This is a genomic window from Dyella silvatica (assembly GCF_026283955.1).
GTDB lineage: Bacteria > Pseudomonadota > Gammaproteobacteria > Xanthomonadales > Rhodanobacteraceae > Dyella_C > Dyella_C silvatica.
In genome coordinates, this window is sequence record NZ_JAPDPE010000026.1 from 1 (window position 1) to 45716 (window position 45716).

44 protein-coding genes and 1 pseudogene are annotated in these 45716 nt (G+C 59.9%); 28 read left to right on the forward strand and 17 right to left on the reverse strand.

Annotated elements, in window-relative coordinates; translation table 11 throughout:
• The 7 genes from OUZ52_RS07220 to OUZ52_RS07250 all read left to right on the forward strand — a co-directional run.
• The coding region (locus OUZ52_RS07220; RefSeq protein WP_266157709.1) for a M90 family metallopeptidase at positions 1–865 on the forward strand (865 nt) is incomplete at its 5' end.
• 187 nt (positions 866–1052) lie between these two features.
• On the forward strand, positions 1053–1211 hold the full coding sequence (locus OUZ52_RS07225; RefSeq protein ID WP_266157710.1) for a type II toxin-antitoxin system RelE/ParE family toxin: 159 nt from the start codon (positions 1053–1055) through the stop codon (positions 1209–1211).
• Positions 1198–1341: a type II toxin-antitoxin system RelE/ParE family toxin gene (locus tag OUZ52_RS07230; protein ID WP_266157711.1), complete on the forward strand. Its 144-nt coding sequence runs from the start codon at positions 1198–1200 to the stop codon at positions 1339–1341. Before OUZ52_RS07225 ends, OUZ52_RS07230 begins: the two co-directional genes overlap by 14 nt.
• 60 nt (positions 1342–1401) lie before the next feature.
• Positions 1402–1806, forward strand: a complete 405-nt coding sequence (locus OUZ52_RS07235) for an addiction module antidote protein (protein WP_425493812.1) — start codon at positions 1402–1404, stop codon at positions 1804–1806.
• A gap of 214 nt (positions 1807–2020) precedes the next feature.
• Positions 2021–2860, forward strand: coding sequence for a restriction endonuclease (locus tag OUZ52_RS07240; RefSeq protein ID WP_266157712.1), 840 nt, complete (start codon positions 2021–2023; stop codon positions 2858–2860).
• Positions 2861–2914: 54 nt separating this feature from the next.
• Complete coding sequence (locus tag OUZ52_RS07245) at positions 2915–3325, forward strand: hypothetical protein (RefSeq protein ID WP_266157713.1); 411 nt, start codon at positions 2915–2917, stop codon at positions 3323–3325.
• Between the two features lie 578 nt (positions 3326–3903).
• Positions 3904–4953: a hypothetical protein gene (locus OUZ52_RS07250; protein WP_266157714.1), complete on the forward strand. Its 1050-nt coding sequence runs from the start codon at positions 3904–3906 to the stop codon at positions 4951–4953.
• Positions 4954–5058: 105 nt separating this feature from the next.
• Here the strand turns inward: OUZ52_RS07250 and OUZ52_RS07255 are convergent, their stop codons facing one another.
• A complete protein-coding gene (locus OUZ52_RS07255) occupies positions 5059–5313 on the reverse strand; it encodes a hypothetical protein (RefSeq protein ID WP_266157715.1) in 255 nt (84 codons plus the stop codon).
• 364 nt (positions 5314–5677) lie between these two features.
• On the opposite strand from OUZ52_RS07255, the gene OUZ52_RS07260 reads away from it, so the two are divergent.
• Positions 5678–7441 carry a hypothetical protein gene (locus OUZ52_RS07260; RefSeq protein ID WP_266157716.1) on the forward strand — a complete coding sequence of 588 codons (1764 nt, stop codon included), beginning with the start codon at positions 5678–5680 and terminating at the stop codon, positions 7439–7441.
• Between the two features lie 299 nt (positions 7442–7740).
• On the opposite strand, the gene OUZ52_RS07265 is transcribed toward OUZ52_RS07260, so the two are convergent.
• The 4 genes from OUZ52_RS07265 to OUZ52_RS07280 all read right to left on the reverse strand — a co-directional run bounded on the left by OUZ52_RS07265 (position 7741) and on the right by OUZ52_RS07280 (position 12942).
• Positions 7741–8031, reverse strand: a complete 291-nt coding sequence (locus tag OUZ52_RS07265; RefSeq protein ID WP_266157717.1) for a HigA family addiction module antitoxin — start codon at positions 8029–8031, stop codon at positions 7741–7743.
• Positions 8032–8047: 16 nt separating this feature from the next.
• Complete coding sequence (locus OUZ52_RS07270; protein WP_323135324.1) at positions 8048–8326, reverse strand: type II toxin-antitoxin system RelE/ParE family toxin; 279 nt, start codon at positions 8324–8326, stop codon at positions 8048–8050.
• Between the two features lie 95 nt (positions 8327–8421).
• Positions 8422–11883 carry a methylmalonyl-CoA mutase family protein gene (locus tag OUZ52_RS07275; RefSeq protein WP_266157718.1) on the reverse strand — a complete coding sequence of 1154 codons (3462 nt, stop codon included), beginning with the start codon at positions 11881–11883 and terminating at the stop codon, positions 8422–8424.
• A gap of 171 nt (positions 11884–12054) precedes the next feature.
• The gene (locus OUZ52_RS07280) at positions 12055–12942 is read right to left on the reverse strand and encodes an NmrA family NAD(P)-binding protein (RefSeq protein ID WP_266157719.1); all 888 of its coding nucleotides are present in this window, start codon (positions 12940–12942) and stop codon (positions 12055–12057) included.
• A 163-nt stretch (positions 12943–13105) separates the two neighbouring features.
• Between OUZ52_RS07280 and OUZ52_RS07285 the strand changes: the two genes are divergently transcribed.
• Both OUZ52_RS07285 and OUZ52_RS07290 read left to right on the forward strand, forming a co-directional pair.
• The gene (locus OUZ52_RS07285; protein ID WP_266157720.1) at positions 13106–14062 is read left to right on the forward strand and encodes an AraC family transcriptional regulator; all 957 of its coding nucleotides are present in this window, start codon (positions 13106–13108) and stop codon (positions 14060–14062) included.
• Positions 14063–14403: 341 nt separating this feature from the next.
• Entirely contained in the window at positions 14404–16218 is a 1815-nt protein-coding gene (locus OUZ52_RS07290; protein ID WP_266157721.1) for a beta-ketoacyl-[acyl-carrier-protein] synthase family protein, read from the forward strand.
• A gap of 87 nt (positions 16219–16305) precedes the next feature.
• On the opposite strand, the gene OUZ52_RS07295 is transcribed toward OUZ52_RS07290, so the two are convergent.
• From OUZ52_RS07295 to OUZ52_RS07305, 3 genes are all read right to left on the reverse strand, one after another.
• Positions 16306–17436 (reverse strand): PepSY-associated TM helix domain-containing protein, encoded by a 1131-nt coding sequence (locus tag OUZ52_RS07295; RefSeq protein ID WP_266157722.1) that lies wholly within the window; start codon positions 17434–17436, stop codon positions 16306–16308.
• A gap of 181 nt (positions 17437–17617) precedes the next feature.
• Entirely contained in the window at positions 17618–18556 is a 939-nt protein-coding gene (locus OUZ52_RS07300; protein ID WP_266157723.1) for an alpha/beta fold hydrolase, read from the reverse strand.
• A 94-nt stretch (positions 18557–18650) separates the two neighbouring features.
• Positions 18651–19250, reverse strand: a complete 600-nt coding sequence (locus tag OUZ52_RS07305) for a TetR/AcrR family transcriptional regulator (protein ID WP_266157724.1) — start codon at positions 19248–19250, stop codon at positions 18651–18653.
• A 234-nt stretch (positions 19251–19484) separates the two neighbouring features.
• Here OUZ52_RS07305 and OUZ52_RS07310 point away from each other — a divergent pair, with 234 nt between their 5' ends.
• The 3 genes from OUZ52_RS07310 (at position 19485) to OUZ52_RS07320 (ending at position 21767) form a co-directional block, all read left to right on the forward strand.
• On the forward strand, positions 19485–19817 hold the full coding sequence (locus tag OUZ52_RS07310; protein WP_266157725.1) for a hypothetical protein: 333 nt from the start codon (positions 19485–19487) through the stop codon (positions 19815–19817).
• Positions 19818–19929: 112 nt separating this feature from the next.
• Positions 19930–20292, forward strand: a complete 363-nt coding sequence (locus tag OUZ52_RS07315) for a YXWGXW repeat-containing protein (RefSeq protein ID WP_266157726.1) — start codon at positions 19930–19932, stop codon at positions 20290–20292.
• Positions 20293–20450: 158 nt separating this feature from the next.
• Positions 20451–21767 carry a hypothetical protein gene (locus tag OUZ52_RS07320; protein ID WP_266157727.1) on the forward strand — a complete coding sequence of 439 codons (1317 nt, stop codon included), beginning with the start codon at positions 20451–20453 and terminating at the stop codon, positions 21765–21767.
• A 107-nt stretch (positions 21768–21874) separates the two neighbouring features.
• Here OUZ52_RS07320 and OUZ52_RS07325 read toward each other — a convergent pair whose 3' ends face one another.
• Positions 21875–22588: an AraC family transcriptional regulator gene (locus OUZ52_RS07325; RefSeq protein ID WP_266157728.1), complete on the reverse strand. Its 714-nt coding sequence runs from the start codon at positions 22586–22588 to the stop codon at positions 21875–21877.
• Positions 22589–22719: 131 nt separating this feature from the next.
• On the opposite strand from OUZ52_RS07325, the gene OUZ52_RS07330 reads away from it, so the two are divergent.
• From OUZ52_RS07330 to OUZ52_RS07365, 8 genes are all read left to right on the forward strand, one after another.
• Entirely contained in the window at positions 22720–23661 is a 942-nt protein-coding gene (locus tag OUZ52_RS07330) for a proline racemase family protein (RefSeq protein ID WP_266157729.1), read from the forward strand.
• Complete coding sequence (locus OUZ52_RS07335) at positions 23658–24776, forward strand: NAD(P)/FAD-dependent oxidoreductase (protein WP_266157730.1); 1119 nt, start codon at positions 23658–23660, stop codon at positions 24774–24776. The genes OUZ52_RS07330 and OUZ52_RS07335 overlap by 4 nt, the downstream gene beginning before the upstream one ends.
• Positions 24773–25033 carry a 2Fe-2S iron-sulfur cluster-binding protein gene (locus OUZ52_RS07340; RefSeq protein ID WP_266157731.1) on the forward strand — a complete coding sequence of 87 codons (261 nt, stop codon included), beginning with the start codon at positions 24773–24775 and terminating at the stop codon, positions 25031–25033. Before OUZ52_RS07335 ends, OUZ52_RS07340 begins: the two co-directional genes overlap by 4 nt.
• Positions 25030–26334, forward strand: a complete 1305-nt coding sequence (locus OUZ52_RS07345; RefSeq protein WP_266157732.1) for an FAD-dependent oxidoreductase — start codon at positions 25030–25032, stop codon at positions 26332–26334. The genes OUZ52_RS07340 and OUZ52_RS07345 overlap by 4 nt, the downstream gene beginning before the upstream one ends.
• Positions 26331–27236 (forward strand): dihydrodipicolinate synthase family protein, encoded by a 906-nt coding sequence (locus OUZ52_RS07350; RefSeq protein ID WP_266157733.1) that lies wholly within the window; start codon positions 26331–26333, stop codon positions 27234–27236. The genes OUZ52_RS07345 and OUZ52_RS07350 overlap by 4 nt, the downstream gene beginning before the upstream one ends.
• Position 27237: 1 nt before the next feature.
• The gene (locus tag OUZ52_RS07355; protein WP_266157734.1) at positions 27238–28830 is read left to right on the forward strand and encodes an aldehyde dehydrogenase family protein; all 1593 of its coding nucleotides are present in this window, start codon (positions 27238–27240) and stop codon (positions 28828–28830) included.
• On the forward strand, positions 28827–30035 hold the full coding sequence (locus OUZ52_RS07360) for a M24 family metallopeptidase (RefSeq protein ID WP_266157735.1): 1209 nt from the start codon (positions 28827–28829) through the stop codon (positions 30033–30035). The genes OUZ52_RS07355 and OUZ52_RS07360 overlap by 4 nt, the downstream gene beginning before the upstream one ends.
• 187 nt (positions 30036–30222) lie before the next feature.
• Positions 30223–31635 carry an amino acid permease gene (locus OUZ52_RS07365; RefSeq protein WP_266157736.1) on the forward strand — a complete coding sequence of 471 codons (1413 nt, stop codon included), beginning with the start codon at positions 30223–30225 and terminating at the stop codon, positions 31633–31635.
• A 265-nt stretch (positions 31636–31900) separates the two neighbouring features.
• Here OUZ52_RS07365 and OUZ52_RS07370 read toward each other — a convergent pair whose 3' ends face one another.
• From OUZ52_RS07370 to OUZ52_RS07385, 4 genes are all read right to left on the reverse strand, one after another.
• Positions 31901–32083 (reverse strand): hypothetical protein, encoded by a 183-nt coding sequence (locus OUZ52_RS07370; protein ID WP_266157737.1) that lies wholly within the window; start codon positions 32081–32083, stop codon positions 31901–31903.
• A 205-nt stretch (positions 32084–32288) separates the two neighbouring features.
• Positions 32289–32798, reverse strand: coding sequence for an SRPBCC family protein (locus tag OUZ52_RS07375; protein WP_266157738.1), 510 nt, complete (start codon positions 32796–32798; stop codon positions 32289–32291).
• A complete protein-coding gene (locus OUZ52_RS07380) occupies positions 32788–33132 on the reverse strand; it encodes an ArsR/SmtB family transcription factor (RefSeq protein WP_266157739.1) in 345 nt (114 codons plus the stop codon). The genes OUZ52_RS07375 and OUZ52_RS07380 overlap by 11 nt, the downstream gene beginning before the upstream one ends.
• A gap of 181 nt (positions 33133–33313) precedes the next feature.
• Positions 33314–34009 (reverse strand): TetR/AcrR family transcriptional regulator C-terminal domain-containing protein, encoded by a 696-nt coding sequence (locus OUZ52_RS07385; protein ID WP_266157740.1) that lies wholly within the window; start codon positions 34007–34009, stop codon positions 33314–33316.
• 87 nt (positions 34010–34096) lie between these two features.
• Between OUZ52_RS07385 and OUZ52_RS07390 the strand changes: the two genes are divergently transcribed.
• The 3 genes and pseudogenes from OUZ52_RS07390 (at position 34097) to OUZ52_RS07395 (ending at position 37797) form a co-directional block, all read left to right on the forward strand.
• Positions 34097–35266 (forward strand): dipeptidase, encoded by a 1170-nt coding sequence (locus tag OUZ52_RS07390; RefSeq protein WP_266157741.1) that lies wholly within the window; start codon positions 34097–34099, stop codon positions 35264–35266.
• Between the two features lie 111 nt (positions 35267–35377).
• A pseudogene (locus OUZ52_RS22985) lies at positions 35378–35536 on the forward strand (IS30 family transposase); the annotation flags it as partial.
• 458 nt (positions 35537–35994) lie between these two features.
• Positions 35995–37797 (forward strand): RICIN domain-containing protein, encoded by a 1803-nt coding sequence (locus OUZ52_RS07395; protein ID WP_266157742.1) that lies wholly within the window; start codon positions 35995–35997, stop codon positions 37795–37797.
• A 266-nt stretch (positions 37798–38063) separates the two neighbouring features.
• On the opposite strand, the gene OUZ52_RS07400 is transcribed toward OUZ52_RS07395, so the two are convergent.
• From OUZ52_RS07400 to OUZ52_RS07415, 4 genes are all read right to left on the reverse strand, one after another.
• Entirely contained in the window at positions 38064–38675 is a 612-nt protein-coding gene (locus OUZ52_RS07400; RefSeq protein WP_266157743.1) for a hypothetical protein, read from the reverse strand.
• A 282-nt stretch (positions 38676–38957) separates the two neighbouring features.
• Positions 38958–39617 carry a hypothetical protein gene (locus tag OUZ52_RS07405; protein ID WP_266157744.1) on the reverse strand — a complete coding sequence of 220 codons (660 nt, stop codon included), beginning with the start codon at positions 39615–39617 and terminating at the stop codon, positions 38958–38960.
• An 834-nt stretch (positions 39618–40451) separates the two neighbouring features.
• Complete coding sequence (locus OUZ52_RS07410; protein WP_266157745.1) at positions 40452–41402, reverse strand: alpha/beta hydrolase; 951 nt, start codon at positions 41400–41402, stop codon at positions 40452–40454.
• Between the two features lie 2 nt (positions 41403–41404).
• Entirely contained in the window at positions 41405–41626 is a 222-nt protein-coding gene (locus OUZ52_RS07415; protein ID WP_266157746.1) for a hypothetical protein, read from the reverse strand.
• A 72-nt stretch (positions 41627–41698) separates the two neighbouring features.
• Here OUZ52_RS07415 and OUZ52_RS07420 point away from each other — a divergent pair, with 72 nt between their 5' ends.
• The 4 genes from OUZ52_RS07420 to OUZ52_RS07435 all read left to right on the forward strand — a co-directional run.
• On the forward strand, positions 41699–42340 hold the full coding sequence (locus tag OUZ52_RS07420) for a TetR/AcrR family transcriptional regulator (RefSeq protein WP_266157747.1): 642 nt from the start codon (positions 41699–41701) through the stop codon (positions 42338–42340).
• Between the two features lie 927 nt (positions 42341–43267).
• Positions 43268–44368, forward strand: coding sequence for a Glu/Leu/Phe/Val dehydrogenase dimerization domain-containing protein (locus OUZ52_RS07425; RefSeq protein WP_266157748.1), 1101 nt, complete (start codon positions 43268–43270; stop codon positions 44366–44368).
• A 489-nt stretch (positions 44369–44857) separates the two neighbouring features.
• Entirely contained in the window at positions 44858–45127 is a 270-nt protein-coding gene (locus OUZ52_RS07430) for an acyl carrier protein (RefSeq protein ID WP_266157749.1), read from the forward strand.
• Positions 45128–45145: 18 nt separating this feature from the next.
• The coding region (locus tag OUZ52_RS07435) for a glycosyltransferase family 2 protein (protein WP_266157750.1) at positions 45146–45716 on the forward strand (571 nt) is incomplete at its 3' end.

The window sequence follows — 45716 nt, forward strand, 5'->3', positions numbered from 1 at the left end:
ATTTTTTGGAAATGCGCTCTGCCCTTTGTTTTGCCGCGCAAGGCGCCGTGCCTACAGAAAGTCCCACCCTGCCCCTTGCTTTCGCCACGACGCCCTCCAACATCTGGCGATGTTCAACAGAATCCGAAACTGGCGCGCACGGCGCATCGTCGCTCGGCACCCGATCGCCGAATCGCTGTGGCAACACGCGTTGCTGCACTGTGCTCCAGCGCGTCGCCTGGGTGCTTCTGACCAGGCCGCACTGCGTGTACTGGCCACACTGTTCCTGGAGAGCAAGTCGCTGGAGCCGGTCAAGGGCTTGGAACTTAGCGACGCCGACCGAGTTCTGCTCGCAGCCCATGCTTGCGTGCCCATTCTGAAACTGGGCCTTGATTGGTACGACGGCTGGCACAGCGTCATCGTGTACCCGGACGCGTTTATTCCACGTCGCCCCAAAATCGACTCAGCGGGAGTGGTTCACCAGACCGACACCGTGATGGCCGGCGAGGCATGGGGGCGCGGGCCGGTGATCCTGTCATGGGCAGATGTGCTGAATGCCGGGAAGAAACCGGGGCACAACGTAGTCATCCACGAAATGGCCCACAAGCTCGACATGCTCAACGGCGACGCCAACGGCTTTCCGCCGCTGCACCGGCGGATGGATCGCCACGCGTGGACGCAGGTTTTCTCAGGTGCATGGGATCGCCTGCAAGATGAGCAAGCCAATGGCACTGAGCTGCCGATTGACCCGTACGCCCTTGAAAACCCGGCCGAGTTCTTTGCAGTGGCCAGCGAACAATTCTTCGAGGCGCCGGCAGCCTTGCGCCAGCATTTGCCAGACGTCTATCGGCAGCTTGAGCAGTTTTATCGGCAGCATCCGTTCTAAGCGCTCAGTGCCCAAGATCGAACCTCAGCGGGTACGACAGGCAGCGTGACACCGGGACAACCTCCGGGAAAAGTGACATTGGATATCTTGCTATTGGCAGCTCGGCAGGCAAGGCAGGCAAGGCAGGCAGGATCAGCTCTCAATCCTATCTGTTGACTTGAGTATCCAAATGGATACACTCGCTTGCGTGAATACAGTCATCCAGTCCGATGAATTCGCGGCATGGCTTAAGGGCCTGAGGGATCAGACCGCCAAGGCCAAGATCCTGGTCCGTATCAAGCGGCTGGTGGCGGGCAACATGGGTAATGCAAAACACTTTGACGGCATCACGGATGCTTCGTATTGACTACGGCCCAGGGTATCGGCTTTACATCGCGAAGGAAGGCAAGACGATTTATTTGCTATTGAATGGTGGCGACAAATCAAGCCAGAGCAAGGACATTGCGAAGGCAAAGAAGATACTGGCGCAGCGCTAAGCGCCAATGCAGGCTCCAGAAAGATATAGAGCACCATGTGAAACCCAGAAAGGAAAAGCCATGCGCACCAAGTTCTCGGCGTTCGATCCTGCCGAGTATCTCGACAGTGATGAGGCTATCGCCGCATACATCAACGAAGTGATGGCAGAAAACGACAGTGACTTGTTCCTTTCCGCACTCAACGACATTGCTCGCGCACGCGGAATGACCCAGGTTGCAGAAGCCAGCGGCCTTGGTCGCGAGAGCCTTTATAAAGCGTTGAAGCCCGGCGCCAAACCGGGCTTTACCACGGTAGACAAAGTCATGAGGGCGCTTGGCCTGCGGATGACTGCCACACCTTTACAGCAACACAAGCCAGCGAAACCGGCAAAGCCGGGCAAGGCTAGCAAGTCCATTCAATCTGCTGGACAACTGCGGCAGGCAAAGCCTGTCACACCTAAGCAGAAGCGAAGAGCACAGGTTTAACTTCACTTCGCCTTCACAACGTCCTCACCATAGACTTGACGCGCTTCACCTAACGCATAAGCCTGGTATTCGCGGGCCTACTACTAGTGGCTGAAGACTCTTCATAATCCAGCAGCCAAGGCTAAACCCCGAGGTCTAATTGCCCGGCCATAATGTCTTCGCCACTTATTCGCAGTATGGTTCGCAAGCCATGCAGCACTCAGGGGGAGGATCTATGGCAAGACGCAGGGGGAGTGGCATCGACACGGTTGCCTCGATGCCGTGGCCGGTCGGCATCATGCTCGGCTTGATTGGCTATATCGCCATCCGTTACGGCATTGGTTGGGCCCTCGGTATAAGCACTAATCCTTATCTCTCGGGCATGGGAAAAATCTACTCCACCGGAGTTCTTGCCCCGCTTGCGTGGCTCGTCCTGGTTCTTTGCTGGGCCGCAGCACTCGGCTCTTACTTGAAGAGCCGACGACGAAAAAGCCTGCTGGAAACGCAGACTGGACTAGACAGCCTTCGCGCGATGAACTGGCGCGAATTTGAGATGCTGGTGGGCGAGGCGTTTCGTCGCCGCGGCTACACCATCCATGAAACCGGGCTGGGTGGCGCCGATGGCGGCATCGACCTGATCCTGCATAAGGATGGCAAAACCACACTCGTGCAGTGCAAGCAATGGAAGACGCAACGCATTGACGTCAAGGTCGTGCGAGAGATGTTTGGTCTATTGGCACATCACGGTGCGGCTGGGGTGAAGATCGTGGCAGTGGGTAACTACACTGCGGACGCACAGCGCTTTGCACAAGGCAAGCCTATTGAGCTGATCCATGGTGAAGCGTTGCTTGCGATGGTGCGAGAGAGTCAAACGCCGCCGCCGACAAAAGCAGCAATAGCAACGACCAAACCTGTGGCTGTGGTAGCTAAGCCACCGCCCGATCCGACGCCGTCAACCCATCCAGCCTGCCCGAAATGCGGCGCCGATATGGTTCAGCGCTCAAATCGAAGTTCGAAAGATCGCTTCTGGGGTTGCGCGAAGTATCCGGCTTGTCGGGGGACGAGAGCGGCATGATCGCAATAGCCCACTACTCCCCCATGCCTCTGGAATGCTATGCGAGCTCCAAGTTTGACTGCGACTGTTTTGGCTCTTATCGCCATACAAACATTGCTTACGTACTCTCCTGGCCTAAGCGCATTTGAAGTACCTAAACTTTCCCTGGAAGAGAAGGTCGCAAAGTCCACTTTCGTCTTCATCGGGACAGTGAAAGAAGCTGACTATCAGGATCTACGCCGCACACGTAGCGAATCTGTGGCGCAGGTTCGGATTGATACCTTGCTTAAAGGTACGGCGACGGGAGATGTCGAAGTAATTTATTCGAACGGCATTGCCGAGTCCGCACCAGATTGTTGTGTTCTGGGTGGCAAGTACTTGTTCTTTGTAGCCGCGAATAGCCAGGGACTATTACAGAGTGTCAACGGCCCCTACGGCATCTATCTGATAGATCCTCCGCTTTCTCAGGCCAGCTCCCGGAATTAAGTGGCCGTCGACCCATCCTGGGAGACAGCACAAAAGGTGAGCGCGTCCGTTGCTAGCTCGCCCTGTACTACCTGATCACTCATCTGTTATCAGCTGTAGAAACGAATCTGACCCTTTAAGTTGTTAAGTTAAGTTCCATACCGCCTGAGCAGGTAACCGTGATGAGATGGCCGCCTGCCGTAGCAGTTTCACCGCCCACAAGTTGATCTGCCAGTATGCGCGAGAGGCACGCTCCATATGCTGCGCGGTGGGGGCGACTTCGGCGGATCGAGCACGATCAAGTCATAGCTTGGTGCCTTGTCACGCAGCAGGCGCAAGTATGCGAAGACAATTGCCTTCCTCTCCGTTTATGACCACTCTGCTTTTGGAAAAAGTCCCTGACACCTTTCCTGACTTGGAGAACGCAGAACGGAGCAAGCTAAGCGAACCTCATTTAACTTCCTCCGTTTCCGATCAAGGGAACCCTGAATGACAGAACCTGTCTACCGGGGCTAGCAGCAACCTGCGCTGACGGCCTGCGCAGGTTTCGTTTCAGTAGTTGGCTTGAATAAGGCAGTGTCATCGAAGATTCCGGGCAGGTGCTACATCGACAGGAAGGGGAGCGTACCCGCGGCCTGGCATTGCTCAACAGCGAAACGCGCGAGAGCTTGAGCCGCCATCGCTGGCGACAGCCACCGCTGACGCGCCCGGCGCTGGCGCTTACGTTGACTTTCGTCTTGCTACTGCACGCGCTGTTCGCACTGGTGCTGTGGCACGAGATACAGCTCAAGCCGTCGCAGCCAGAAGTGACGCATGTCAACATCGATCGGGCGCTGATCGTGCGCCTGATCGATCACCCCAGCAAGCCGCTCGCCGCACCACCGCCTGAGCCACCCGCACTGCCCACGCCGGTGCCACCGCCACAGGTGGTGCCTCCACGTGCTCGCCCCGTGACGCGCGAGAAGCCATCTCGTGAGGCGATGGTGGTGCAGGATCATCAAGCCGCACCTGCGCCGGCGCCCTCCGTGGCCACGCCGCCCGCCACCAGTTTGTTCTCGAAAAATGGCTCGGTGCGGCTACCGCCCACGACGCAGCCCGCCTGGGCAACAGCAAGCCCCAAGGCCAAGCCAGCCAAGCCCGCAGACGATCGTCAAATCATGCAGCACGACACCGACCGGATGCACACCCAGACCACCCGCTTCGACAAATATTTCCCGCCGCCGAACGAGACGGCTGGCGGTGCAGTGAGTCGCCATATAGGCGATGCGATCAAGGACATCGCTAAAAGCGTCTGCGATCCCAAGCGCCCTGGTTTCAACCCGCTATGCGGCGCGCCTCCGGTACCGCCTTCGCCAAAGAATCACGACGAGCGCCTTAACCTGCCATCGCGGCCACTGGTCGAGGATCTGCATCCGGCCACGCCGCCACCACTGTCGAGCTGCATCGCCGAGTACAGAGCAGGCCAGTCGCTGTCGGACGGCTGCCCGCTGGATACGCCTGATCTGGCCTTTAAGGCCGAGATGCGTGAATGCATCGATCTGTTCCGTGCGGGCAAGCGCCTCAAGACATGGTGCCCGCTCGATACGCCTCAACGCGCAGCGGCCGAGTCGTCGATGCCAGCGGTTTCCTCAAGCGTGGGTTTGCACTGAGATAGCAGCTGCCATCGGCAGGTGCGCGAGGTTGTTCATCAACACGACGCTTTCCGCCTGCCCTCGGCGCAAACCGTCCCAACTCGTCCTACGAACCACTTGCTGCTACTTTCCAGCCGTCTCGATCTCCGCCGCCTTCTGCGCGAGTTCCTTGATCTTGAGAACACGCAGATGCTCAGACTTTTTGAGCCCTTCGCGAGCCTCTTTGATCACCTCATGGGCCAGATTGTGGTTAGTGTGATGCCGCTTCGCGTCGATAGCGGCATCCAGCCGTTGCTGGGCCGACTGAATCGCTTTATCGACGCGGTAAAGGGGAGCATGGGGGTTCGTGGTCAGCGGCGGGTCGTAGCTTTTCATCATGGCGTTTCTTCGTGATCAGGACGGCACGATAGCCCGGTTGAGCGTGCTCCGCTCGTATATCGTCGTTACCCGCCTGGAGCAACGATCCAAAATCGGGGGGCAGAGTGGACGTTTCTACTTGCGCAGCCGACATTTGCTTTCGCCAGAATTAAATGTCACTGACCCCTATATTTGCCTATATTTGGAAGGCTGCCAGCTGAAAAGTGCACTCTGAGGAATCAAAATGGAATCAAGACGGGTTAGTAGTGAGTTGGCCCCGAGCAGCACAACAGGCAGCATGACACCGAGACGACTGACGGAAAAAGTGCAATCTGCCCCTTAGTTTTTCGCCCCTTGTTTTTCCGGTCACCAAAATAGAGTATTAATGGATATGGATTCTAAGGGGACTCCACATATGGAACTTATTCGAGGCATCGCCGCAGCATACGAGGAACGGCGAGACCTGATGGTCGTAGCCCTCACGGGAAGAACAGGCAGTGGATGCACAACAGCGGCATTGCAACTCTCCAAGCCGTTTGACGAAATATCTCTAACATATGAAGACTCACCAGAACCTGAAAAAAGGAAGCTTGCAATATCGCAAGACTTTGCCAAATCTCAGTGGGTGCCTTTCAAGTGCATCTCCGTGTCGGCAGCGATCTACTCTTTCCTACTTGAAGAGCCCTGGGAGAATATAGATAGATTAATTCGTACTCAAAAAATTAATGAACAAGCCATATCGAATTTACAGCACTTACACAAGACGATGCAAAATCACAGGGACTACGCATCATTTTACGACGCAATGAATTTCTCAGACGACGAAGATATTAAAACCAGTGCGTGGAACTTTTTTAACATCGAGATTTCTCAGCAGTTAAACGAAGTTCGAAAAGAATTTGGAAATTTCTTCCAGCCATTTTTTCAAACAATTGGAGATAACGTACGCTTAAGCGGAAAAGCCACAGACAATTCCCCAGATGCCTCAAAACTATTCGACCTAATGATCCGCCTAAGAAAGCTAGTTCATGCAGCTGAAAGCCATAACAAATCAAATAAAATAACCAGCACACGGGTAGTCATTGACGCGATTCGAAATCCTCTTGAACTAGTTTATTTACGTGATCATTTCGGATCATTTTATGCCGTTGCAATTACGACTGATGACGAAGCCAGAAGAGCACGACTAGCAGATAACGGCCTAAGTAAAGCTGACATTACCAGGCTAGACGACAAAGAATATAGCTCCACCACAAAGCACCTCGATGATTACAAGTCTTTTGTTTCACAAAATTTAATGGATTGCATCCAAAAGGCGGACATTTTTATACACAATCCAGGAAAGCCTGGAGAAATTGGCCTACTAGGCAAATATCTAAATGCTCAATTAGTCAGATACGTAGCACTTGCACTAAGACCAGGATTGGTTACACCAACGCGCGACGAGCGGTGCATGCAAATAGCTTTCGTAGCAAAGCTCAACAGCGGCTGTATTTCGCGCCAAGTCGGCGCAGCAGTAGCCGATAAGAATTATTCTATAAAATCCGTGGGCTGGAATGATGTCGCAAAAGGCCAAGTGCCGTGCTTATTAAGAAATGTCGATGATCTAATCAAAGGCGATGATTCAAATGCATTTAGCGACTATGAAAAGAAAAGCCAAGACCTAAAAAATCATTTGAGTAAAACCTTTAAACAAAGAGAGACATTAAAAACGAGTCAAGGGCTTCGATGCCCTTATTGCTTTAAAGATGCTTACAATTCTATAACCAAAAAAAGCAATCAAGTTCACACCAGATCCCTGCATGCTGAAGAAAATGCATTTTTACAATTAGCCAAGTATGGAAGTAACGGCATTGAACATGGCATCTTATATACAACGGCAAGCCCCTGCGAGTTGTGTTCAAAAAAAGCATATCAACTTGGAATTAAGGAAATCGTGTTCGTCGACCCCTACCCTGGTATATCATCAACCCATGTCTTAGCCTACGGAACAGCTGATGATCGCCCGAAACTTCGTCTTTTCAGCGGAGCAGTCGGTCACGCTTATCATCGCCTCTATGATCCATTGCTTTCTATTAAAGATGAATACACAGCCAGGTTGTCACAAGAAACACAAATACAGCTTCCATTGACATCTCCTAAGGCCTAACAAAAAAAGCCCACATTTGTGGGCTTTTTTTTGTACACATTAAAACTAAAACCCACATACTCCTTCGATACTCCCCACCCGCGTCATACAACGCATGTAAAATCTGCCCTAGCGAGTTCTACCTCACCACCTCAATCAACCGCTCAAATACATTGCTGCGATGTCGTTCGGTTTTAAGACTGTCCGAAGCCAGTGCGTTCCGCACCTCACCATAGCGCTTCACGTTGTCAATCCCCCCCTACCTCAAATGAACTCGATTACGGCAGCGATTTCGCCACTACACCCCTTAGACGGGAAGATCACGCCGCAATCCGCTCTATCCGCTCGATAGCTTTGCCGAGCGCCCGGTGGGCTTCCTCCAGATCGTAGTCCGCTTGGAGCCCCAGCCAGAAGCGTTCGCTGGTCCCCAAGGCCACGGCCAGACGCACCGCGGTATCTGCCGTGACGCCACGCTTGCCAAGCACGATCTCGTTGATACGCCGCGGCGGTACGCCGGCAGCGCGCGCCAAGGCGTTCTGGCTGATGCCCATGGGCGTCAGAAACTCCTCAAGCAGCACTTCGCCGGGATGGATATTGGGCAGGCTCTTCATGATCGACTCGTTGGTGTCAGTGGTAATCGACGATTTCCACGTCGTAGACGTCGCCATCCATCCATCGAAAACAGATACGCCATTGATCGTTGATCCGAATGCTGTACTGGCCTTTGCGATGGCCCTTGAGGGCTTCGAGCCGATTAGCTGGTGGAACCCGCAGATCGTCCAGCACGGAGGCATTGCCGAGCATACGCAGTTTGCGACGCGCCACGGACTGGATATCGGCCGGCAGACGCCGCGAAGGCGTTCCGCCGCAGATCTTTTCCGCCTCCTTGTCGGCAAAGCTTCTGATCCCCGGCGGACCATAACGCCAACCGTCATATGACGCAAGTCGTCATAGAAAAAAGGCCGCCAGATGGCGGCCCTCTCTCTCATTGATCCAATGGATCACATATTCCGCCGATACTCCCCACCCACGTCATACAACGCGTGCGAGATCTGCCCCAGCGAGTTGTACTTCACCGCCTCAATCAACTGCTCGAACACATTGCGGCGATCACGCGCGGTGTTCTGCAGCACCTTCAGGCTTTCCGGCGCCAGCGCATTACGCGCATCGCCGTAGCCTTTCACGTTGGTGATCTGCTGACCTTTCTCTTCTTCGGTCGAACGGATGAGTTCGATCTCGGTGGCGATTTCGCCGCCGTGGTCTTTGGGCAGGAAGGTGTTGACGCCGATGAGGGGTAGCGAGCCGTCGTGCTTTTTGTGCTCGTAGTACATCGACTCTTCCTGGATCTTGCCGCGCTGGTACATGGTATCCATCGCGCCGAGCACGCCGCCGCGCTCGCTGATCGCCTCGAACTCTTTGTATACCGCCTCTTCCACCAGGTCGGTGAGCGTGTCGACGACGTAGCTGCCCTGCCAGGGGTTTTCGTTGAAGTTGAGGCCTAGCTCTTTGTTGATGATCATCTGGATCGCCACGGCACGGCGCACGCTTTCTTCGGTCGGCGTGGTAATCGCTTCGTCGTAGGCGTTGGTGTGCAGGCTGTTGCAATTGTCGAACAGCGCGTACATGGCTTGCAGGGTGGTGCGGATGTCGTTGAACTGGATCTCTTGCGCGTGCAGTGAGCGGCCGGAGGTCTGGATGTGGTACTTCATCATCTGGCTGCGGGCGCTGGCGCCGTAGCGCTCACGCATGGCGCGGGCCCAGATGCGGCGGGCGACGCGGCCGATCACCGTGTATTCCGGGTCCATGCCGTTGGAGAAGAAGAAGCTGAGGTTGGGCGCGAAGTCGTCCACGCTCATGCCGCGGGCGAGGTAGTACTCGACGATGGTGAAGCCGTTGCTCAGGGTGAAGGCGAGCTGGCTGATCGGGTTTGCGCCGGCTTCGGCGATGTGATAACCGGAGATGGATACCGAATAGAAATTGCGCACTTTGTTGTCGACAAAGTATTGCTGGATGTCGCCCATCATGCGCAGGGCGAATTCGGTGCTGAAGATGCAGGTGTTCTGCGCCTGGTCTTCTTTGAAGATGTCGGCCTGCACGGTGCCGCGCACCGCCTGCAGAGTTTCCGTCTTGATGCGTGCGTAGGTTTCCGCATCGACCAGCTCGTCGCCGGAGACGCCGAGCAGACCCAGGCCGAGGCCATCGTTACCGGCGGGCAATTCACCGTGGTACTTCGGGCGTGGCACGTGCTTGTAGATCTCGGCGATTTTCTTTTCGGCAACGGCCCAGCGGGCATCGTCTTCGCGCAGGTATTTCTCGACGTTCTGGTCGATGGCGGTGTTCATGAACATCGCCAGGATCATCGGCGCCGGGCCGTTGATGGTCATCGAGACTGAAGTGCTTGGCGCGCTGAGGTCGAAGCCGGAGTACAGCTTCTTCATGTCGTCCAGGGTGGCGATATTGACGCCGGAGTTGCCGATCTTGCCGAAGATATCCGGGCGCGGTGCCGGGTCTTCGCCATACAGGGTGACTGAGTCGAACGCGGTGGACAGGCGCGTGGCGGCACCGCCCTGGCTGAGGTAATGGAAGCGGCGGTTGGTGCGCTCCGGCGTGCCTTCGCCGGCAAACATGCGGGTCGGGTCTTCACCACTGCGGCGGTACGGGTACACGCCACCGGTATACGGGTAATGACCCGGCAAGTGCTCGCGACCGAGGAAGCTGACCAGCTCGCCCCAGTCTTTCGACTTCGGCGGCGCCACTTTCGGAATCTTCTGGTGACTAAGCGAGTCGCGGTAGTTCTCGACGCGAATGACCTTGTCGCGCACTTTGTATTCGTTGACGTCGGCGGTGACCGACTTGTACAGCGCCGGCCACTCGCGCAGCTGATGGATGGCCTCGTGGCTGAGTTCTTTCAGCGCGGCGTTATAGCGCTTGCGCAGGGTGATCAGCGAGCGGTCGCCTTCGGCGTGCAGGTCGACGCTGTGATAAAGGTCGAGCGCGCGCGGCAGTTTTTCGTCGCCGAGTTCTTTCAGCGCCTCGTAGTAGTGCTGCGCCTTGCTGGCGTATTCGGCCTGGCGCTCGATGCTGCTGTTGATGGCGCGACCCTGCTCGGCAATCTCGGCGAGGTAACGCACGCGGCTGCCGGGAATCAGCACAGTGGCGCGCGGCGACTTCAAGCTGGTGTCGAGCTGGGGCGACCATTTTTCCGCGGGCAGTTGCAGCTTGTCGCGCATCAGCCGGCAAAGATTGGAGAACATCCAGGTGACGCCAGGGTCGTTGAACTGACTGGCGATGGTCGGGTACACCGGCACGTCTTCGTCTTGCAGGGTGAAGGCGGTGCGGTTGCGCTTCCACTGTTTGCGCACATCGCGCAGCGCGTCTTCGGCGCCGCGCTTGTCGAACTTGTTGAGCACAACCAGCTCGGCGAAGTCGATCATGTCGATCTTTTCCAGCTGGCTGGCGGCGCCGTATTCGCTGGTCATCACATAGACCGGGAAATCGACCAGGTCGACGATTTCCGAATCGCTTTGACCGATACCGGCGGTTTCGACAATGACTAGGTCGTAGGGCTGGCTCTTCAAGAAATCGATGCAGTCGTGCAGCACGATGCTGGTCGCGGCGTGCTGGCGACGCGTGGCCATGGAGCGCATATACACGCGGTGACTGCGCAGTGAGTTCATGCGGATGCGGTCGCCGAGCAAGGCGCCGCCAGAGCGACGGCGGGTCGGGTCGACCGCCAGCACGGCAATCCGCATCGTGGGGAAGGCATGCAGAAAGCGCAGCAGCAACTCGTCCACCACCGATGATTTACCCGCACCGCCGGTGCCGGTAAGGCCGAGTACCGGCGTCTGTTTGCCGGCGAGCTTCCATTGTTTACGCTGATGCTCTAGCTCGACGTCAGAGAGCTTGCCCTCTTCGATGGCCGACAGCATGTGGCCGATGGAGATCTCGTCGTCGATGTCGATCTTGGGCAGCGAGGCGCCCTCGTTCTGCGCACGCTGCACGGCGGCCTTGCCGGCGCGCTGCATCACGTCTTCGATCATCTCGGTCAGGCCGAGCTTCATGCCGTCGTTGGGGTGATAGATGCGCTCCACCCCATAGGCCTGCAGTTCGCGGATCTCCTCCGGGGTGATGGTGCCGCCGCCGCCGCCGAACACGCGGATATGCGCCGCGCCACGCTCTTTCAGCATGTCCACCATGTACTTGAAGTACTCGACGTGGCCGCCCTGGTAGGAGGACAGCGCGATGGCGTCGGCATCTTCTTGCAGTGCAGCACGAACCACATCCTCGACCGAGCGATTATGGCCCAGGTGAATGACTTCAGCCCCTTGCGATTGAATGATGCGGCGCATGATATTGATCGCCGCATCGTGGCCGTCGAACAGGCTGGCGGCGGTGACGAAACGCAGCGGGCTGCTTTCTGACTGGGCCGCGCTGGCGGGAACGTGCTTGGCGATCGAACTCATGACGACTCCGGAACTTCACAGGGAGGGAACTGGCGAATTGTAGCGCGTGCGCCCGCCGCTCCCATGCCCTGCCCCGGGCCGCCCGCCGTGCCTCGATCCAAAGGCCACGGCGGGACGCATGCCACCCAACGCTGGGCCTATGGCCTTCGCCTGCATGGCCTGTCGCCAGACTTACATCGCCTGATACGCCGCCGCCAGCTCGGGCGCGAAATCTTCGAATCGGGTGGGTGTGGTATTGCCTGGATGGCGCCCTTCCAGCGATTTGATCCGCCCTTGATTGATCGCCTGCGCCAGCTCGACATACAACCCCGCCAGGTTGGGCGAGAAACCCGCGCCGAGCAAAGCGCCGGTCATATCTTCCGCAGTGAGCTGTACATAGTTGAGATCGGGCTGGCCGATACGCTCGCCCAGCAAACGCGTAGCCTCGGCATAGGAAAGGTCGCACGGGCCGAGCAGCTCGCGCACCACGACGCCATGCCAGTCGCGCGCGATCAGCGCCTTGGCCGCGACGTCGGCGAGGTCGCGGGTGGCAATCATCGGTATCGGCAGATCGGGCGCCACCGCGTCACCGTTAAGGCCAGCCTGCTTGATCACGCCCAGCGCACCATAGAAGTTCTCGAACAGGGCACCGGTACGCAGCATCAGCACGTTGCAGCCGTTCAAGCCGCGCAGGCGCGTCTCCTGCTCATGCATGCTGGCAATCGGCCCGGTGCCCGCGGGCAGCTCGGCGCCAAGGCTGCTATGGAACACCACATGACCGGTGCCGTTTTCGCGCAAGGCGTGCACGATGGCCTCGCCCTGCGCGCGTTGCATGGCGTAGTAATCGGGCACCTGCATGTCGTAAGGCAGCAAGGTGTATACCGCCGCCGCATCGCGGAAGGCACGGGTAAGAAAAGCAGCGTTGTCCGGCTCGCCCACCAGCACACTGGCGCCGAGCCGGGCCAGCGGCTGCAGCCGGCTGGCCGAGCGGCCCAGCGCACGCACTTGCTGGCCCGCTTGCAGCAATTGTTCGACCAGATATTGACCGGTATGCCCGGTGGCTCCCATCACGGTAATCATGTTTGTCTCCTGCCGCTGCCGGCGCTGTGGTTGGCTCGTGGGCAGTATCGATTTGCATGGCGGCGGCACTCCATGCTGGCGCGTCGCTGCTTGATGCTCGATCGTCCACGAGCTTTCTTTGCGGCGGTGGACGACGCGATAAGCGCCAGCGCACACTCGCGCCATGAACGATCAAGCCGTCTGGGCGCCGGTCGACCCGCTGGGCGAGGCGCTGCACTTTTTACGCATGAGCGGCACGTTTTATTGCCGCTCGGAGTTCACCGCGCCCTGGGGGCTGGCGCTGCCGCCGATGCAGCATTGCCTGATGTTTCATGTGGTGACCCAGGGGCGTTGCTGGCTGGACATGGGCGACGGCACACCTCTGTTGCTGCAACAGGGCGACCTTGCACTGGTACCGCACGGCGAGGGCCACGATCTGCTCAGCGAGGCCGGTGCGACGGCGGCGCCGCTGTTCGAGCTGCCGCGCGAATGCGCCAGCGAACGCTATGAGGTGATCCGCCACGGTGGTGGCGGCCATGCCACACAACTGGTTTGCGGCGCGGTGCGCTTTGACCACCCGGCCGCGCACCGCTTGATGGAGTTGCTGCCCAATGTGATTCGCATCGAGGCCTCGCAACTGCCACACGCCGAGTGGATTCAAAGCACCCTGCGCTTTATGGCGGCCGAGGCCCAAACACTGCGACCGGGCGGCGAAACGGTGATTACCCGGCTTGCCGATATCCTGGTGATCCAGGCGATCCGCGTATGGATCGAACGCGACCCCAGGGCGCAGACCGGCTGGTTGGGGGCTCTGCAAGACAAGCAGATCGGCCGCGCCATCAGCTTGATTCACCGCGAACCCGCCCGCGCCTGGACGCTGGCCTCGCTGGCGCGCGAAGTGGCGATGTCGCGCTCGGCGTTTGCCGCGCGCTTCAGCGAGCTGGTCGGCCTGCCCGCGATGCAGTATCTGGCGCGCTGGCGCATGCATCTGGCGCTGACCCAGCTGAAAGAGCACGACGCTGCCATCGGCGACCTGGCCAGCGACCTGGGCTACCAGTCCGAAGCGGCATTTAGTCGCGCCTTCAAGCGCTTTATCGGGGTCTCGCCGGGGGCCGCGCGGCGCCAGGTCCATAGCGCCTGAAAGCCTTGCCGGACAAGGCCTGCGCCGCTTACTTGCCCGCGCCGACGCCCCATCACGACAAAACCACGCCGGTAGCAGCTAGCATCGCTGGCTCGGCTTAGGTAAGTTGCTCTTTTTAACGGCTCACACAGGGGCGGCAGACGCAGCCAGTGACGGTATACCGCCACTGGCCCATGGCGTCTGCCTTGCCTTATGACGAGCGATATGAGGATTACAGTGCGATCACTTTTTGCAGGCGCCACGCGTCTGATCATCCGTTGTCACCCACAGGCCCAGCTCGCCGGGTATGCATCGTGCTGAGCGGCCATCAAGTTTTAGTCACCGTAGGCACGCCGTGCACGATGTCCGCCGTGGGCAGCACGGAGACCTATCAGGCACTGGTTCGCGGCAGCGCTGACTTCATCGCCATGGCGGCGTTCGACGCCGGGCTGATTGAATTCGACGACCCGGGCGCCGAGGCCTCCGCCATGCGCTGGGTGGGCGGCGAGCACGCCGGCCAGCCGGCCAGCCTGGCCGATATCGAAGCCCGTCACGGCGCCCAGTTGCGCGCCAACCTGGGCATTCGGCGGATCGATCCGAGCCGGCTGGCGCCGCAGCAAACGGTAACCGACATTGCCGCCAGCCTGCCGCACGACCTGGAAGAAGGCGGCCTGCGCCGCCTGGCCGGTATCCGTTACGACGATGTGCGCGGCTCGGCACTGAAAGACATGTACGGCTTGTTCCAGGACGAACCGTTGCTGTCGCCATCGCTGCAATCGCAATTGTTCGCCTACGGCGCGCTCGGCGCCCTGGCCGGGCTGCCGCTGCCGCTGGCCGAGCTGGTCAGCAACCCCTACGGTTTTCGGGTCAGCGCCGCCACCGCGTTTGGTGGCATGGATTCGCTGGCGCAGTGGATTCGTCCAGATGCACCGCCGCCGCCCGAGGGCATTCCGCGCGACCGTTTCGCGGTACGTCTGGCCAGCTCGCTGGGTTCGCATGGCCCGGCCCTGGTATCGACCATGCTGGCACCGGCGTACAGCCTCAGCCGGACCCTGAAAAACCCCGCCCTGCGCGATTCGCTGCGCTCCGACGATCCGGGCTATATGCGCGTGCCGCAAACCCCGCTGACCGCGGTGGGCGCCTGCGCCTCCAGCCTGATTGCGCTGTGTGATATCGCCCCGCAGCTGCTGTTCGACTACCCCGGTTTCCAGCGGCCGAAAATGGCCTTGCTGACCGCCGCCGATGCCGGCCTGCAGCCGCGTTTCGGTATTTTCGACGGCTTTGGCACCGGCGCCTTGATGACCAGCGAAAAGCTGGCCGAGGTAAATGCTGGCCATGGCCCCGACGCGCAGCGCACGGTGGGCGAAAGCCTGGCGCCGTTCGACGTCGACGCCAACGGCACCGTGGTCGGCAATGCCGGCTCGGGCCTGCTGATCACCACGCTGGATTTTGCCTTGCGCAACTTCCTCGACATCAGCTCGATCATTGTCGGCTGGGGACAAAGTGGCGAGGCAGGTGGCAAGGCGCATTTTGCCGGCGTCGGCTTTGGTGGCGAGAACGCGATGATCCATGCACTGGACATGGCCCACCAAGCCCATGGCTACGGCGTTGCCGATTTTGAATATCTGGTGGCCCACGCCACCGGCACGCGCACCAATTCAAAAAGCGACTTGAACACCGCCGCCGCCGCGCGGGCCGGGGCCGCGTTGCGCCAGGGCTTCAAGGGCCCGCTGCCGCCGATGTTCGTCGGCACGCCCAAGGCGCTGGGCGACGGCCATACCATGGGCGAGACCGGCCTCAAGGCGATCTCGCAGGCCTTGCAGTACGTCCTGGGCAAACCCGCGCCGGGCGTACCGACCCTGCGCCAGGTCGACCCGGAGCTGGAGTCCTCGCTGGTCGCATTCAAGCTACAAAAAGCACCGCTGCAAGGCCACACGGACAGCGGCGCGGTCTGCGCCACGCAGGGTTTCGGCGGATACAACGGCGCGGTCGCCTTGCGTTCGGCCAACCCTGCCGCACTGGCTCGCTATCAACTCGACGCAGATGTTTTAGCCGCCTATCTGGAGCGCTGGCCGCAACTGCGCAAGGAGCGCGAACAGCGCGAACGCGCATTCCGTCGCGGCCCGAAGCTGGCCTTGGCGATGGCCGAACGGCATCGCTGGCACGGCGAAGAATAAAACCCGCAAGGGTAATCACCGCAACAAAGACCGCAACCGTTATCCCGGCAAAAGCCGGGATAACGGGGGAATCACGCGTTACCGCGATCAACCTGGCAAGGCGGCTCTTTTGCGGCGCGTGCGTGTCCACCAGAACAGAAAGCCGGTGGTGACGAAAAACGCGGGCAGCAAGCCGATCAAGGCAATCACCAATCGCCAGGCGCTACCGCCGACCGCACCGGCATGCAACGGATAAATCCCATCGCTGACATGCGCGCCGGTGCCTTGCTGGTCGGCATCGTAGGCCGCGATGACCTTGCCGGCGTAAGGGTCGACCACTACCGTGCTGCGACCCACGGCATTCCATTCGTTGGGACCGCGCGCACGTATCAGCAACGCCGCATTCTTGGCGTCTGGTAACGAGATGCGACGCAACTCCGATTGCGGCAACGCGGCTTGCGCGGCAGTCAATGCATCAAGCCAGCGTATCGGTGCATCTTGCTTGGCCAGCGGTGACGGTGGCTTGAAATCCGCTTGATGATCGGCGAACACCGTGCGCAACACACTGCGCGCCGAATCCTTGTAGATCAATAACACCCCGGTCACGGTGCTCAGCAGCAACAACGGCAACAGCACCGCGCCAAAACTTTGATGCCAGCTGCGCCAGCGCCGCGTTGGCGGCTGCGCATACATGCGCACCGAGTTACGCCAATGACCGCGCCGCGGCCACCACAACACAGCCCCGGAAATCAGCAGGCATAGTTCGATCACCCCTACCACGCCAAGTACCTGCTCGCCCGTTTTGCCGCCGAGCAAATGCGTATGCAGTAGACGCAACCAAAGCAGCCAGTCGTTCTGCGGCGAACGCGTCAGCAGCGGGTGGCCGTCGAGCGGGTCCAGATAAACACGCACATCGCCGCCCAGATACAACTGCCACACCGGTAACTCGGCGCTGGGCATATCGGCATTACGCGCCGGCGTTGGCCACGGGGTTTGATAAATGCGCTCAAGCACCACCGCGTTCTGCGCCATGGTCGGCAAGGCATACCGCGTCAATTCGGGGTGTTGCCATCTCAGCAGCGGCATTTGAAACGCCAGCAAGCTGCCCGACAGTGCAAGCACGGCGAACAACACGCCAATGCTCAAGCCTGTCCATAGATGGAAGGTGCGCAAGACATCGCGCCAGCGAAAACGCCGGCGAACCACGGTGAGCGACGGGGCAGCCGGGCGCGACGTCATCGGACAGTCGCCGTGTTGAGTACGAACAGAATCATGCGGGAACAGGCTGGCGCAGGTGGTGGGCGAGCCTAACATGGCGCCCGCTACGACGAACTACGGCATCAAACGCCGTTAGCGCGAGCGGCTTCTTTCAAAGGCAGCCCGCCTCTCGGTGGCAGAGGCGGGATCGAGCGGCGGACGGCTAGTCCATACCAAACGGCAAGTTCGGCGAGGCGATCACCCGCTCGCCCACCGCATCGCCACGCAGGAACGCAAATGCCGCGTTGACCACTTCCGGTGCGTCCAGCACCCGGTGATGCCCCAGCCCTTGCGTGGTCAGCAGACGCGCGCCGTTCCAGTGCCGCGCGTAGCGCTCGCCCTCTTCCCACGGCACATCGTGATCGTCCAGGTCGTGCACGATCAACGCCGGCTGGCCCATCCGCGGCAGATGGCGATGCACTTGCAGGTCATGGATATTGACGCCGGAAAGCGCCTCGAAGCGGTCATGCAGGCGCTGGCTGAGATGCGCGCCCAGGCGCACAAAGCGGCTGAAACGACTGGTCGCCGCCACCGGATCGGCCGCCGGGGCGATCAGGATCAAGCGCTGCGCCTGCCAGTGCTCGTCTTGCGCCAAGGTCACCGCCGTACCGCCCAGCGAGTGGCCGACCGCCAGCGCCGCGTTGCCGTAGTGACGGCCAATCTCGCGCACGGTGCTGACAAAATCGGGCAGCGTGCAATAGCGGCCACCGCTATCGCCATGGCCCGGCTGGTCAAAGCTGACCACCGCCAAACCCAGCGCGCGCAATTGTTTTACCCAAGGCTGAAAACGCAGGCCGAAACTGGACCAGCCATGCACCAGCAGCGCATACGGCTGCTTGCCGGGATCGCCCCAGGTATAGGTCGCGATGCGCGTACCGTTGATGGTCAATTCGCCACGCTGCGCATCGGTTTGCGACAACACCGCGGCGGCGCGCTTGCGGCTGCTGGCGAACGGCGTGCTGAACAAGCGGGCTGCGCGATTGACGGTGCGCTTCGGTGCGATCCGGCTGCCGACCGCAAAACCGGCGCGCACTGCGCTCAGCTTGAGCAGGGCGGCGGTGCCGTGATGCTTCGAATGGGCCTGACGATGAGTGCGGTTCATGAGCGTGCTTCCTCAATGAAATCAACTTTGATGAGGTCGGTCTTGATGACATCGGCTTGGATGCGGCCAGCCATCAAATGATTGATGGAATGATTCATGCTGCTGGGCCAAGCAATCGCTCAATGCCCCGGCGCGCCCGGCGAATCGCGCCTTCATAACCAAACAGGCCAGCGTCCTGATGAAGCGCCAATGCCAGCGCATGGATTTCAAAAGCCACCTGCTCCGCATCGGTGGAAGCGGGCAATTCGCCGCTGGCGATGGCGTAGCCAATGGCCCGGATCATCGACTCCCGCCACCCTGCCTGTTGATATACCACAGCATCGTGCAGCGCACCATTTTTGCCATCGTACTCACTGGCTGCCGCCAGTAGCACGCAGCCGGACTCGTAGCGATGTACCCATTCAAACCAGTTGTGCACGATGGCGCGCAGCCGCGCCAAACCACGCGGAAGCTGTACCGCCGGCAGTAGCACCTGATCCAGAAAGCGCCGCCTGCCCGCCTCCAGCACGGCCAGTTGCAGATCTTCGCGCGAGCCAAAGTGGGCAAACACGCCACTTTTTGACATGCCGACCTGTTTGGCGAGCAGACCAATCGAAAGCCCCTCCAAGCCATCGCCACGGGCTAGCTCGTAGGCGCTGTCGAGAATCAGTTCGCGGGTGGATTCACCCTTGCTGGCGGCTTGCTGTGCGTTCATGGGGCGAATAAATAGCACGACCGTTCGTTCTTTTCAACATTGCTGCCACGCAGCATTAAATCTGCCGCCTAACCCAGGCGCCGCAGCGATTTGCCCGGGCACGGACGCACGCAGCACTGCCCGCCCCTGATCACGCTCGAAGCTGAACGAGCCGAACGATGGCGGTCAACACACACTCTTGACCAACGTTTTTTGGCCTACGCCGCTTATCTCGCGGCGAGGAGGGAGAACCTTATGAACCGACTCAACGCACGATCATGGTCATGGCTTGCCGGGTTGGGCGTGGCGCTTGCCGCAGGCGTTTACGCGCCACCATCGAGCGCCGGCAGTTATGTCGCCATCAATATCGGGGTAGCGCCGCCACCGCCTATTTATGAAGTCGTGCCACCGCCGCGCGTGGGTTATGTCTGGGGCCCGGGCTATTGGATCTGGAGCGGGCCGGCCCATCGCCATGTATGGGTTCGCGGTAACTGGATTCGTGTGCGCCCAGGCTATATTTATCGCCCGCCGCAATGGAACCGCTACGGCAATGGCTGGCGCTTCCGCGATGGCTATTGGGGGCGCTGAACGCGCAACAACCTGCGCTTGAAATCAGCTTGCCGCAAAACGCTGCAAAGGTAACGCTGCGCACCCGCGCGCTAGCGCGGTTTACTTCACTTCTTTCACCAAGGCACTTTCTATGTCTATTCGCTTTGTCGCTCTTACCGGTCTGATGCTGCTTGCCAGCGGCTGTGTTGAAGAGCGCGTCGTGCACGACCGTCCGCGTCCACGTGAAGTCATCATCGAGCAGCAACCGGTACAACGCGAATACGTCGAAGTGGTCGCGCCGCAACCGCCGCCCGTGGAGGTGATCGAAGTCGATCCGGCTCCGCGCCAGGGCTATATCTGGTCGCGCGGTCACTGGTACTGGAACGGCCATGCCTACGTCGCCGTGCGCGGTCACTGGGAAGTCATCCGTCCGGGTTATCGCTATGTGCATCCGCACTGGGAGCGCGCCAATGATGGCTGGCACTTCCGCGTCGGCGCCTGGATCACTGGCTGATCGCACCGCGTTAACGTCATGAAGTGTCGAACGAATCTGCCGCGATATTCGCGGCAGATTTTTTTCGCCTGGAGAATGGCGATTCCGCTGCGGCGAGAAGTTATTGGCTCGGCCGCTCAGTCGGTGTCAAGCAATAAGTTCATAGGCAGATCCAGGTTGTGCTGCCAGGTCTATCGACCTCAGGGTCTTGTTGCTGCATATTTTCAGCCATCCATTCCGATGATCCGATGCCATACCGATCCTCCGCCAAAAAAACCATGAAACTATCTCCGCTATTTTTGCTGGCCATATGCATCGGTGTCCCATCGCCGGCTCCCGCCGTGGCGGCGGATGAGGTAGCCATTGCCTCCAAGGCGCAACTGGCGCTTTACCTGCAGAGCGTGAAGCCCGGCACATCCCCACTCGATCGACTCTCTACCGGTGGTCGCAAACGCTTTCTGGCGCAACTGGATTTCGGGCCGCGCGGGCTTCGAAGCGTGCCGCTGGGCGACGCCATGAATGATTTGACCCATGAGCAAGCGGTCGCGTTGTTTAGCTTGTTTGGGGTGAAAGCCTACGCGGATGGCGTAGGTCTTTCGCCTGCCCAACGTGAGCGCATCGAGAACGAACGACGCTTGGACGCCAAGGCTCGCAACTGTTCGCTCGATACCTGCCCAGAGAGCGCTATCGAGCGTCACTATGACGACTTGGTTCTAGCCAAGTCGGATTTTTCGATGCCCGACGTCAAGCGCTTCACGCTGGATCGTCAACGTTATGATCGGCTCTTTGATGATTATCAAACGCCTGATGCGATAGGAGTAGCCAGCAGCCCGGACCTGCGGTTGCTGAAACGTGCAGCGGAACAGGCCGTATTTTTCATTCCGGATGCAAAACATATCGATCAATTGCGTCTGGATCTTGCGCAGATGCAACAGCGCGGCATGGCGATGGACAGCGACTATGGCAGTCTCTATCAGGTATTCATTGCCAGCCGTCGATTCGATGAGGCGGCGAAGCTTGTAGCCGATCATCCGTCGATGGACGTCGAGATCGTTCCAACCCTGAAAGAGGGCGAATCACTGCCCCATGGATGGCCTACCGCCCTGACCCTCGACGATCCGCAGGGCGTCATGGTTCGTCAGGCTTTCGACTTATCTGCACCACTACGCATAGTCGTCGTCGCATCCTGTCATTTCTCGCAGGATGCGGCACGAGCCATCGATGGCGATCCGCAACTGCGAAGCCTGTTCGCAGACAACGCCATATGGCTGGCGAGTCAGGACGAAAGTTTCAGTTCGGTCAGAAAGTGGAACCAGAGCCTGCCTGACCAGATCATCCATATCGCGTGGCAGAACGATGAATGGTCCATGTTGGATAGCTGGGCCATGCCGACGTTTTACGTATTCCGCCATGGACGGCTCGTGAAAAAATTCTCCGGATGGAAGGATCTGAAAACCCTGAAGGAATCACTGAAACAGGCCCAGGCGATGTCTTGATCATCGCGATCATTGGCATCGGATTGCTTCAGAACTTGATCGCATGACGTGGAAACGGCTTACAGCTGGGCGCGGCAGTTTTCTTGAGTTGATGTTTCAAGCCATATCTAGCGTGCCACGACCGTCACCATGGCGCGGTAATCGCGCGGCGTCATGCCCACCGTCGCCTTGAACTGCCGCGCAAATGCACTCTGATCGGCAAAGCCGCAAGCGAGGCCGATCGCCGCCACGCTGTCGGCGCTGTGCAACAAGCGCATGGCTGACTCGATGCGCAGCTTGGTTTGCACCTGCTGCGGGGTGAGCTGAAACACCCGGCGAAAATGGCGCTCCAGTTGCGCCACCGAAACATCGGCCAATTCGGCCAGCGTGTGGACGCGCACACTTTGTGCGTAATTCTCCTGCAGGTAGGCCAGCACGCGGCGCAGGCGGACATAGGTCGGATGACGCCCGTCAGGCTTGCCGAGATCGCGCGAAATACCGACCACGCCACGAATCTCGCCGCCCTCGCGCAACGGCCGTTTACAGGTAAGACACCAGCCGGGGGAACGATTGGCGAATATGTGCACTTCAAGCTGGTTTTCGATCACCTCGCCATCGAGCACTCGGCGATCTTGTGATGCGTAGGAACCGCCCATGGTGGCCGGGAACAATTCGGTGACGTTGCGACCGATCACCTGACTGCGCTGCTTCAGGCCGAGGCGCCGCACCAGGGTGAGGTTGGCGTGGGTATAGCGGCCATCGCTGTCTTTGACGAAAAACACTACATCCGGCAGCGCGTCGAACAAGGCCTCCAGTTCATCGGCTGAAATCTGCATGGTCATCGAATTTCCTCGGCGGCAATAAACACATTCGCGAATGCTGCGGCGCACACCGATTATTGTGCCAATTTCCGCATCGCTGGGTGGCAAGCCTTGCTAGACGCCAAGGCTGCCGCAAAGCCAGCATAGTTACCATGAAAACCATTGAAGTGATCGACTCGCATACCGGCGGCGAACCGACCCGCACGGTCATCTCCGGCTTCCCCGATCTTGGCCCAGGCACGTTAGCCGAGCAACGCCAACGCTTCGCCGATCGCTACGATCGCTGGCGCAACGCGATTGCCTGCGAACCACGCGGATCGAGCACGGTAGTAGGCGCGTTGCTGCTTCCTGCGCAAAGTGCCGATGCATGCGCAGGAGTGATTTTCTTTAACAACGTGGGCTACCTCGGCATGTGTGGTCACGGCACCATCGGGGTCATTCGCACGCTCGCGCATATGGGCCGCATCACGGCCGGCCATCATCAGCTGGAGACGCCGGTGGGCACGGTAGGCGTGGATCTGCATGAGGATGGCAGCGTCTCGATCGAGAACGTGGAAAGCTATCGCTATGCGGCTGATTTGCGCATTGACGTGCCGGGTTACGGCAGCGTGCGCGGTGACGTGGCCTGGGGCGGCAATTGGTTTTTTATCACCAAAGATTCGCCACTGCCGCTGGAGATTCATCGCCAGCGAGAACTCACCGCCTATACCGAAGCGATTCGGCGCGCCCTGGTTGCCAACGGTATTACCGGTGCCGACGGCGGTGAAATCGATCACATCGAAATCAACGCCGCGTCGCCCACACCCGGCATCGGTGGGCGCAATTTTGTGCTTTGCCCAGGCCTGGCCTACGACCGCTCGCCCTGCGGCACCGGCACCAGCGCCAAGCTTGCCTGCCTGGCTGCGGACGGCAAGCTGGCCCCCGGGGAAATCTGGCATCAGGAAAGCATTCTCGGCAGCGTGTTCGAGGGCAGCTACCGGCCGGGTTCGCGTGGCGTGTTGCCGCGGATTACCGGCACCGCCTTCGTGGTGGCCGAATCCCGCTTGCTGTTTGACCAGGCCGATCCCTTCACCTGGGGTAGCGGTGCGGAATGAGCAGTCGCTGTTATGACTTGATCGTGATCGGCGCGGGCATCATCGGCACCAGCTGCGCCGATGCAGCGGCGGCGGAAGGTCTGCGTGTGGCCATCGTCGAACCCGGCCCTATCGGCGGCGGTTCGACCGCGGCGGCGATGGGCCATCTGGTGGCGATGGACGATGATCCGGCCGAGCTGGCGTTGACGCGTTACTCGCTGCACGAGTGGGAACTTTTCGCCAGCCTGCCCGAAGCCGAGTTCAGCCGTTGCGGCACCTTGTGGGTGGCCCGCAATGAGGCGGAAGCCCGCGTGATACCCGCGCGTATAGCGCGTCTCGGTGCCGCCAAGGTCGAGGCACATGCCATCGACACACAGAATTTGTACGAACTCGAACCCGCACTGGCGCCAGGCCTGTACGGCGGATTGCTGGTGCCGCGCGAAGCGGTGGTGTACCCGCCACGCATGGCGCTTTACCTGGCGCAGCGTGCGCAATCGAACGGCGCGACGCTATATGCCGGTCGCAGCGCCAGCAAGCTTGGCCACGCTGCCGGCACCGACCAGGTTTTACTGGATGACGGCACCCAGCTGTCCGGCCCGACGCTGGTTGCCACGGGCTGCGCCTTGCCCACGCTGCTGCCGCAATTGCCGATGCGCGCACGCAAGGGACATTTGCTGATCACCGAGCGTTATCCCGGCGTGCTGCATCACCAATTGCTGGAACTAGGTTATGCCGACAGCGCGCACGGCGACGCCGACAGCAGTGTCGCGTTCAATGTGCAGCCGCGGCCCACCGGGCAAATTCTTATCGGCTCCTCACGCGAGTTCAGCGCCACCGACAGCGCGGTGTCGCCCGCCATGGTTCGCCGCATGCTGGAGCGCGCCTTCGATTTCATGCCGTCGTTGCGGCAGCTGCAAGCGTTGCGCACCTGGACCGGCTTTCGCCCGACCACACCCGATGGCCGTCCGTATCTCGGCGCCGTGCCGGGGCAAAACAAGTTGTGGGTTGCCGCCGGCCACGAAGGCCTGGGCGTAACCACCGCACTGGGCAGTGCGCGCTTGATGCTGGATCTGTTGCTGGGCCGCACCCCGGCGATCGACCCCGCGCCGTATGCGCCATCGCGGGTTATCGCATGAGTGTCTTGTACGTCAACGGTCAGCGCGTCGAAGTGCCGGCGGGTGCCAGTGTGGCGGCGGCGATTGCGCAGGTTACTGCCGATTTTCGCCGCTCGGTAAGCGGTGAATCGCGCGCGCCGCTGTGCGGTATGGGCATCTGTTTTGAATGCCGCGTCAGCATTGATGGCGTGGCGCATAGGCGGTCGTGCATGACGCCGGCCGAGGACGGCATGCAGGTGCAAACCGATAGCGGCCGTCTTGATCGGCATGCGCCATGACGCTGCGATTCGATGTCTTAATCGTCGGCGCCGGCCCGGCAGGCTTGGCGGCAGCGCAGGCAGCGGCCAGCCATGGCGCGCGTGTCGGCCTGCTCGATGCGCAAGCCCGCCTGGGCGGCCAGGTGTGGCGCCACGATGTACGTCACCCGGCGCCCGGCGCCGCGCGCGATGCCATCAACGCGCTGAAGCAGGTGACGTTTCTTGGGCAACATCAGGTGATCGCCGCCGAACCGCAGCGACTGCTGGTGGAAACACCGCAAGGCGCCGAGCACTTGTCCTACGCCACCTTGATTCTGGCCACCGGCGCACGCGAACTGTTGCTGCCCTTCCCTGGCTGGACGCTGCCCGGAGTCACCGGCGCAGGCGGCCTGCAAGCCTTGGTGAAACAAGCCTGGCCGATTGCCGGCAAGCGCGTCGTGGTGGCAGGCACCGGCCCGTTGCTGCTCGCTGCCGCCGCCACCTTGCGCAAGCACGGTGCGCACCTACTCGGCATCGTTGAACAAGCACCGCAGAGCGCGGTGCATGCGTTCGCCAGGCAACTGCTGCATTGGCCGGCGCGAGCGGTACAGGCCGTCGGCTTGCGCGCGCGGCTGGCGGGCGTGCCCTATCGCTTCGGCAGCATCGTGCGCCATGCCTATGGCGAGCAACAGCTTGGCGCGATCGAGATTGAAGATGCACACGGCAAGCAACGACTCGACTGCGATCACCTCGCCCTCGGCTATGGCCTGCTGCCGAACACCGAGTTGGCACAACTGCTTGGCTGCGCGCTGGACTATGGCACGCCCGAGCAAGCCAGTGCGCACCCGCACGTCATCGTCGATCGCTTGCTGCGTACCAGCGTCGCCGATGTTTATGCCGCCGGCGAAGCCTGCGGTATCGGCGGCCTGGCCGCCGCGCGCATCGAAGGCGCCATCGCCGGCCACGCCGCTGCCGGCGCCGAAGCTGCCGCCAGCGCACTGCTGCCGCGGCGCGCGAAAGAGCGGCGCTTCGCCAGCCTGCTGGCAAAACACTTTGCGCTCGATCCACGGCTGCACCAGCTGGCAACCCCGCAAACCATCATTTGCCGCTGCGAAGACGTAACGCTATCCGCGCTGGATGGCTTTACCGATGCACGCGCCGCCAAGTTGGCCACGCGTTGCGGCATGGGCGCATGCCAGGGCCGCATCTGCGGCAGCGCATTGGCCGAACTCGGCCGCTTTCCGCGCAGCGGTAGCCGCCCTCCGCTTTTCCCCGCCCGGCTGTCCAGCCTGGTCCAGGCTACGCCATCCCTTTCCGACGAAATATCGAGGTCATCGACATGAGCAACGCATCTTTCTGGCACGGCGTCATTCCCGCCATCACCACGCCATTCACCGCCGACGGCCAAGTCGATCACGTGTTTCTCGCCGAGCACGCGCGCAGCATGATCGATGCCGGCTGTACCGGCATCGTGCCCCTAGGCTCGCTGGGTGAAGCGGCCACGCTGAGCTTCGACGAAAAGCTGGCCATCATGCGCACCTTGGTCAAGGCGCTGGATGGACGCGCGCCGGTGATCCCGGGTATCGCCGCGCTATCCACCGATGAAGCCGTGCGCCTGGCGAAAGAGGCCAAAGCGATCGGCTGCGGTGGCTTGATGGTGTTGCCGCCCTACGTCTACTCCACCGACTGGCGCGAGATGGGCGCGCACATCCGCGCGGTGATTGCCGCTACCGACTTGCCGTGCATGGCGTATAACAATCCGGTCGCCTACAAAACCGATTTCACGCCCGAGCAAATCAGCTCGCTCGCCGCCGAATTTCCCAACCTGCAGGCGGTGAAAGAATCTTCCGGCGACGTGCGCCGTTTCGCGGCGCTGAAGGCCTTGCTCGGCGACCGCCTGGTGCTGCTGGTCGGCATGGACGACGCCATCGTCGAAGGTGTCAGCATGGGTGCTACCGGCTGGATCGCCGGCCAGGTCAATGCCTACCCGAAAGAATCCGTGAAGCTGTTTGAACTGGCGCGCGACGGCGGCGCCAAGGCCGCAGCAGAACTCTATGCCTGGTTTCTGCCGTTGCTGCGCCTGGATACCGTGCCGAAGTTCGTGCAACTGATCAAGCTGACCCAGCAGAAGGCCAACATGGGCAGCGAGCGCGTGCGCGCACCGCGCCTGCTGATGGAAGGCAGCGAACGCGAAGCGGCCTTGCGTGTGATCGATCACGCCATCGCCACGCGCCCGGCACTCTGACATGGCCGTGCAACCGCTACTCATTGATGGCGCGTGGCGCGCGGCGCAGGAGCTGCGCGGCAGTTTCCGCGCCGAAGATCCCAGCTCGGGCGAAGCCATTGGCGCAGCCTTTCCCATCTGCGGTGAAGCTGACGTGCGGGCGGCGCTGGCCGCCGCCGTCGCGGTGGCGGACGCGCTGGCCGCCGTGCCGGTCGAGCGCATCGCCGCTTTTCTCGATGCCTACGCCGATGCCATCGACGCCGACGTCGACACCCTGGTCGCCTTGGCTCATGCCGAAACCGCATTGCCGAAGGAACCGCGGCTGGCCAAGGTCGAGCTGCCGCGCGCCAGCGGTCAGTTGCGTCAGGCCGCGCAAGCGGTGCGTCAATACAGCTGGACGCATCCGGTGATCGATACCGCCGCCGGCCTGCGCTCGCACTACGCGCCGTTGGGCAAACCCGTGCTGATTCTTGGGCCGAACAATTTCCCGTTTGCCTTTAATGCGATCGCCGGCAGCGATTTCGCTTCGGCCATCGCCGCCCGCAATCCGGTGATTGCCAAAGCGCACCCTTCGCATCCGGCAACCAGCGAACGCCTTGCGCAACTGGCGCATACCGCCTTGCTGCAAACCGGCCTGCCGCCTGCAAGTGTGCAAATGCTTTACCAGTTCGAACACAGCTTGGGCGCCGCACTGGCAGGCAACCCGCAACTGGGCGCGATCGGCTTTACCGGCAGCCGTGCCGGTGGCCTGGCGCTGAAGGCCGCCGCCGATACTGTCGGCGTGCCGGTCTATGTGGAGTTATCCAGCGTCAATCCGGTGTTCCTGCTGCCCGGCGTACTGGCCGAACGCGCAGCCAGCCTGGCGCAAGAGTTCTTTGCCTCATGCACGATGGGTAGCGGGCAGTTCTGCACCAGCCCCGGCATCGTCGTGGTGCCCGCAGGCGCCGCGGGCGACGCTTTTGTCGATGCCGCCAGCAAACACTTCGCCGCCGCCGCGCCCAACGTGTTGTTTTCGGGTGCGGTGCTGGAGCATTTGCAACGCGGCGTGGCAACGCTGCGCGCAGCCGGTGCCGAGTGTTTGGCCGGAGGTGCCAGTGCCGGCCCGGGTTATCGCTATCAACCCACCTTGCTCAGCGTCGATGCCGCGCAGTTCTTGCGTGAGCCACGCGCCTTGCAAACCGAGGCCTTTGGCCCGGTCAGCCTGGTGCTGCGCGCGGCGGATGTAAGCCAGATGGCCGAACTCGCCCGCGCCTTCGAAGGCAATCTCACCGGCACGCTTTATCGCGCGCAAGACGGCAGCGACGACGACGCCTGGCGGCAGATCGCCCACGCCTTGCGCCCACGCGTCGGCCGTTTGATCAACAACAAAATGCCCACCGGCGTCGCGGTCAGCCCGGCGATGAATCACGGCGGCCCGTATCCAAGCACCGGCCATCCCGGCTTCACCGCCGTGGGCATGCCGGCGGCGATTCGCCGATTCGCCGCGCTGCATTGCTACGACAACGTGCCCGAATCGCAGCTGCCGGCCGATTTGCGCGATCACAACCCAGGCGCTATCGCGCGGTTGATCGACGGTGTCTGGCGCGTCAATGACCTCAATGGACCCACAACATGAGTAAACAGATCGGTGGCCTCGATGTCGCCCAGGCCCATGCGGCGCTATCGCCTTGGCTGAATCGGGCGCCACCCATCGATGCAGGCGAATACGAACGACGACGGGAACATGCCCGTCGCCTGATGCGCGCCCAGCGCGTCGATGCACTGCTGATCACCGCCGGTACTTCACTGCGCTACTTCAGCGGCATTAGCTGGGGCGCCAGCGAACGCCTGGTGGCCATGTTGCTTACCGCCACGGGCGACCCCATCGTGATCTGCCCCGCGTTTGAGGCCGGCTCGCTGGCGCATGCGCTGCGCATTGCTGCCGATGTGCGGTTATGGGATGAACACGACGATCCGCAAGCGCTGGTGCTCGACGCGATGAATGAGCGCCACGCGGGCAGTCTGGCGCTCGACCCGGCGGCGCCGTTTGGCGTGTTCTCGCGCCTGCGGCACACGCTTGGCCTGAAAACCATTGTCGATGCCAGCGCCATCGTCGACGGCTGCCGCAAGCAGAAATCGGCAGCCGAGCTGGCGCTGATGAAGCAAGCCACCGCCATGACCTTGCAGGTACATCGCCTGGCCGCCGGCTTGATCCACGAAGGCATCAGCAATGTCGAACTGAGCCGTTTCATCGACACCGCCCATCGCGCCCTGGGTGCGGATAACGGCTCGACCTTTTGCATCGTGCAGTTTGGCCAGGCCACCGCGTACCCGCACGGCATTCCGGGCGAGCAACGCTTGAGCGAAAACCAGCTGATCTTGATCGACACCGGCTGCACCGTACAGGGCTATCACTCCGATATCACTCGCACCTATATCTATGGTCAGGCGAGCGCCGAGCAGGCCCGCATCTGGGAGCTAGAGCAAGCCGCGCAACAGGCCGCCTTCGATGCGATCCGCCCCGGCGTATCCTGCGAAAACGTGGATACCGCGGCGCGCAAAGTCGTGGAACGCGCCGGGCTGGGCCCCGACTACCGCCTGCCGGGCATCCCGCATCGCACTGGCCATGGCTGCGGCATGAACATCCACGAGACGCCTTACCTGGTGCGCGGCGATGCCACCGTGCTACAGCCAGGCATGTGTTGCAGCAACGAACCGATGATTGTGGTGCCGGATCAATTCGGTGTGCGGCTGGAAGACCACTTCTACGTCACCGAAGCAGGCGCCGCGTGGTTCACCCCACCCTCGCCCGCCATCGATCAACCGTTCGCCAGCGCATGACAGAGACAGCAAGCGCTTGTGAGGGGTGACCGCAAGGCTTAGCCCTCCCAACCTTCCCCTGCCACCAGGGGGAGTCATCTTTTCGAGGCAGGCAGCGGAAGCATTGGGAGGGTAGTTACCTCGCCGCACCGATCAACCTCCAACAGCCCAGGCAAGCCATAACCGCAGCACTCACACGGAGCAAGCCATGAGCCTGATCAACGACATGACACGCCGCAAATCGGTGGCCAACCTGCAAAGCGAGGCAATCAAGGGTGGCAGCGGATTACGTCGGGTGCTGGGGCTATGGCAACTTACCGCGATCGGCCTGGGCGGCATCATCGGCGTCGGCATCTTCGTGTTGACCGGTACCGTAGCCGCCAACCAGGCGGGGCCGGCGGTGCTGTTGTCGTTTCTTATCGCGGGTATCGCCAGCGCCGCGGCTGCGCTGTGTTACGCAGAGTTCGCCAGCTTGATCCCGGTTTCCGGCAGCGCCTATACCTACGGCTATGCCGTGCTCGGCGAGTTCGCCGGCTGGATCATCGGTTGGGATCTGCTGCTGGAATACGCACTGATTGCAGCAGTCGTCGCGGTGGGCTGGTCAGGCTACGCTCAAGCATTGCTGGAGGCCGCCGGCCTGTCGTTACCGCTATGGGCCCAAGGCGCCTGGGGCAGCGCGCCAGGGCGGGTGGTCAATCTTCCCGCCATCGTCATCTCGCTGGCCATCACCGCCCTGCTCGCCATACGCATGGAATGGGGCGCCCGCTTCAACACCGCCATTGTCGCGATCAAGATCGCCGGCGCCGCCTTGATCATCATTGCCGGTGCCGCCTATGTAAAACCCGAACGCTGGCATCCGTTTATGCCATTCGGCATGCACGGCGTCGTTACCGGTGCCGCCGTGGTGTTCTTCGCCGTGTTCGGCTACGACATGCTGACCACGGCTGCCGAAGAATCAAGACATCCGCAGCGCGACTTACCGCGCGCGGTGTTGCTGTCGCTGGGCATCGCGATGCTGTTGTATTTCGCCATTTGCCTGGTACTGACCGGCATCGTGCCCCACACCACCCTGGATAACGACGCCCCGGTGGCGAGGGCTTTCACGCGGATCGGCCTGCCGTGGGCGATGGTGGTGATTTCGCTGGCTTCGGTCTGTGGCATTACCAGCGTGATCTTCGCCAACTTGATGGCTGGCGCGCGTATCGGCTTCAGCCTGGGCCGCGATGGTTTATTGCCGGCGTGGTTTGCAGGCATCCATCCGCGCTGGCGCACACCGCATCGCGCCACGCTATTGCTGGGCGGGGTGACTGCCGTCGCCGCCGGGCTTTTTCCATTGAACGAGTTGGCCAAGCTGGTGAATATCGGTGTGCTTGGCGCGTTCATCGTCATTTGTACGGCCGTGGCCGTGTTGCGTATTCGCCAGCCCGAGTTGCATCGACCTTTTCGCACCCCATGGGTGCCGTTGATTCCACTCATTGGGGTGGGGTTTTCTTGTTGGCTGATTTGGGGATTGCCCTTTATCACTTATGTGCGTTTTGCACTGTGGTTGGTGCTGGGTTGTGGGGTTTATTTGGGTTATGGGCGGGGACATAGCCGGTTGGCTGGGGTTGCGTTGTCTTGATTGATCGGGCTGAGGTGGCTCGTCTGCTTTGACTTGTTTGTTGTCGTGTCGCGAACTGGCTCGCCTGCGGCGGGCATTCGAACTTCGGCCGGAGTCCGAGTCCCTTTTCTTTGCGTGGCCACGCACCCGCAGAGGCGGGTGCGAAGGGCGAAGGGCATGGACGCCCGGAGTAAAGAAAAGTAACCCAAAGAAAGTCCATCCACGCTTGTCGCCCTTCGGCTGCGTGAGGCTTGGCCGGGCTGAATTCAGACAGCATGTATGTGCTCTACGCCTTCACCAACAAGGTACGCGTCGCGGTTAAGTTGGTTGCGTTCGAGGAAAAGACGACATAACGCCCCTGACTGGCAAAGGTGGGATCAACGCCGGCCGCGTTGGCTCGTTCCCCTTCTGCTGTAGCGCTCAGCAACGTCGTGACGTGGCTATCCGGGGCGCGCAAGTAGATGCTCATCCCAGGCATCGTGACTCCTTGAGCAAGGTTTGATGCCATGGAGATAAAGGCCACCAGCTTCCCTTCGGGTGGCTATGAGCGATTCGTGGAGAGAGCCATAGACTCTGCTCCAGTTCATGAGGTGTGCTTGAAGTCGGGCTGCTCTCGCCTGCGGGAACACGCCATTGGCGCAGGGCAGCCCTTTCAGTCTTGCCTTTAAAACCGACTATGCCGTTTCGCCCATCTCGAGCAATAGCTCATCGAGACGTTCGAGCGTGGAGGCCAGGCCGTCTTTCAGTCCCATATCGATGGCTTTCTGCACGTCGCCCGCCGAGTTGTACAGGACGACGGTCGTGACCAAGGTTCGCTCTTTCGCATCGGTGAAAGCGACGTCCCAGCGCGCCCTGGGCATATCGGGATTCACTATCCCCGCCTCATCACAAAAGCCATCCAGAGCCGCATAGCTATCGATCGGATGTATCGCTTGATAGTCCAGGCGACTCCAGAAGGCTTGCCCATCGGGAGTGATCATGGCGTAGTGCCAATAACCGCCAGGCTTGAACTCCATGTGCGATGTTTTGGTGGTGAGTGGCTTGGGAGCAAACCATCGATCGAGCAGTTCGCGCTTGGTATGGCAATCCCATACAAGTTGACGCCCTGCCGCAAACTCCCTCTTTACGGTGATGGTGTGCTTTTCTTTGTCGACGACAAAATCGAATTGAAGTTCAGCTGCCACGGTCTTCTCCATTCAGTGATTCCAAAAGGCTATCGAGATTCTGGTATCGACTTGCCCACATCGCGCGCTGGTCTGCGAACCAGCGCTCGGCGGCCGCCAAGTTTTTTTGTTCGAGCGCGCATGTCCGGATACGGCCATGCTTCCGGGAACGGATAAGTCCGGTCCGTTCGAGTATTCCCACATGCTTCATGAAGGACGGCAGAGCCATGCCGAACGGTTCCGCCAGCTCCCCCACGGTTGCAGGCCCTCGGCCGAGCCGTTGAATAACAGCCCTGCGCGTTGGGTCGGCAAGCGCATGAAAGATCGAGTCCAGCGCCATTGCATTGTTAGCCATATGGCTAACTATATGCATCGCGATCTATGTTCGCAAGAGCCCAAGCGCATGGCGCATGACGCTTGCGTACGCGCTCGATAAGCATTTCCGCCTGAAGCATCGCTTCGAGACCGGCAATACTCATCCCCTCATTAGAGTCAGGGTGATCCCAGTTACTGTCCGGGGCAACAGTGACCAGTACTCACCGCTTCAGATGCGTCTCTAAGCCATCCAAAAGCACTTTAAGTCCCAAAGCGAACAATCGCTCCGAAGACATGCTCGTGAGCAAATCCGCCGCGCCTTCCAAGTTGGGAAATTCATGCGCAGCTTCGCCCAGACGCTTGAGCTCGACACCAAGAGCGAATGCTGAGGATGGAGCTTCGATGTCTCCCGGCTGCTTGTCGCGGACTTCCTCAATGATCATGCCAAGCAGGTAATGGCGATAAAACGTTGCCATGGCAATCGCGTCAGCAGCAGGAAAGCCCGCATCTGCGAAGGCGCCCACCGCTGCGTCATAGAGCTTGATGCGGCTTGCTCCGACCGGGGGCTGCTCAGCAAAGAGCCGAGGTGCATCCCGGTATGCAGTCAAGACACGTCGATACTCGTGAGCGATGACTTCCAGGCGCTCGCGTGGCAATCGATCGTTAGCCGGCAAGGACATCTGAGCGCAGATGGTGTCAGCGACCAGTTGAAGCAGTTCGTCCTTGCCGCTCACATGCCAGTAGAGCGCCGGTGACTGGACATTGAGCCGCCCGGCCAGACGCCGGGTACTGAGCCCGGCGAGACCCGATTCTTGAAGCAGGTTCAGCGCCTCCTCGGTCAGCCGTTCCCGGCTGAGGCCGGTTCGCCCAGTCGGTGCCTGAGTGGACTTGTTCGATGGACGCGCGGGCTTGGGCATGTGAAATTCGATCTATTGACGCATTGAATTTATCACTGATAAGTTGCCTCGCCAACAGCACCACCGGGTGCGTCACAAGGGCATGCCATGAGCTCCAAAGGATGGACACGCAGAGAGTTTCTAGCGTTGTCTGGCAGCGCGGCCTTCACCGCAGCCGTGTCGCTGCGGGCCGCGGCCAGCGATCCCGCGCTGGCCGGCACGGTGCGCCCCGCATCCCTGCCATCGGCACGCCTATCCAACAGGTCTCCACTCTACGAGGAGGCATTTGTGCTCGATGCCAATACTTTGGCATCCATAGGCGCCCTGCAATCTGATGGCGATGCAAGCGGCGCGTTGAAAGCCATCCGTCATTCCGGGCTCACTGCACTCAAAAGCACCATGGGTGGGGGCAATGGCTCGTTCGAACAGGCCGTCGCGGACATTGCTGCGACCCAGACGCTTATCGAGAAGCATCCGGATCTATTTCTCAAAGTAACCGGGCCGGATGCCCTGGATCGCGCCAAGCCTCAGAACAAGATCGCCATCATTTTGTCGTTTGAAGCGGTGTCCATGCTGGAAGGCAAGATCGATCGCATCGATCTGTTTCGCCAGCTTGATGTGCTGGTCATGCAGCTGAGCTACAACCGAAAATCTCCTTTTGGATGCGGATGCCTCGACGGCGATTCCGAAGGCGTTACACCACTCGGCCGCCAGGCCATAGCCAAAATGAATGCGGTCGGCGTCGCGCTCGACTTAAGTCACGCGAATGCTCAAACAACTAAAGACGGCATCGCACTCTCAACGAAACCAGCAATCATTACCCATGCCGGCTGCCGTGGGGTATTCAACCACCCACGAAACAAGACCGATCGCGACATGAAAGCACTGGCTGAGAAAGGGGGCGTCATGGGCATCTACATGCTGCCTTTCCTGACGCCTGACAACCGGCAACCCATGCTCGCCGATTACATGCTTCACCTTACCTACGCACTCAATGTCTGTGGAGAGGACCACGTTGGCATCGGCACGGACTCAATGTTCTTCCAGGTGAGTGGTGAAGACCTCAGGGAAGTCGCGGCGCAAGAGGCCGAGAGGCGTAAGGCCGGTATAGGCGCTCCAGGCGAGAACAGGCCACCTTATATTCCGGACATCAATACGCCGCGGAAACTCGAGTTTGTGGCAGATGCCCTACTGAAGAAGGGCTACGGTACAGCTGTTGTGGAAAAGGTGCTTGGCCTCAATTTTCGGCGCACCCTCAAAGAAATCTGGTCGATATAACGATGCATCCCGCGTGACCCGGGAGAATCTCTGGGTGTCCGATTCAGTTTGCGGATTCAGCCGGTCGTTGCAACACACTAAAGACTGCGCGAGCAGCGGGAGTGTTGCAAGATACCCCCACGACCTCCGATTCATTACACCGACACACAAATTGGGCTGATGTGGGACCGCTGGCAACGGGGTGAGTTGCTTCACCGGATTGCCCGGCTACTGGACCGAAGACACTCCTCGATACGCCGGGTGCTTGCTCAAACTGGCGGCATCCGCCCCCCATCTGCAAGCATCAATTAAGCCTAGACATCTCGCTGCAGCCCCCATTAATTCTTTCCGTACCTTCTTGCGGCTCCGCAGGTCGCGGATGGAATAAGCAGGAGCATGAAGCAGCACGATGAAAGACATTCAAGACCTACTCACAGTCATTGAGCACACCGCGCGATGGTGTCCGCCGCACACACTCTACTTGGTGCAGTCGGTATACGTGTGGGCGAGGCCTTTCAAAAATTCCTAGTAGGGGCTTCCATCTGTCTAGCGTTTATATGAGGGGCGCCGTTACGACATGCCATGCACAGGGGAGCTAGGGGGCTGGCATGTTGGCCACAGGGGCGCAGGGAAAGACAAGAAAGACAAGTTTGTCAGGTGAAAGGCCGCACCTCGTTGCGGCCTCCAGCATGGGGTCTAGACGGCCGCATAGGGTGCGTCTGCCTCAAAATCTACTATGGGAGGGAGTCATGAATATTCGTCTGATTCAGACAGCTACGTTTTCAGCTTTGCTTACGCTGGCTGCGAGCGCTGTCGCCACTGAAAGTAACGGCAGCAGCAACGATACCCAGGCCGCGCAGAAAAACAGCCACGCATATCGGCATGGTGTGGTCGTCCCCGCCAGCAAGGACACCGTCAACTATCGCCTGAGTCACGGCAATTTGCGGGAGGCCACGCCGGAGGCCAAGGCCAGGGCAGCAGCAGTGGCCGCGGCCGACTTGATGAGCTACCAAGGCGGCGATGCCAACGGTAACGGCGTCACCAGCGGCAAGCCTCGCGTCTACCTGGTGGTCTATGGCAGCCAATGGGGCAACCTAACCACTAACGCCACCACCGGCCTGGTCTCGCTGAGCAAGGACAATGAGGGCGTGGTCCCTTACCTACAGAAGTTCTTCAAAGGCCTGGGCACCGGTGGAGAATTGTGGTCCGGCGTCATGACTCAGTACTGCGATGGTCCCAACGTTTCCGCCGGGGCTACGGCATGCCCGAAAAATGCGAGTTTCGTTGGCTATCCTACCGGTGGTGCCTATGCCGACATCTGGTACGACAATGCGGCCGCCGCACCGAGTAGCGCCACATCGGCTGATTTAGCCAATGAGGCCATCGCTGCCGCTAAGCATTTTGGCAACCTCACCCCCGCATCCAATCGTTATGTGCAGTACGTCATCTTGTCACCCACCGGCACCACTCCAGACGGTTTCAATACGCCAAACGGCACCTTCTGCGCCTATCACTCGTCAACCGATGACGCCAAGCTAGGCTCTCTTGCCTACACCAACATGCCCTACGTGAACGACATCGACGCTGGCGGGCAATATACGTGTGGCGAGAACAGCGTCAATAAAGGCACCCCAGCAGGAGCGCTCGACGGATTCTCGATTACCAATGGTCACGAGTACGCGGAGACCATTACCGATCAATTCTTCCCCAATGGCAACGCAGCGGGCTGGGTAGACCCGAACGGCCAAGAGAACGGTGACCTTTGCGCGCTGGCCGCCGGTGGCGCTTTGCAGAACATGAAGAGTGGTCAGGGCAGCTTCGCCGTCCAGGGCACGTGGTCAAACGACAGCGCCAAGTGCGAATTCACCCACGCGATCGTCGGCGCTGCGGCGGGCGGAACCCCCATAGCCAATTTCGGTTACACCACCAACGGCCTGACGGCGACCTTCACTGACAGCTCTACTGATACGGGAGGCACGATCACCTCGCATGCGTGGACCTTCGGCGACAAAGCCACTTCGACTACCACTAGCCCGAGTCACACCTATACAGCCGCTGGCACCTACAGCGTGACCGAGACGGTGACCGACAGCGCCAACGGCAAAACCAGCTCGAAGACAGCGTCGGTGACGGTCAGCAGCGTCGCAGCAAATATTGTCGCTGCAAGCAGTCACCTGTGCTTGAACGTAGGCAGCAACTCGGCGGGCGCCGGTGTCATCCAGTCCCCGTGTGCGGCCAGCGGAAATGAGCTCTGGACGCTGGTTCCGGTGGGCAGCTATTACCACCTTGTTGCCAAGGGCAGCGGAGAGTGCCTCAACGTTCCAGGCAGTTCGACGACTCAGGGCACGCAGCTGATTCAATATCCGTGCCAGGGCAGCGGCTCGGCCAACGATCAATGGAGCCTCGTGGCCGTGGGTAGTCACTATCACATCATTTCGCGCAGCAACAACTTGTGCGTCAACATCAACGGCGCTTCCAATAGCTCAGGCGCAAAGGTCATCCAGTGGGCTTGCCAGTCGGCAGCCACGACGAACGATCAGTTCACGCTTTAAGTGTGCTTCTCGATGCCCGCTTAAGCATGCGGTAAGACGGAGGTAGATGCGGTGGGTTGCAATACCTGCCGGTCAGCGATGACAGTGGGGCTGCGAAAGCGGCCCCACTTTTTTTCGGATAAAGGCTTATCGTCGCAACGTTTATATAGCCACCCCTACGGCTATTCGCTCCAGCAGCAGATCTTGGGAGTCACAGCAGGGGGAGAAGAAGGTGAGACCGAACAGCCCGCCCCACCCGGTCGCGTTGAACAAATAGGCGCCGTTAGTTACTTTTTTTGCCAGCCAGTGCGTCCCACACCGTATTTTGTCCCGCACGGGTCGCCATTCGAATTAAGGCAAGATGGGCCGGGATCGTAGACGCCGTCCCAATGTCCTTTGGCCTCGATGCTACCTGGGACCGGAATGCGCACCAGCTCGTAGCTTCGTTTTTCCATCATATCGAGAAGGTACTTCCGCTCATAAGCATCTACCAAGATGTATCGCGGCCCCTCAGCACCGTAATGTTGAAAGTACTTGATAAGCTCTCCATCACCCGCCCTCTTCCCATAACTATAGTTGTCAACATACTCCAAGAACTTTTCATCGTACCCCTCGATCCAGGGTACCTTGGCCGCGTTGATACAACTGGAAAAGCGCTGCGATTCGTCCTTCCCGCTTATCCAGACTTGAGCAAACGCCTCCTCATTGATCTCAATGCTTCCGCTGATCGGCGAGGCTATTTCACGCAGGCGTTCCACACAGAGTTCCGCCCCTCGATTAGTGATCGTTTTCGGAGATTCGAAGCTCAAACACGGCGATACCACGGTGAGCGCCATAACGCCGGCAGCTAGGGTCGACACAAGACGAATGCAGTTGCGCACAAAACGAATTGGATTCATTGCGATGCTCCTTGGATGAAGGGGATCTCAACTACGTACCCTGTGAGTGCGAAGCGGCCGGTCGACGGTTACACCTGATGGGATAAAGGTACGCCACTTGTGTACGCCAGACGGTTATGCCGCATGGATTGGGCTTCCATGCCCGCCATCAGGTCCGGTCGCTCCGCCAAGGCATGTATCGTTCCAAAAACAATGCCGTCGTGAAGTACGGAGCCACCTGTCAATTGAGACACGTAGGCTTTTGACATGAATCAACATGTTTGATGGCGACTGGGTTTCGAACTACCTACAAGGTCCGACCTTCAAATAGCCATCGCAATTGCTGAGTTTCTTAGCATCATCTTCTGTCACCGTTACGGTGCTTCGGCGTGGGCCTCCGCCTGCTAAGGCAAAACTTCCAGGCGAGGTTTGCACCATATTGGCCGCATCTCGCTCGACATAACCTGGGCCATAGCTGCATTGTGCGTGGATCTTGCACTTGTCTTCGTCCGCACGTGCGACATAGTCGACGGTGACGCAAGTCTTTTGGGCTGAGGATTCACTCCATGCCGCTGAGCATGCTTCGTGGTGCGTATCGTATTGGGGCAGCGGACGGTTCTTAACATCATCGTGGGTACTCATGGTCGAATACTTCGTCGTCGTCGAACAATCGTTGCCGTCAAATCTCAGCTCTCCATCGCAGTTCACGAGTTTCTTGACATTCTCAACGGTAAGTCTCATCGGATAGCTGATGATGTGGATGAGGCTGTTCCCGCTTTTGCACCGGGTCTTTCCGCCACAACCTCTCTCGCCAAAATTTTGCATGACGCTTTCGCAAGATTGAGATGCCGGCGACTGCTGCCAGGCGGCTTGACACTCGTCGCCACTTTCTTGAGCTATCGCTGTGCCGACGGCCGCGAGAGCAACCGAAACGCCGCATAAAAATATCCAAAGCCGTTTCATAGTCTTTACTCCATGAACTGTTTACAAAGGACCCGGTCGCGAGGACTTAGTCCGCCTTGTTGCAGAATGGATTGCTTGACTACCAGGCGATTGATGGATGGCATGCCGTGCATGAGCGCATTCGGCCGTGCATCATGAGCAGTTCGTATGGGGTACACCGTGCAGTGTTATTCATGTTCATGACATGCCCCCCCCTGAGCCATAAGGCAAGCCATTTCGCAGACTTGCTTATGGTGTGCATTGCGCCCTCCCCCGAATGCCAGGCAGTTTTTACACCCGCTACCTGTTATCGCTGCGTGAATCCTTGATCCGCACGCACCGCCGTATTGGCCATGCCCCCACGTTATTGCGCGGACATCGCGCCAGCATGATGTGCTTTCGGCCTTATGGGATAGCTGTAGGTGCTGGATATGAATGAACAGCTTGTTGCGGACGGCCTGTAGGCCGAGATCCGCGTCAGGCTGAATCGCAAAACAGCTGGCGCTTGCATGGTGTTTTTCTTTGAGCCGGAAATCAGCTAGACAACGGCCTCTGTGTAGAAGACTCAGGTACGTTAGACAGAGCACTGTCTATCCTTATCGCGAGACTATCCAGGCCGTGCGCGACTTCGCTAGCAGCTTCTGCCATTTGATTGACGACGTGCAGCAACTCTCGGGGCTGGTAGTCATCCATCTTCATATCGACCAGGATGTCGATCATGCGTTGACCACTAAGTACGTTTGATGCCTCCTGGATGGTGATCGCTGCACTCGCGTTTTGCGCGGCGTAGATACTGGAATAACGCCTCAGCCGATCAGCATCGATCCAGCCAGCCGACATTTTGCAGACATATGGTCATGCCTGCGCTGCGAGATTCAACGCACGCCTCAACGAGCTACCTGCAAGCTCGAACAAACGACGGGCTCCAGGCGTCACGCCCAGCATGTGGATGCAGGCATGCACCATGCCGTCCAAGCGATGACACTCCGTGGCGACGCCGGCCTCGCTGAGACGACAGGCATAGGCTTCACCCTCGTCACGAAGCGGGTCGTATTCGCAAACCAGAATCGTGGCGGAAGGGAGATCTGACAGGCTTGCCGCTCTAAGCGGGGACGCCCATGGCGAGTCACCATCCACCGTGTCATTCAAATAGGCGGACCAGCAGAACTCCATCGCACTGCGGGTCAGGAAGTAGCCGGTGGCAAACTCGCGATAAGACGTTGACGACATCGCCGAATCCAATGGCGGATACAGCAGCAGTTGATGCGCAATGGCCGGGCCTCTAGCGTCATCCCGCGCACGCAACGTCGCCGCCGCAGCGAGGTTGGCACCCGAGCTATCGCCTCCCGCCACCAGGCGGGTGCGGTCGATCCCCAACTCGTCCGCGTGACTCGCGGCCCAGCACAAAGCTGCGTAGTAGTCGTGCAGGGGAACCGGAAACTTGTTTTCGGGTGCCAGTCGATAGTCAACGGACAGGACGACACAGCCCGTGGCGTAAGCCAACGCCCTGCAAGGGTTGTCGTACAGATCGAGCGAGCATCGGAACCAACCGCCGCCATGTGCGTAGACGATGGCTGGCAAGGGCACGGCATTCGACGTGACCGGGGTATAGGCACGAATCTGGATCGGATGACCGTCGCTGCCCAGAACGCTATGAGTTCGAACGTCGGCCATGGATTCCAGCGGGCCATGCAAGAGCCGCAATTGCACTTCGGCGGCGGTACGCAGGCCATCCAGTGAGGCGGCGGGCCCGCCCGCAGGCGGAAGTGTGGCGAGAAAGTCGGCGATGAAAGGATCGAGCGCCATGTTCAGGTGCTCAGTTTGCTGAAGGCCACGGAGGTGAACAGATCCTTGGCTGTTCGCATTGCCGGCAAAGCCGCCGGCATAACGTCAGCCAACGCATCTAGGAATGTCTTGGCCGGCAGGCCGAACACATGCTCGAAGGTGGCACATCCTCGTTCAAAGCGGCCGCCGACCGAAGGCGCCGATGGATGTTCGGGAGATAAATTTCGGGACATGCTATGGTCCATAGACTGCACAGTGCAGTGCATATTTATTGCACTGTACTGTGCAGTGCAATTCTCGTCAATCAGGAGTCGAACTTGAAGAAGGCCGCTGCCCCCACTCCCGTGCTACGTACCCCAACCACACAGGAGGCGGTCCTCGATGCCGCTGTCGCGTCTTTCCTCACGCGCGGCTACGCCGGCACAAGCATCGATCTGGTAGCACGCGATGCAGGAGTTGCCCGCAGGACGATCTACAACCAGTTCAAGAGCAAGGAAGCCCTATTCGAGGCGGCAGTCCGGCAGGTCTGGCGCGACTTTCCGGTGCTGGAGATCACCCAGGATGTGGCTGCCTTATCCAATCCCGAACGTGGATTGACGCTAGTCGGACAAGCTGTCGCCGACTTCTGGGCGCCGCCGGAGACCGTTGCCCTATTACGTATGGTGATTGCAGAGGGGACGATCTTCCCGGACCTGGCCCAGCGCTTCATGGCTGCTGGTAAAGAACCCGCAATGAAGGCTCTGGTGACATATCTTGAAACATGCGCCCATCGGGGCACATTGACCTTCAATGATGCTGTGCGCGTGGCCAAACAATTCCTGGGTTTGATCAATGAACCCCTGTTGTGGCTGCGCGTCGTTGGCGCCGAAGCAAAAGCGCCTAGTCCAGCCGAACGCAAACGAGTGGTGCAAGAAGCGGTTTCCATGTTCTTAAGTGCATACGCAAAGCGCCCGAAGTAACAGAAAACGGATCCACGGCTGCGGTCCCAATGGCTATAAGAGGCCTGCAACACCGCACTGGCGAAAGCCGGTCACCCAGCGGTCGAGCAACACGTAATGAATCCCGTGCTCAGTGCCGATGGTCTAGTTACCCCAGTCACCAGTCATGACCTCAGTCAGCACATCGAGTTTGAAGTGATCGGCATATTTAGCCGACTCCGGCAGGAGTCCGAACCCCCGGCCGCAGGCGGCCATATGGCCACACCACTACAACCAAGCCCCTCAAACCCCTATGCCAAATTCCGCACACACAACAAACAATAAGCACAAGACGTAACTCAGCCCACTCTTGCAGCATAAAGAAAGGCCCGTGTACGCCCCAGCTGCCGCACCCCTCCCTGCGCGCTGACACCACGTACACGGGCCTGCTTTTTCTCATCCATCACGCCAGCAAACACCTGCTATCCGTCTGCCGGGCAGCAAAACCACAGGCGGCATCGATGCCTCACTCCAGCGCCTAACGCCGACAAAAACTCAAACTCAACGTCGGTTAAATAGACGTCCATTTAATTCGTCGAATAAGACCATGCAAGATTCCGCATATAAGTCTGTCAGATGACATCCGACGTCACGCCGCGATGAGGTGACTCAAGAGATCATCGGGCGCTATGACCGGAACCCCATCCCCTGCCAGCCCGTGCGCATGAATTTACGGCCGAGAGCAACCGTGGCGGTGGACTGTCACCCTGCCGCCTGGCAGCGGCCTGGGGAGCGGCTGGGAACGCCAATTGCTGCGCCGCAATGTGGCGCGCCGGCGCCAAGTACTAAACTACGTCGTCCAACCGCCGCTTCTACCCCACAAGAAGCGGCGGTTTTTCCGTTTTTTCAGTGCCTTGGCCGGATCGTCGCAAGATGTGCCCGGCACCCCCTCACGGAGTCAAGCGTTCCATGATCTTTGAAACCATCGCCCAGACCGGCCACGAAGAAGTGGTCTTTTGCCACAACAAAGATGCCGGCCTGAAAGCCATCATCGCGGTCCACAATACGGTGCTAGGCCCTGCCCTCGGCGGCCTGCGCATGTGGCCGTACAAGAGCGAGCAGGATGCAGTGAATGACGTGCTGCGTCTGTCGCGCGGCATGACCTACAAAAATGCCGTGGCCGGCCTGAACCTGGGTGGCGGCAAGGCCGTCATCATCGGCGATCCGAGCAAAGACAAATCCGAGGCGTTGTTCCGCGCCTTTGGCCGCTTCGTCAACTCGTTGAACGGCCGTTACATCACCGCCGAAGACGTCGGCATCGATGTCAATGACATGGAATACGTGTTCCGCGAAACCGAATACGTCACCGGCGTGCATCAGGTGCATGGTGGCTCGGGCGATCCGTCGCCGTTCACCGCCTTCGGCACCTTGCAGGGCCTGATGGCGGCGTTGCAGTTCAAGCACGGCAACGAAGATGTGGGCAAGTACAGCTTCGCCGTGCAGGGCGCCGGCCATGTCGGCAGCGAGTTCATCAAGCTGCTGCGCGAACAGGGCGCCAAGGTGTTCGTCACCGACATCAATAAAGATGCCGTGCAGCGCTGCGTCGACGAGCTGGGCTGCGAAGCCGTGGGCCTGGACGAAATCTACGACGTCGACGCCGACGTGTACTCGCCCTGCGCTTTGGGTGGCACGCTTAACGAACAGACCATCGACCGCATCAAGGCCAAGATCATCTGCGGCGCGGCCAACAACCAGCTGGCCACCGACGCGATCGGCGACGAACTGACCCGCCGTGGCGTGCTTTACGCACCGGACTACGCCGTCAACGCCGGCGGCGTGATGAATGTGTCACTGGAAATCGACGGTTACAACCGCGAGCGTGCGATGCGCATGATGCGCACCATCTACTACAACCTGGGCCGCATCTTCGAAATCTCCAAGACCGAGAATGTGCCGACCTACAAAGCCGCCGACCGTCTGGCCGAAGAGCGCATCAGCGCGATCGGCAAGATCAAGCTGCCGCACATGGGCAATGGCCCGCGCTTTGCTGGCCGTATGCGCGGGCAGTAAGCCGTCACGAAGTACAACCGGGCCTTGAGCCCGGTTTGCGAAAAGCCGCCGGTCCTCCGGCGGCTTTTTCGTCTGCGGCGGATTTCATGCAGGCTTTTACGCCTGAAAATTACGAATCGAAGCCCATCACAAGAACGGGTCTGCTACACTTCGCCGGCGGATTTTATAGGCCGTAAGGCCTTGCATGGAAAAGCAAAGATGTAAATGGGGACCCGTTTCGCGGGTGTGAATACTCAATCGATTTCAACCATCACGCTCCGGTCGCGCTTGGATACGGCTATGCCTGCCGTGTACCTGGGCCCGGGAGGTTTTTGCGCAAGCCCGGTTTGGCGGCGCAAAGCCAAAATGATGGATGGTGAAAACGATTGCGGAAGGCATAAGCAAGCCGATTGAATAAAGCTGGCCGATGAAATCCATCCGGGCGATCCAAGGATGGCCCGACATCAGGCCTGGTCAGGACAGACTGGATCAGGAACAAGCAGGAAAGTTATGAGCGCGATCATGGCCACCGGTATCAGTGACGAAGACATTCTATTCAGACTTAAGAATGTGTTGCGCGATACCTTTGAGATCGACCCGTCACGGGTTACTCCGGAAACCCATTTATTTACCGATCTGCAGCTGGACAGCATCGACGCCGTCGATCTGGCCATCCAGGTGCAGGACATGACGGGGATGCGTATCAAGCCTGAGGATTTCAAAAACGTGCGCACGGTGAACGATGTCGTCGCCACGGTACGCTCGCTACTCGATCGCTGACTTGCAAGGGTCTCGTTCATGCCGGTTGCCACCGACTTTTCCGCCACGCCCTTTGCGCCCTGCGCGCTGATCCCGATCTACAACCACAAAGACACTATTGCGCGCACGGCTCATGCGTTGCGCGCGCATGGCCTGCCGTTGGTGATCGTTGACGATGGCAGCAATGCGGCGACCCAGGCGGTGCTCGCGGCGCTGGCCCTGGAGATACCGGAGTTACAACTGCTGCGCCTGCCGCAGAATCAAGGCAAGGGACGTGCGCTGAGCGCAGGCTTGCTGGCCGCCTACCAGGCTGGCTATACGCACGCCTTGCAGATCGATGCCGACGGCCAGCATGAGGTCGCCGATGTGCCGCGTTTTCTCGCCGAGGGGCGCGCCGACCGACAAGCATTGATCTGCGGCCAACCGATTTACGACGACAGCGTGCCGCGTGCCCGTCTTTATGGCCGCTATATCACCCATGTCTGCGTCTGGCTGGAAACCTTGTCGCTGGCGCTGCGTGACTCGATGTGCGGTTATCGCCTGTATCCGCTATCGGCGACCTGCGCGGAAATCGCCCGCAAGCCGCTGCCCGCGCGCATGGATTTCGATA

What these genes read in the sequence shown, in the direction of transcription:
- OUZ52_RS07230 (WP_266157711.1), top strand. Translation starts at nt 1,198, where the DNA reads ATGCTTCGTATTGACTACGGCCCAGGGTATCGGCTTTACATCGCGAAG.
- OUZ52_RS07235 (WP_425493812.1), top strand. Translation starts at nt 1,402, where the DNA reads ATGCGCACCAAGTTCTCGGCGTTCGATCCTGCCGAGTATCTCGACAGT.
- OUZ52_RS07240 (WP_266157712.1), top strand. Translation starts at nt 2,021, where the DNA reads ATGGCAAGACGCAGGGGGAGTGGCATCGACACGGTTGCCTCGATGCCG.
- OUZ52_RS07255 (WP_266157715.1), bottom strand. Translation starts at nt 5,313, where the DNA reads ATGATGAAAAGCTACGACCCGCCGCTGACCACGAACCCCCATGCTCCC.
- OUZ52_RS07260 (WP_266157716.1), top strand. Translation starts at nt 5,678, where the DNA reads ATGGATATGGATTCTAAGGGGACTCCACATATGGAACTTATTCGAGGC.
- OUZ52_RS07265 (WP_266157717.1), bottom strand. Translation starts at nt 8,031, where the DNA reads ATGAAGAGCCTGCCCAATATCCATCCCGGCGAAGTGCTGCTTGAGGAG.
- OUZ52_RS07275 (WP_266157718.1), bottom strand. Translation starts at nt 11,883, where the DNA reads ATGAGTTCGATCGCCAAGCACGTTCCCGCCAGCGCGGCCCAGTCAGAA.
- OUZ52_RS07280 (WP_266157719.1), bottom strand. Translation starts at nt 12,942, where the DNA reads ATGATTACCGTGATGGGAGCCACCGGGCATACCGGTCAATATCTGGTC.
- OUZ52_RS07285 (WP_266157720.1), top strand. Translation starts at nt 13,106, where the DNA reads ATGAACGATCAAGCCGTCTGGGCGCCGGTCGACCCGCTGGGCGAGGCG.
- OUZ52_RS07290 (WP_266157721.1), top strand. Translation starts at nt 14,404, where the DNA reads ATGTCCGCCGTGGGCAGCACGGAGACCTATCAGGCACTGGTTCGCGGC.
- OUZ52_RS07295 (WP_266157722.1), bottom strand. Translation starts at nt 17,436, where the DNA reads ATGACGTCGCGCCCGGCTGCCCCGTCGCTCACCGTGGTTCGCCGGCGT.
- OUZ52_RS07300 (WP_266157723.1), bottom strand. Translation starts at nt 18,556, where the DNA reads ATGAACCGCACTCATCGTCAGGCCCATTCGAAGCATCACGGCACCGCC.
- OUZ52_RS07305 (WP_266157724.1), bottom strand. Translation starts at nt 19,250, where the DNA reads ATGAACGCACAGCAAGCCGCCAGCAAGGGTGAATCCACCCGCGAACTG.
- OUZ52_RS07310 (WP_266157725.1), top strand. Translation starts at nt 19,485, where the DNA reads ATGAACCGACTCAACGCACGATCATGGTCATGGCTTGCCGGGTTGGGC.
- OUZ52_RS07315 (WP_266157726.1), top strand. Translation starts at nt 19,930, where the DNA reads ATGTCTATTCGCTTTGTCGCTCTTACCGGTCTGATGCTGCTTGCCAGC.
- OUZ52_RS07325 (WP_266157728.1), bottom strand. Translation starts at nt 22,588, where the DNA reads ATGACCATGCAGATTTCAGCCGATGAACTGGAGGCCTTGTTCGACGCG.
- OUZ52_RS07330 (WP_266157729.1), top strand. Translation starts at nt 22,720, where the DNA reads ATGAAAACCATTGAAGTGATCGACTCGCATACCGGCGGCGAACCGACC.
- OUZ52_RS07335 (WP_266157730.1), top strand. Translation starts at nt 23,658, where the DNA reads ATGAGCAGTCGCTGTTATGACTTGATCGTGATCGGCGCGGGCATCATC.
- OUZ52_RS07340 (WP_266157731.1), top strand. Translation starts at nt 24,773, where the DNA reads ATGAGTGTCTTGTACGTCAACGGTCAGCGCGTCGAAGTGCCGGCGGGT.
- OUZ52_RS07345 (WP_266157732.1), top strand. Translation starts at nt 25,030, where the DNA reads ATGACGCTGCGATTCGATGTCTTAATCGTCGGCGCCGGCCCGGCAGGC.
- OUZ52_RS07350 (WP_266157733.1), top strand. Translation starts at nt 26,331, where the DNA reads ATGAGCAACGCATCTTTCTGGCACGGCGTCATTCCCGCCATCACCACG.
- OUZ52_RS07355 (WP_266157734.1), top strand. Translation starts at nt 27,238, where the DNA reads ATGGCCGTGCAACCGCTACTCATTGATGGCGCGTGGCGCGCGGCGCAG.
- OUZ52_RS07360 (WP_266157735.1), top strand. Translation starts at nt 28,827, where the DNA reads ATGAGTAAACAGATCGGTGGCCTCGATGTCGCCCAGGCCCATGCGGCG.
- OUZ52_RS07365 (WP_266157736.1), top strand. Translation starts at nt 30,223, where the DNA reads ATGAGCCTGATCAACGACATGACACGCCGCAAATCGGTGGCCAACCTG.
- OUZ52_RS07370 (WP_266157737.1), bottom strand. Translation starts at nt 32,083, where the DNA reads ATGAGCATCTACTTGCGCGCCCCGGATAGCCACGTCACGACGTTGCTG.
- OUZ52_RS07380 (WP_266157739.1), bottom strand. Translation starts at nt 33,132, where the DNA reads ATGGCTAACAATGCAATGGCGCTGGACTCGATCTTTCATGCGCTTGCC.
- OUZ52_RS07385 (WP_266157740.1), bottom strand. Translation starts at nt 34,009, where the DNA reads ATGCCCAAGCCCGCGCGTCCATCGAACAAGTCCACTCAGGCACCGACT.
- OUZ52_RS07390 (WP_266157741.1), top strand. Translation starts at nt 34,097, where the DNA reads ATGAGCTCCAAAGGATGGACACGCAGAGAGTTTCTAGCGTTGTCTGGC.
- OUZ52_RS07395 (WP_266157742.1), top strand. Translation starts at nt 35,995, where the DNA reads ATGAATATTCGTCTGATTCAGACAGCTACGTTTTCAGCTTTGCTTACG.
- OUZ52_RS07400 (WP_266157743.1), bottom strand. Translation starts at nt 38,675, where the DNA reads ATGAATCCAATTCGTTTTGTGCGCAACTGCATTCGTCTTGTGTCGACC.
- OUZ52_RS07405 (WP_266157744.1), bottom strand. Translation starts at nt 39,617, where the DNA reads ATGAAACGGCTTTGGATATTTTTATGCGGCGTTTCGGTTGCTCTCGCG.
- OUZ52_RS07410 (WP_266157745.1), bottom strand. Translation starts at nt 41,402, where the DNA reads ATGGCGCTCGATCCTTTCATCGCCGACTTTCTCGCCACACTTCCGCCT.
- OUZ52_RS07415 (WP_266157746.1), bottom strand. Translation starts at nt 41,626, where the DNA reads ATGGACCATAGCATGTCCCGAAATTTATCTCCCGAACATCCATCGGCG.
- OUZ52_RS07425 (WP_266157748.1), top strand. Translation starts at nt 43,268, where the DNA reads ATGATCTTTGAAACCATCGCCCAGACCGGCCACGAAGAAGTGGTCTTT.
- OUZ52_RS07430 (WP_266157749.1), top strand. Translation starts at nt 44,858, where the DNA reads ATGAGCGCGATCATGGCCACCGGTATCAGTGACGAAGACATTCTATTC.